Raw genomic sequence first — 57,671 nt, forward strand, 5'->3', positions numbered from 1 at the left:
GTAATGTCGTCACGGTGACGTTGGTCACGGTGCCGTCGGGGTCTGTGCCGCTTAAGCCGACCGCAATTGGCGTGTCTTCATTGCCACTTGAGGTGCTTGGGGTGGCGGTCGGTGGTTCTTGGACGTTTGTAATCGTCACAGGCTGCGTGACCTCTGGTGAGGTTAATCCACCCGTGTCTGTCACTGTGAATTTAATCGATACTGGACCATTAAAGTTTGGTGCCGGTACAAATGTGAGTAAGGCTTTGCCTGTTAAAGGGTCTACTGGAATAGGTTGGCCTGCAAGCACTGGGTTGCCATTTGGATCTAACAATATCCCTTGGGTTGGTAGCGGTAGCTCTGTCACCGTGACAAAGGCAATTGGGCTGTCTGGGTCTGTTCCTGTGAGTTCTACAGTGATGGATGGCGTATCCTCTGGACCTACAATCGGAGCACCTGTAGTCGCCGTTGGGCTGTCATTAATGCCGTTGATGTTAATCGTTAATGTAGTGCTAGCGACGCCGCCATTGCCGTCACTGATGGTGTAGGTCACTACTTCCGTTAATGGGGTGTCGCCTATATTCAGTGCATTCACTGCAACATCTGTGTTGTTCAGTGTGTAGGTATAGGTGCCATTTGGATTAAGCGTGAGATTACCGTGGGCAAGTGTAATGGTGGTGCCGCCTACAGGGACTGTAACCGCTGGGCTTGCTCCGAATTGCACCAGTGTCACTGTTAGGGTTTGTACTGGTAGGTCGATGTCTGCGTCGGCTTTGTCTAGCGCGCTGACGCCTGCGCCACCGAGTACATTACCTGTGGTGGTGTTGGTGGCAGTATTATCTTTTAGTTCTGTGATGTTGTTCACATCAGCAACAGCTAATGGAGCGTCGTTGGTGCCGGTCACTGGACCTAAGGTCAAGGTGGCGCTGTCTATACCACCTAATCCATCACTAATAGCGTAAGTCGCTACCGGGACAGGACCGTTGTAATTCAGTGCTGGGGTAAAGGTATAGGCGCCGTTCGGGGCAATCGTGAGTGTACCGACGCCTGGAATAGTCGCTGTCTGACCTGGGGTGAAGGCTTCTGGGGTGCCGTCACCATTGGTGTCTATGCTGAATCCTACTACCGTTAATGGGTTGCTGTCTGGATCGCTGTCTGGCGTGCCGTCGGTGAGGACGTTGCCTGTGGCTGGGGTGTCTTCTACAACTGCTTTAGTGTCGACAGTGGCTACTGGTGGTGTGTTATTGCCCATGATAAGGGTTAGGGTGGCCGTGTCTGTCAGGGCTGGCGCAGTGCTGCCATCACTTATAGTGTAGTTAGCCACTGGAATCAGGCCGTTGTAGTTCGCTACTGGGGTGAAGGTATAGCTACCATTGCCGTTGATGGTGAGCGTGCCTACACCTGTAATAGTCGCTGGTGCGCCTGCGGCAAATGTTTCTGGGGTGCCGTCACCGTTGGCGTCTACGCTAAAGCCTGTCACAGTCAGTAGGTCGTTTTCTGGATCGCTGTCGGCTACGCCGTCTGTCAGTACATTACCAGTGGCACTGCCGTTAATGGGCACGTTGTTGCTGTTGTCTGTGGCAATAGGCGCGTCGTTGACTGCCGTAATCGTAATCGGCGTAGTCGCTATAGGAGAAGTCGCACCATTATTATCTGTTACTGTAAATGGAATGTTCACAGTACCATTAAAGTCTTGCGCTGGCTTAAACACTAAAGTTGCTGCATCTGCTGGCGAAAGCACAGTGGTAGTCAATACTGGCGTTACACCATCCGCAAGGTAGAGTACGCCTTGAGTAGCTGGTGGCAAAGTCGTAACGCGCACTGAGGCAATCGCGCCATCTGCATCACTACCAGACAAATTAACTGGAATGCTAGGATCGTCTTCAGTGGCACTCACTGGCGTTACAACCGCAACTGGCGGTAAATTAGTACCCATAACAAGAGTTAAGGTCGCAGTATCTGTTGCAGTTGGCGTGCCGCTACCATCATTAATCGTATAAGTAGCCACTGGAACTGGACCGCTGTAATTAGTCACTGGGATGAATGTATATGCACCGTTTGGAGCAATGCTCAAAGTACCCACTCCAGCAATAACAGCCTTGCTGCCAGCCGCAAATACCTCTGGCGTACCGTCGTTGTTAATATCTACACTAAAGCTTGTAACTGTAAGCGTATCGCCATCAATATCACTATCAGCAACACCATCAATCAGAACATTGCCTGTCGCAGTGCTATTAATTGGCACATTATTAGTATTATCTGTTGCTACTGGCGCGTCGTTCACTGGCGTTACAGTAATCGGCGTTATAGCTACTGGTGAAACCGCGCCTTGATTATCCGTCACTGTAAATGGAATGTTCACGGTGCCATTGAAGTTTTGCGCTGGAATAAAAACTAAAGCCGCGGCTTGCGTTGGCGAAAGCACAGTCGTAGTCAAAACAGGAGTAACGCCATCCGCAAGGTAAAGTACACCTTGGCTTGCTGGTGGCAAGGCCGTTACTGTGACTGACGCAATCGTACCATCTGTATCACTGCCTGATAAATTAACCGCAATATTGCCGCCGTCTTCATTGCCTGCGGCTGGCGTTACTACACCTCCGGGCGCAGCATTACCCGGAGTTGGCAAAGCAGGGGCTGGATTATTAAGGCCGTAGCGATCATCCTCTTTAACAACTAAAGGCTCCGTGATGAGTCGATCATCGGTACTGTAATCATAAGCAAATTTGAATTTATTGAGCACATCATTGATTCTGACCAAATCAACAAAGCCAAAACCATGCACAGTAAAAAGGCCGTTGGAGCCTGCGGCGGTTTCTTCTAATACCTCGTTGATGTCTTTACCACCTTCAATGGCTTTAATCACGGTATCAATTGTGGCAAGGTTAAGCGCGCTATCTTGGGCATCGGGCAAAATGAGTGCGGTTAAATCAGGCGTAAAGGCCACCAATTGCTCGGCAGCAATATGAATCACGCGGCCATTCGCCAGTTCTAAATCAACAAATACGCCCTTTGCAGTTTGAATAGTATCGCCCGTCTGTATTTGGTCACCCAGATGCAAGTCACGCTTAGTGCCATTGTCTGAAAGTGCGACCGCTGTACCTGTCATTGCTACGATTTTGCCGATAATTGCCATGATGTTGTCCTAAATAAATCTAATTTTTTTATTAATAGCGCGCTTGCACGCCTTTTCACAATTGCATTAAACGCTTTATTACGCCATAAATATATTGTACTAATGGCCAATATGCGCAGAAAATTATCAAACCAGCTCAAATCGAAATACAATACAAAAGCCATGCAAATTGATGAATAGCGCCTGACACCATAACGGTATAATTTATAAAATCTTTATTTCGCTACATTAAGATTGTGATGTTTTTCACCGCTTTTTAAATTGAAGTCCCTGCACATTTAACGTATGGAGTAGTCGTTATTTCAAGCAACAATCAAAAATCAACCTCTAAACAATCGAGCAAACTGATTGCGCTGATTGCATTGGTGTGTTTTTGCTTTACTGGAATCTTTGCCGCAGGCTATGACTTTAATAAACTTAGCAGTCTTGCCAAATTGCGTTATGGCGATGAAGCGCATCTCAACATCTTAGAGCTGCAGCAACTCATCAGCCAATTAAAAACCGTTCCAGAAGTTGAAAAACTCAAAAAAATAAACGATTTTTTCAACCAAAAAATCAATTACGCTGAAGACATTGATTTATGGTCGCAATCGGATTATTGGGCAACGCCGCTCGAAGCAATCGGTCGCGAAGCTGGCGATTGCGAGGATTACAGCATTGCTAAATATGTCTTTTTAAAAACATTAAATGTGCCAAATGACAAACTGCGGCTAACCTACGTGCGCGCCGAAATTAACTTTGATGGCATAAGAACGGTAAGAGCGCACATGGTGCTCAGTTATTATCCATCGCCACAATCGGAACCTATGGTTCTTGATAGCTTGGTGCCAGAAATTTTACCCGCCTCCAGCCGAAAAGACTTAACGCCTATTTTTAGTTTTAACGATAAGGGCTTGTGGATAGGCTCCAGTAGCAAACCCAAAGCCGATGCAGGCACACATCTTTCAAAATGGCGCGATGTATTAACACGTATGCAAGCCGATGGAATAGAATAAACGAAAGCAAGGATATTAAAATGTCACTAATAAAACAACTTTGGTTAGCCATTCTCTTTATTTTAATTTTAGCCACGGGCGGCAGCTTTATTTTAAGCACGCTTTCAAGCAAGTATTATCTTGAAGAGCAGCTCGAAACAAAAAACATCGACAACGCCAACTCACTGGCACTCTCCATGTCACAAATGCAAAAAGACCCAACCACTATCGACCTGCTCCTCTCCGCACAATTCGATTCTGGCCACTACCGTTACATTGGGCTGTTTGACCCCAACGGCAAAATCATTAGCGAACGTGTAAACGCCAAAACGCAAACGAAAGCGCCTGCCTGGTTTGTAAAACTGGTGCCCATTAAAGTGCAACCTGGCGTTGCCGATGTTCAAGATGGCTGGTCACAATTTGGCTCATTAACTTTGGAAAGTGATGCCAATTTTGCTTACGATAAACTTTGGGATGCCACCCTGCAAATCGCCCTATGGGCCTCGTTAATCGGCCTATTAGCCTGCTACGCAGGCGGCAAAATCCTGCAAAAAATTCTGCACCCTTTAGAGGATGTTGTCAGCCAAGCCATAGCCATTGGTGAAAATCGTTTTGTAACCAATGCCGTGCCTAAAACCAATGAATTCAAAGCCGTGGTCAATGCCATGAACGCGCTCTCAAATCGCATAAAAAACACTGTCGTTGAAGAGTCGTCACGCCTAGAACAATTGCGCTTTCAATCCAACTTTGAGCAAATCACTGGCTTGATGAATTACGACTACTTCACAAGAAAAATTGACTCCAGCATCAGCCATGAAGAAACCTTTAGTGCGGGCGTTTTAGTAGTCTCTAGATTATCCAATCTTGCGGAAATTGATCATGCGCTCGGTTACCAAGAAACCAATGCGCTATTAAGAAGAATCGGTGATGCCCTAAATAATGAATGCAAAAATTATTCATCACTCTACGCTGGGCGCCTCAGCGGCACCGATTTTGCCGTATTTTCAAACCAGCCCATTGATTCTGCCATGCTGGGTGAGCAAATAAAACATGTATTAGTCAGCCTTAGCAAAACATCACAAGAATCTCTAAATGCGAACTTTTTAACCGTGGCTATCAATGTCACCAAGGCGGATGCCGCCGATAATTTAGTTTCCATACTCGAAGCGGCTGAAAAATTCATCACCTTTGTTGATAGTGTGGTCGATAAAATGACGCACAAAAACAGAAACACCTTGCACGTGATTAACCACAGTGAACTCGCCCAGTTTAAGAATGATAACAAGGAAAAATGGCAGCAACTATTAACCTCTGCGCTAGACGGCAAACGCATCAAACTTGAGCCCTTCCCTGTCGTCAATCAAAAAGGCCAGCTAATTCATTACGAAAGTCCAGTCAGGCTGCAATTGACTCCTGACGGAAAATGGTTCTGCGCGGGCGAATTTATCACTTGGGCAACACAACTCAATTTAATGAGTCGTGTAGATGAACTTGTTATTGAAACGGCTTTAGAATTGCTAGCCAATGGTGCAGAGCCACTCGGTATCAACATTTCGGCCAGTGCAATCTGCAACCCAGAATTTATTGGAAAAACCACCCAGCTAATTAGGAAAAATCAGAATTTAGCGAGTCGCTTATGCTTTGAAGTGCCAGAAAAAAGTACGTTTGACCACTTAGCTGAATTCCGCAATTTCTGCAGTCAAATCAAACCGCTCGGTTGCAAAATTGGTGTAGAACATGTTGGCACACGCATTTCGCGCCTAGGCGAGCTTCATGATGTGGGTTTGGATTACATCAAAATCGACGCCTCTATCATTAAAGATATCGACAGCAATGAAGCAAACAAGACGCTTTTAAGGGGGTTATGCATGATTGCCCACTCAATCGGTGTACAAGCCATTGCAGAAGGCGTGCAAACTGAAACTGAACAAAAAGCCCTGATAGAAATTGGGATTGATGGTCTGACTGGGCCTGGTATTAAAATTAATTAAAAACGCATAAAACAGCAGCTCACTCGAGTTACTGTTCAAGCGCCTAAGACTTAGCCACAAAGCGATTTCTAACAAAGGCTTCAAATTGATCCGCGGGTAATGGTCTACTAAAATAAAACCCTTGTATTTCATCGCATCCTAATTGCTTTAACAACTCGAGTTGCTCTAAAGTCTCTACACCTTCTGCAATTGTTTGCATTCCTAACGTATTAGCCATATTAATAATGGTGGCCGTAATCGTTCTGTCGTCTGAGTCACTATTGATATCTCTGACAAAAGACTGATCAATTTTCAGCTTGTATACTTTAAAACGCTTTAAATAACTCAATGAAGAGTAACCTATACCAAAATCATCTATCGACATGCGAACACCGCGGCGATGGATGTTTTCCATAATTTCAATTGCCCCTTGTGGGTCATCCATTGCGGCTGATTCTGTCAATTCAACTTCCAGATATTCGGCAGGTAATTTTACTTCATCGAGAATATCAGAAATCAATCCTGGTAAATTCGCCTGACGAAATTGCGCGGCAGAAAGATTAACGGCCACGATCATCGGTGGCAAACCAACATCTATCCAATGCTTATTTTGCTTTACTGCAGTACTCAACACCCAATCACCAATCGCTATAATTTGACCACTTTCTTCGGCAACTGGAACAAACTCAGCGGGAGATATCCAGCCCAATTCAGGATGTTGCCAGCGTAGTAAAGCTTCTGCACCAACAACGCGCGTGCCGTCTATCGACAATTGCGGCTGATAATACAATTGCAATTGGTTTGCAGCCAGCGCATGTCTAAGGGCTGTACTCAATTGCAAACTACGTACCGAGTGGTCCTGCATTTGTTGTGTAAAGAAACGGTAGCCATTTCGGCCTTCCTGTTTTGTGCGGTACATTGCGATATCCGCATTTTTAGATAGTGTCTCCCAATCGTCGCCATCATGCGGATACATAGCGATACCGATTGAAAACGTAGTGACCAATTCGTTATATTCAATCATGCAGGGTTGCATTGCCATTTTTAAAAGTTTAGAAGCTACCAGCGAAGCGCCATCTGCATTGGTACCAGGCAATATTAATATAAATTCGTCACCACCCACCCTGGAAACGGTATCTTCTTCTCGCAGCGTTTGCTCGATACGATTCGCCACATCGAGCAATAGCAAGTCGCCAATATTGTGGCCAAGTGTGTCATTAATCACTTTAAAGTGGTCCAGGTCAATAAACATGACCGACAACTCTTCGCCGCTACGTTGCGCAAGACTCAAGGCAAATTTAAACCGATCATTCAGCAAATATCGGTTGGGCAAGCCAGTTAATTGATCAAAATGCGCAAGTTTCTCTATGCGCTCTTCTGCTAATTTTTTCTGCGTAATATCTTCTTTAATCGCTAAATAATTCGTAATCTGCCCATCTGCCTGCCGCACGGGTGAAATCATTACAGATTCAACATACTTACTACCATCTTTACGACGATTAATTAACTCCCCTCGCCAAATGTCGCCACGCGTCAAATGTGCCCACATGTCTTGGTATACGACTTTAGATGTATCGCCAGATTGCAGTATGCGTGGGTTTTTTCCCACTACTTCATCTAAGCTATAGCCAGTTATTGTGGTAAACGTGGCATTGGCATATTCAATATTAGCGTCAAGGTCAGTAATCACAATCGTACTGGGACTTTGCTCGACTGCCATCGAAAGCTTAATTAATGATTCATCTATTTTCTTACGCTCAGTAATATCAATATGCGTCCCTACCATACGTAGAGGTCTACCAAAAGCATCACGTTCGACGATTGTGCCTAAAGATAATACCCATATCCAATTTCCCAACCGCGCCTGCTGCCTAAACTCCACGCGATATTCTGGAATATTTCCAGCGATATAATCATCATAAATTTTGGCCACACGTGCCTGGTCATTAGGATGCATTCTATTTAGCCAGGTACTATGTGTTTCATGAAAGTCACTCAACTCATAACCTAACATATGCGCATACTCAGAACTGACGACGGTTTCGCCCGTTTGTACATTCAAGTCATAAATACCTTGAATTGAAGAGCGCAGTGCCACCTTTAGGCGCTCATCACTCTTTCGCAATAAAGTAGCGCGATCAAAATTATCCAATGCCAAATTAATATCGATTACCATTTCATTCAACAGCGTGCGGGCATCTTCATCGAATGTACCAATTTCGTTTGAATAAAGTGTAAATGCGCCAACAGGCAAACCATTACGAAGTATCGGAATTGCGGCCGATGAGCGCCAATTGAATTGCTTTGCGCGCTCATGCCAGGGTGCCGTGTGTGGGTCGCTCTGATAATCCTGGCACCAATAAGGCTTATTATTGCGAATTGCAGTTCCTGTAGGCCCTAAGCCAAACGACTCATCCGCTTTAATTGAGATTCTTAAGCCTTGCAAATAATCGGTACCATCACCATAAAATGCAATTGGCATTACTAATTTAGTTGTTTCCTCAACAAGGCCAATCCATGCCATCTCAAATTTACCAAAGTCTACTGTTGTTTGGCAGATACTTTCAAACAAGGCTTGCTCATTCGCACAACGTGTAATGGCTTCATTGCCACGACTAATGGCAGAATAAAGATTGGAGAGCCTTACGTTTTTAACATAGGCGATTTGCAGGTCGGCTCTTGTCTGCTCCAGCCAGCCCATGACACTATTTGAATGTGCATCAAGTAATTCAATCGGTGCGTTGAAATCACCACTACCGATTTTTTCTATTTGCTGTCGTACTTCATCAGCAGAACCACCTAGCGCTCTACGCAAGTCAACATAACTACGCAGCAGCATGGCAATCAGTCCTATGCCAGCAAACACAAACAATATGCGTAATACTGTCGCCAGCTTCTCGGCCTGATCTACCGCTTTATAGGTCCGCGTTGCAACCATCACATAAAAGTCATCAATTGGCTTCATAATTGAAGCCTTGGCCAAGTGATACTTCTCATCGTATAAACTGGTTATCGCCAGATTTCTGTTTTCCTCAGCATCAGGCCCTACAGATTCAACAAGCTCAATCGCCTTGCGCTCAAGTATCGTCAAGGCATCAGAATTAGATATTGCTGTTAATAATTGAGTGAATTCAGCATCTGTGAACCCTGCTCGTTTCATTAAATCAAGTAACGAAATTTTTTGCGCGCTATCTGGTCGCGGAGGCTCTTGGTTTGGTAAAAAAAGGTCCCAATAAATTCTTTGATAATGTGCGGGACGGGCTTTTTTACCATTTCGAATATCGATAATGTCTAAATAATGCTGTTTGTAGGAAACATCTCGCGTCGTGACATAGGTCCGCACCATACGGGTCAGATCATCTGAAGTCTGTCTTAGCTCATCCGCCAATAAAAATGATCTTAAACGGACTTCATTTGCACGATCTATTTGCTTTTCAGACCAGACGTAAATTCCGAAAATCAGAACGGCCACCACTAGCAGCAAACTAGTTAGCCAAAGATTGCGTTTGAATGTTGGGGGTGAGCTATATTTAGCCATAAGATTGATTTAGTGCTATATCCATTCTGATACCAATATACATCATGGCTCACGCTAAAACTACTGCACTAAGAGCAAATCAAGAGTAAATCAAGAATAAATCCAGCAAAATACCATTTGCTTTGCTGATTGATAAAACATCAACGTTTGTAATTACTATTCAGCATCAAGGCCAGCTGCAGTCTATCTTTTGCACCTAGTCGCTCAAAAGTCGCAGCTAAATGGGCTTTTACGGTACGGTCAGTAATACCCAGAATTCTAGCAATTTCTTTATTGCTTAAGCCTTTCGCCGCTTGTAGCGCTACTTCTTGCTCGCGGTGGGTCAACTTGGTAAGCAAACCGTCAACATATTCAGGCTGATTGCCAGTGAGCTTTGTGGAAACTTCAATGAGACTTTGCAGGATATCTTGACCTAACCACAAACCTCCGTGGCTAATTACCTTTTTGATTTCTTTTAACACTTGTGGGGCAATGTAGGCATGGCAATAGCCCATTGCACCAAGTCTTAAGGCATGAATTGATTCCGCTTGATTTGGTACGTTCGCCAAAACCACAATTTTTGCATTTTCGTATTGTTTAGCGATTGTAGTGATAGAATTTTCCATCCATTGCTGACGGTCTTCGTTCATGTGCAACCAAAAAATTGGCGCATCACTATTCTTGGCTTTTGCTTTTGTCTTAGCGCATATACTCTCGACAACTTCTGGTACTGTCGGAGCAATTATCGATTTTGGAAAAGCTTGCGTCCAACTCTCTAACAACGCGGGCAATTTACTTATAAAAATATCCTGCATTTATCTCTCACTAAACGCGTAGGATTTAGCTTTTAATACGGGCTTGAGCAAGTACGAAAGCACGGTTTTTTTACCGGTCATAATATCGACCTGCGCCACCATGCCAGGGATAATCGGCAACCCCTTACCTAAGCTAGACTTTAAAGTTTTGACTCTGACCACATAATAGGCATTGCCTTTTTCATCGACAATCGAATTGGCAGAAATGCCTTCAACCACAGCATCCAGTGCACCGTAAATGCTGTAATCATAAGCCGTTAGTTTCACAATAGCGGGCTGTTGTGGGCGGATAAAGGCAATATCTTTAATTTGAATTTTGGTTTCTAAAACCAAGGCTTCATCAGTCGGAACAACTTCCAGCACTTCTTTGCCTGGCTGAATCACTCCTCCGATGGTATTGTAAAACAGGCGGCTAATTTTGCCGTTTACAGGCGATTTCAAGGTCGCTTGTTTAACCTTATCGGTCAGCCCGACATTAACCTCTGTGATGCTATTGAGCCGTGCTGTTACTTCGTTCAACTCAGTGCGCACCTTGCTTTTAAAGGTTTGTTCAATTTCGGTGACTTTTCGTCTTGCTTCTGCAATTGAAGATTGAATACGGCTAATTTGCGCTCGGGCTTGGTCAATATCGCCTCTGGCTTTGGTGGATTCGCGCTCTAATTTCAGAATGTCGATTTCAGAAACCGCACCACTAGCTAACAATGGCTTATTGGCTTGTAATTCTTTATTTGCTGATTCAAAGTTTTTTTCTGCAATCTCTTTACGAAACTGCACCTCGATTAACTCTTTTTCTCGTTGCACCATTTGGTCGCGCGCAATGCTAATGGTGGACTGCAATTCTTCTCGACTAGAATTATATAAGGCATATTCCTGCTCATAAGTTTGTGGCGCATCTTTTTGAACTTCTTTAGGTGGATTAAATGCAGCGCCTTCTGCCAAGGCGCGTAGTCGGGATTGTTTTGCTAAAAGCGCTAAGTATTGAGTTTGATTTTCTCGTAAAGAGGAAACCGCTCTGGTTTCATCAATACGAATCAGCGGCGTTCCCACCACCACCGATTGCCCTTCAGCAACCAATATTTCAGAGACAATACCGCCGTCTAGGGATTGAATAATTTGCACCTGTTTCGATGGAATCACTCGCCCTTCACCACGTGTAACTTCATCGACTTTGGCAAAATAGGCCCAAATTACCAGCACAGCTAATGCAGAAGCAACGCCATAAAGCAAAACCTTAGCTTTTAGCGGCGTTTGCTCTAAAATCGCCAAATCCGCTTCATCATCCCAGTGCAAATCCTCTCTGGTTTCGGTGGGCACCATTTTATCGAGCAATTGATAGATAGGCCGAGTGAGCCACGCTTGCCTTTTAAAGACTTCGTTCAGCTTACCGATTTTTTTAAATAGATTTTCACTCATAGGGTTTTACTCATAGCGCTTTGCCAACTTTGCCGCTTCTTAGCGCTTCGGTTACTTGGTCTTTCGGGCCATCTGCCACGATTCGACCTGAATCGATTACGACAATGCGATCGACCAACTCATACAAAGCGGAACGATGGGAAATCAGCACCAAGGTTTTATTTTTGGTGGCGGCTAACAAGCGTCGCTTAATCGCATCTTCACCTGAATGATCCATCGCACTGGTGGGCTCATCCAATAATAAGATAGCGGGATTATCAATCAGCGCGCGCGCAATACCAACGCCTTGGCGCTGACCGCCAGACAATGTCTCGCCGCGCTCTCCCACCAGCATATCAAACCCTTTAGGGTGCGCATTCACAAACTCATCAATGCCGCCAATATGTGCAGCAGCCAGCACAGCCGCATCATCCACATGTTGCGCTGATATGGTTAAATTTTCGCGCATAGTGCCATAAAATAAATGGGTATCTTGCTGCACATAACCCGCGCAGCGTCTGAGTTCTGCTGGGTCAATTTGGCGCGCATCAATACCATCAATCAAAATCGCACCCGAGGTGGGTTGATAAAGGCCAAGAATAAGCTTATGGATAGTTGATTTTCCCGAACCCATTCGACCTAACAGGGCAACATGTTCCCCCGCTTTAATTTTGAAGGACACTTTGGTCAGTGCATCTTGCTCAGTACCCGGGTAACTAAAGCTAACCTCTCGGAATTCAATATCTCCATTAAATGCGGGGCGTGATAAAAACTTAGCATCCAGCGGGCGCTCCACTTCTCGGTGCATAATTTCGTCGAGCGAAGTAAGTGCGGTCGCTGCATTATGGTATTGCGTTAATAGCCCTGCTGTTTGCGCAATCGGCACAAGCGCCCGCGAGGCCAGCATGGTGCAGGCAATCAATCCTCCCATGGTTAAATCACCATTCACTACCAAATAAACGCCCAGTACAACCAGCGAAATATTAATAAGTTGCTGAATGGTACTGGCGCCGTTATTAATAGAGGACGACAATAGCCTTAACTTGCTTGAAACCTCCGTTAAAAAATGGGCGCTATGTTCCCATTTGCGCTGCATTTGCCCTTCAATACCCAAGGCTTTAACTGTTTCAAGCCCAACCAGACTTTCTATCAGCGTGGCGTTTCTAATGGCACTGGCGCGATACATGGTTTCTGATAACTCATGCATTTTTGTCTGCACGCTGAACGAATACACCAAAATCAAGATCGCCCCAATAATTACAGGAATCACCATCGGCCAAGCAATCCAAGCCATCACCACCACAAAAATAAGACCAAATGGAATATCAATCAGCGTGGTGATAGTGGCGGAGGTAATAAAGTCGCGTACCGTTTCAAAAGATCGCAAATTAGAGGCAAATGAACCGACCGAGTTAGGACGTTGCTCCAAGCGTATGCCTAACACCTGCTCCATAATGCGTGCCGTAAGTTTCACATCAACACGCGTACTGGCCCAATCTAGAAAATACCCGCGCAAAGTGCGCAGTACCAAATCACCGATAATCATCAGCGAAATACCAATCGCCATTACCCATAAAGTTTCAACGGCGCGGTTTGGCACTACACGGTCATACACATTCATGGTGAAAAGCGGCATTGCCAAAGCGAACATATTCACCACAAAAGCCGCCACCATAATGTCGCGATAGATACGGCTATTTTCAGCGAGCGTACCCCAAAACCAATGGCGCATCCTGACTTTTCCCACCATTGGCGCACGCTGGTCAAAGGAGAATTTAGCTTTTGCCACAATGTAGTAGCCGGCAAATCGTAGCTCTAACTCATTAATAGCGATAGCGATTTCAGCGTCACCCAACTCAGGAAAAATCACATGCGCTTGATTGGCTTCAAAATCCAGCTTGGTGACAACGCAAGCCTCTTCATCTTTCAATAATAAAATAGCAGGTAAAAATTCAGCACGGATTTTTTCAAGTGGTTTTTTTAGTATGGTGACTGCCAAATTAACACGTTCCGCAGAACGCTTTAAAAGTGCAGGTGTCATTTTGCCATCACGAAGCGGCAGGCCAGAGATTAAGGCATCTCTTGAAGTAGCAACACCTTGAATGCGACAAATCAACAGTAGACTGTCCAGCAAGGAATCAACGGTCTTCACGTTCACTAGACCCGCGTTTCCAATTTGAGTCAAATCCTCAGCACTCATGTTCTTCCCTGTTTTATTATCATGGCTTTTTATTGCTGTGATGCCTTATTATCATGCGATGCTTTACCACTAGAATTCAATAGTCAACTCACTAACCGTAGCAAATTTAAACAATCTTAAAAACCAATTTTTGCGGCAACTTAAAGGCCTATATTAAACTATATTTTAGAATGTTGATGTCTAAACCATATTTGCTTGAGCCAAGGCAATTTTCTATCGCTAGGCATAATCGCGCCAATCAAAATTTCAACAAAACTATTTAGTTTAAATTTACAAGGCTTTACACATTCCAAGCCGTTTCTAGGCCCTTTTCATCTAACCAAAATACATTATAGGTCTAGCAAGAAAATTGCAAATAATAAATTAGAATATCAGCCATTAATTAAATATATCGCGCTCAGTCCTATTCTCTTACTAAGGATAAAGCAAGCTTAATGGCTTAATTTAAGGATATAGGCCAAAGGCCAATGTATTTAATCGGTGAGATTACTGTGAGGAATTTTGGAGGCGCGAACCAGAGTCGAACTGGTCTAAACGGCTTTGCAGGCCGCGGCATAACCGCTTTGCTATCGCGCCTTTAATCTGAACGTTTTAAACTAGTGAACAATGTTTAAAAACGTACATTACAAGCTAAAACTAAAACGGCGAAAGCATATTGCTTTCGCCGTTTTATGCCATTTTACTAAACAGTTTTAAACTATTTACCAAATTCGTGGAGCGGGAAACGAGACTCGAACTCGCGACCTATACCTTGGCAAGGTATCGCTCTACCAGCTGAGCTATTCCCGCGTCGTTAAGACAGGCGCCATTATAGCGATTTTCAGAATACCGTCAAGACTAAACGTCACTCTTAATGCTTATTTATTTGTCTTTTTATTGCCCTCTTAATTTAGGCAATGCAGCTTTCAGATAATAAGCCATTGATAGCAAAGTTAAAAAAGCCGCAATTACGATTAAAATATGACCCCAGAGTTGCGTAGGAAAAACACCAAGCGCCCCTAGATCGATATCATCCCAAAATAATAGAAACAATATGGCAATCATTTGTACCGTGGTTTTTACTTTACCTATCATCGCCACGCCAACACTACTGCGTTGACCTTCACCAGCCATCCATTCTCGCAATGCGCTTACTGCAATTTCTCGCCCAATAATAATCAGGGCGACAATGGCGCCTACACGGCCAAATTCTACCAGCACAATCAATGCGGCCGCTACCATGAGCTTATCTGCAACGGGGTCTAAAAAAGCACCAAACGCCGAGGTTTGGTTCCAGCGCCGCGCCAAGTAACCATCGAGCCAATCAGTAATTGCAGCTATAGCAAATACCACGGTAATAAAAACATTTACTTCATGAGAAGGCATGGCGCTTAATTTGCGCAGATTTTCTGGCCAGTAAAATGCTCCCACAAAAATAGGGATTAATAAAATACGTAGCCATGTGAGCATGGTCGGGATGTTAATTTTCATTTCAATTTCCAGCGCACACTCAGATTTTCAACGCTAATTCTCACTAATGAAACTCTCCGTATATTTTTTCAGCTAAGTTTAGACTAATGCCTTCCACTTGCGCGATTTCGTCAATACTAGCACCTTTTACGCCATCTAAGCCACCAAAGCGCGTTAATAGGGCTTTGCGGCGTTTTGCGCCTATGCCTTCAATATCTTCCAAGCTCGAATGCATGCGCGCTTTTGCGCGTTTGGCACGATGGCCTGTAATGGCAAAGCGATGCGCTTCATCGCGTATCTGCTGTAGCAAATGTAAACCTTTGTTATCTTTTTCCAAATTGAGCATTTCTCCCGTATCAGAAAAAATCATGGTTTCCAAGCCTGGCCTGCGCTCTTCACCTTTAGCAATACCGACCAATAAAATATCATCTAGCCCAACTTCTGCCATCACTTCAACCGCTACGCCAAGCTGACCTTTACCGCCATCGATAAAGATTAAGTCAGGTCGCACGCCCTCACCTGCCGCAACTTTCTTATAGCGACGTGTTAGCACATCACGCATCGCCGCATAATCATCACCCGGCGTAATACCTGTGACGTTGTAACGCCGATATTCGCTATTTTGCATATCACCGCGATCAAACACCACACAACTGCCCACCGTTGCCTCGCCCATGGTGTGGCTGATATCGAAACATTCAATACGCTCAACATTGTCTTGTAGATGCAAGGCCTCACGTAGTGCAAGCAATTTAGCTTCTTGATTCGCAGAAGTCGCGGCACGCTGACCTAGCGCCAGTTCAGCGTTGGTTTGCGCCATTTTCAACCAAACGCGTTTATCGCCAATTGGATTGGTGTTGATTTTTACCTTGCGTCCAGCTTGCTGACTCAACACTTCTTCAAGTACAGCGGTTTCGATTTTAATGCCGACCACAATTAGCGGCGGCGTATTTTGCGCTACATAATGCTGCGCAAGAAACGCCTCCATACTGGTTTCCAGTGTTTCACCCTCTGAGTTTTTAGGCATATAGCTTCTATCGCCTAAATGCCGCCCACCACGTATCATCACCAAGTTAATACAATGCTGACCTTGCAACTCCGCGCAGGCGACCACGTCAGCATCTGAAACATTAAAGTCGCTGACAAACTGCTTGGCTTGCACTTGACGCAGTGCTTGCATGCGGTCACGAAAGACCACTGCCACTTCATATTCCTGATTCGCCGCCGCCGTATTCATTTGCGCACCTAGTGCATCAATCACTTCATTGGTTTTACCCTGCAAAAACATCGCCGCCTGATGCACGTCATTATTGTAATCTTCAGCAGAAATCAAGCCCACGCATGGCGCGGTGCAACGCTCGATTTGGTGCTGCAAACAAGGTCGACTACGGTTAGCAAATACGGTATTTTCACAGGTGCGTAGCTTAAATACTTTTTGCAAAAGCTGAATACTCTCGCGCACCGCAACGGAGTTTGGGAAAGGCCCGAAGTACTGATTACCTTTACGCTGCGTACCACGATGAAACGCCAAACGCGATGACGCATCTCCAGTTAGCACAATATAAGGGTAAGACTTATCATCACGAAACAACACGTTGTAACGCGGCATTAAGCCTTTAATTAGATTATTTTCCAGCAACAAAGCCTCAGCTTCATTGTGAGTAACCGTGGTTTCAATTCTAACAATATTACTCACCATCATACGCGTGCGCGGACTTGGCAAGTTTTTATTGAAATAACTTGAAACGCGTTTTTTTAAATCTTTAGCTTTCCCCACATAAATCACCTCATCAATAATGTTTATCATGCGATAAACACCTGGTAGATTGGGTAGATTTTTTAAGATGGGTTTAGGGTCAAACATATATGCATTTTAGCACTAGATGCCCATGCGGGCTCAAGAACCACCCGAACTTGCCAAGGTCAGTTTAGGCCGCCCTGCTTTACCCGCAGTGACACGTCGACCCAAAGCCTGTTCAATTTGCGCTGTAAATACGTCATTCCCCAGTGCATAATTCCCATTCGTCGCCTTGCGTATTTCATCCACCACACCAATATCCAATTGGTATCTAAACAACTCACGGTAAGCCGCTTGTCTGCTTGTGGCGTCTAAGCCTAAAGCTTGATACAAAGCATGGGGCTGCAGAATATCAGATTCCGCGCCTTGCGCATTTGCCGCGTAACTACTCCATTTGTATTCCGCAGGGTGATTCACCATATTGGCGCGCACAGGGTTAAGCTCAATATAACGCTGACAAGCCAATAAATAGGTTTCGGCTTGTGTGGGGCAAGATTTATAGCGGCCTTCCCACAAAGTTCCAGTGCGTTTATACATTTTATTGATATATTGCACATATCGCTGCCCCAGTGCCTTCATCATTGCGCCAACCGCTTCAGCTTTGTCTGTCGAAACCAACAAATGCACATGATTTGTCATCAATACATAGGCGTGTATTTTACAGTCGGTTTTTTCTGAATATTCTTTTAGCCATTCAAGGTAAGAAAGATAATCTTCATCGGCATAAAAGCAAGCTTGGCGATTATTACCGCGTTGAATGATGTGTTGCGGGACATTGGGGAGGATGACGCGGGGGCGGCGGGGCATAAGTAGCTCAATACGTGAATGAATTAAGTGCTAATGGTAGCATTTAATCGTGGTCTGTCCCCTATTGTCCCTATAATAGGGCAATAGGGGACAGACCACGATTAAACACCTGCGGGGTTGACTGTGGCAGTGCTGCACTTTCTTTAATCATACAAAGAAACATCTTATTCCTCCGCTTTCGCTTCCGCCATGCGCAACAATCTAGCCGCCTCGGCTTTCTTTGTATCCTCAATCTCGCGCATCACGCTCTTTAAATCTACTGCTTTTGTGCTTTCTCTAAAGCGGCCTGTCAGCACGGTTTCTAGCGTTAAATCGCCATGGGCATACAGGGCCCAAATCTCTTTGCCGTATTGCGTTGTCAACAACTCTGGCGCAAAACGTCCAAAATAATCACTTAAATTTCTAACATCGCGCTCTAGCATCTCTCGCGCATTATTGTTACCTGCCGCATCCACAGCTTGCGGTAAATCAATAATCACGGGGCCATCGGCGCTCATTAAAATATTGAATTCGGATAAATCCCCATGCACAATGCCCGCACACAACATGCGCACCACTTCTTTAATTAAAGCGCCATGGTGAATTCGTGCCTCTTCTGGGCTAAAAGTAATATCGTTTAAGCGTGGCGCAGCGTTGCCATTGGCATCGGTTACCAACTCCATTAACAATACACCTTCGTAGAAATTATACGGTTCTGGCACCCGCACACCGGCATTGGCTAAGCGATACAGCGCATCGACCTCTGCGCTTTGCCAAGCAGCTTCTTGTGACTCACGTCCAAATTTTGAGCCTTTAGCCATTGCGCGGCTTTGACGGCTATTTTTAACTTTGCGGCCTTCGGTGTAATCTACACTCTGACGAAAGCTACGTTTATTTGCCTCTTTGTATACCTTAGCGCAACGTACATCATCGCCACAGCGGACGACGTACACCGTCGCTTCTTTGCCGCTCATGAGTTGACGGACTACATCGTCAATCAAGCCGTCTTCAAGTAAGGGTTCAAGTCTTTGGGGAGTTTTCATGCGGCTATTCTAACACTCCAACATCATTCATCTAGCAACTTGCCACCTATTGCCCAATCTTCATACGCCACTTCTTCAAAAGTAATGTAGGTATAGGATTTTGGTTTATGCGCAACTCGTTCTAAAGTTTCGGTAATTTCTTTGGCGATTTGCGCTTTTTGTTCACGCGTAACTTCACCTGCAAGTTTGATGTTTACATAGGGCATGTTCGATCTCCTTTAGTTTAGCTAATAGTAAATGGTACAGGTTGTTGCGCATAGGCGATATACAGCGGATGCTGTGGGCTGCCATCTGCATTTAATTGTAAGCACTTTACCTGATGTTGCAAATTCGCTTGTGCAAGCAGGGTCATCACGGTCTGCGCTCGGGGGGCGGCAAGCGGGTGTTTTCCCCAACCACAAACGGTGATTGCGGCCGACTGCACCGCATTAAGTATGCAGCTATTGGCTTCATCCGTATCGCCCAAAAGATTTTCAACCGTATTGAGTAAACGTGAATCCGTCATACGAAAAGGAAATAAATTGACAATAATCATGCTGCCATAACCCATGGCAATGGCGCGACGCTGGCAACGCTCAATGGTCGGGTCATTCTGCATTTCATCGGCAGTACTGGGATTGAGCATTAAAAAACTGATGGTGGGTAGACTTAGATCCCAATCTCTTCGTAGCCAATAGCGATATTTTTCACAGTCTGAAAAATGTGCTTCAGACTGCTGAATTAAGGTATTGTGTTGCTTAATGATCATGTTGACCAAGACTAGGCAAGGCTTGACCAGGTTTTAGATGGAACGTTTTCCAAATATCCCGTATCAGGTTTAAGGTAAATACAAACAATAAAATAGAAATTAGCAAAGATAAAATCGGGTCGATAGGCATCCAACCTGTGAAGTAAATTACCACGCCTGCCGCTACCGCAGCAACCGAACCTAGCAAGTCACCAATCACATGTAAGAATGCGGCACGATTGTTCAAAGTTTCCGCATGATGTACCGCTTGATGGTGTAACTGCTTAGCTACAATCACATTGACCAATAAACCTAAAGTAGCAATGATTGTTAAGCCTAAACCTTGCACATGATGTGGTGTTTTGAAGCGTGCAATCGCCTCAACAACCACAAATGCAATGACCGCTAGTAAGGAAATCGCATTAAAGATTGATACGCCAAGCTCAACATACGTTACGCCCGATTTATGTCGTGCAACATTTGGCTTTTTAGATAAAATGCCAGCCATCCAAGCCAAACCAAGCGCAGCAACGTCTGAAAACATATGTCCAGCATCGCTCAATAATGCTAACGAGCCTGTGTACCAACTACCCACAGCTTCAACTATCGCAAAGGTAAAAATTAGTAAGAATGGAATCAGATAATGATCATGGTCGTCATGGTCATCGTGATTATGGTCATCAACTTCGAGGTCGTTATGCGCGATTTGTTGTAAATTATTCACTTAATTATTCTCTTAATTACTCTGCAAAATGGATAGGTGAAATGCTAACCCAAAAATATAGGATAATGTCAGTCTAGTCCAAATTATCACCATTTTATGCTCAGTTACCGTCACGCTTTCCACGCAGGCAACCACGCCGATGTTCTTAAACATTATGTTTTAGGCTTAGTGTTGGATTACATGAACCAAAAAGACAAGCCGTATTGGTATATTGATACTCATGCTGGTGCTGGTTTATATCGCCTGACTGAAGGTTATGCCACACAAAATGCCGAATTTGAAAATGGCATTGCAAAACTCATCGCCGCGGCCAATTTGCTCAAACCGCTGGCTGATTTTGTCGCACAGATTAATCGGTTTAATACAAGTAACTTAGAATACTATCCTGGCTCGCCATTAGTCGCCCAAGACTTAATACGTGCAAATGACAAAATGCGGTTGTTTGAACTGCATCCCAGCGATTACAAATTATTAATCGAAAATTTTAAAGGTCAAAGCAAACAAGTCAAAATCGACATGCAAGATGGCTTTACAGGCATAAAAGCTTGTTTGCCACCTCCCACCCGCCGTGCCGTGGTGCTGATAGACCCGCCGTACGAAGATAAGCAAGATTACCAACATGTAGTGCGCATGTTGAAAGATAGCCTGTCACGCTTTGCAACAGGGACTTTTATTGTTTGGTACCCAATATTGCAACGGCCTGAACCAAGCGAAATGATTGAAGATTTACTGCGCCTGAACTTGCCCAACTGGCTACACATCAACATGACGATACATGAACCTTCAGCAGAGGGTTTTGGCATGCATGGCAGTGGTTTGTTTATAATTAATCCCCCTTGGACATTGCCAAAAATACTAGAAGAAACCATCCCTGCGCTTACGCAATTATTGGCTTTAGATGACGCGGCTCACTATGCACTAAATTACGAAATCGCTTGATAAAAGTAAACTATTAAGCTGATACAATACTCGAAAATACTTTTAATGAGGCTTAAACACATGACGCAAAGTAACACGAGCAAAACCGAATACAAACAAGGCAGCATTATGACCAACATCTTATTTGGCAGCCGCTGGTTACAATTACCTCTCTATCTGGGCTTAATAGTAGCGCAAGCAGTATATGTATTCTTCTTTGGCGTGGAACTGGTTCATTTGGTATCAACCGCGCACGCCATTAAAGAAGCAGATATCATGCTAATTGTGTTAGGTTTAATTGATGTGGTGATGATTTCAAACTTATTAATTATGGTGATTGTAGGTGGCTACGAAACCTTTGTATCTCGCCTTAATTTAACGGGTCATCCTGACGAACCCGATTGGTTATCGCATGTAAATGCTAATCTGTTGAAGGTTAAGCTAGCGACGGCAATTATTGGCATTTCGTCCATTCACTTACTTAAAACGTTTATCAATGCTGAAAATTTAAGTGAGAAAACGCTCATCTGGCAGACTGTGATTCATATGACTTTTGTGTTTTCTGCCATTGCCATTGCTTACATTGATAAATTAATGCGTGTAGAAAACAAACATTAATGAACGTGAGTTTTCAATAAACAAGCACGATGCTTGAAGGTGCGGTCTTCACGGTTTCAACCGTGAACGCTTGTACTGTAACTGTTTTTTCGTTCTCTGTCTCTACACTGACTTTCCAATCGCCCGCCTGCAAATCCGTTTTATAGGTGTAACCTCGAAAACCGTTATAGCGACCGCCTGACAAGGTAAACCCAATGTGTGATCTGGTTTGCCAGCCGTTTTTCTTATCATGATATTGCCAGCGGTGATACAAACGTGTTTTTAATCCGCTGGGCGCGAAAACCGATGAAAAGCAATACACGCGCTGACCAGGCAACACTTGCAAAGCATTGCTGGTCTTGCGCCAAAATACCCACCAGTCAGCAGGCTGCTGGCTAAGCTGGTAATTGCCTTTAACTTTATTTAGCGCATAACCCACGGCAATATCGCGCTTAACCAGTGGCACAGGCGGTATCACATCAAAACTATAGGCAAGCATGAGCACGGCCGCAATTAAGCCAACTGGCTTGATACTGCCATCGTGGTTGGGTGTTTTTCTGTACAACCAATAGGCCACTGCCGCGCCTAGCAAGGTGCTTATATAAAACCAAGCGGCATGCAGGCTGCCCATTAAATAGGGCAAAGCAAAGTTAAACAGCAACATGGCACAAAAACCAAACAAGGCCCAGCTGAGTGTAAATTTTTTATATTCGTCTTCTAAGTACTCATTCGCCACTAACATAATCGCCAACAACAGCGACATCAACCAGGCCAAACCGTGGTTCGAACTTTTAAAATACAAAATAAACAAGGCGCTTAATAAATTGCCAAACATGAATTGCAGCACAAAATAAGGAAGATTTTCCCAATACAAACGCTGATATAGTTTTTTGAGCAAAATTGGCAATTTTTTTGGTTCTGCTAAAACATAGCGTGGACTACCGATAGTAAAAAGTATCGCGCCTGCAATTAGCAAATAGGAAAAAAAGATAATTAAATCTGAACTGGCAACATTTCGACCGATAGTGAGTGCATCCCAGATAAAACCGCCAAAAAAGAATAGCGCTGGGAAGAAATCACCCAGTTTCAAAACGTGGCGATATAGGTGGGATTGTTTAATTCTGGCGATAACCATCTTGAATATTACAAATTAACGTACTGGCTTTAAGAAAGCAAACTACTCAGCACAAAGCCAATCACAATACCTGTAATTAGCGCAATCGTTACTGCTCGGTAGGTCAGAACATCTTTAGAATAGCCACGCTTAATCGCCACATAGGATACTAAATAACCAATGGCGTTTAGCAGCCATATCAAGCCAATCGACAACACTTTTACAATCAGTGGTCCAATAATGGGAATAAGCGCAATAATGCTTACCACCCAAGCAAACACATGAGAAATGGTGGCGAACAACACCACGCCAGTGGTTACCGCCTTAGCATGCCAATTGAAATACCAAGCAGCATATACTGTTGCAGCCAACACGATTGAAAGTGGCAACATCCACTTCCACGCGCCACGCTGGGCTGGCTGGATAATTTCTTCTTCGTTGAAAATATGGTGGTTATCTGGCTGTTGTTCTGAGTTCATAGCTAGATAATATCAGCAAACAGAAATATCTGGCGAGCTAATAAGGATTTCAATGCTAGATTAATAAACCTTAAAGCGCTTACGTGTACGCGCTTTTCATTATTAGACCACTGCCCTGCGAAGCCCGTTAAATAAGGCTTGCAGAGCAGGTATATACACAATGAATGCGCTGAAATAATTTAACTTAAATTAAACAGCCTCAGTGATTGGAATCACTTTTTTGCCAGAGCTCAAAGTATCCAATGCCGCTTTATATTCAGTCATTTGGTCAAAGTTAAGGTATTTGTAAATTTCAGCGGTATTCGCCAATTTATTACCGACCGTTTCCAAATACTCAGCATGCGTTGGCATACGACCAAGCTTGGCACACACTGCTGCAAGTTCTGCTGAACCCAAGTAAACGCGGGCATCTTTACCCATGCGGTTATCAAAGTTACGCGTGCTGGTTGAAAACACCGTTGCTTTATCCGCCACGCGAGCTTGGTTACCCATACACAATGAACAACCTGGAATTTCAGTACGTGCACCCGCCACGCCGAAGGTTGAATATACACCCTCATCGCGCAACTGCGCTTCATCCATACGGGTTGGTGGCGCAATCCACAAGCGGGTTGGAATGCCGCCAGAGCCTTCTAACACCTTAGCCGCCGCGCGGTAATGTCCGATATTAGTCATGCAGCTACCAATAAACACTTCATCAATCTTGTCACCCTCAACTGCTGACAATGGCTTGATGTCATCTGGGTCGTTCGGGCATGCTACCAACGGCTGTTTAATGGTATTCAAATCAATTTCAATCACGTGCGCATATTCCGCATCTGCATCTGGTTTTAATAAGATGGGCTTCGCCAACCAAGCCTGCATGCTTTCAATACGGCGTTGTAAGGTGCGTGCATCTTCATAGCCATTTTCAATCATGTTTTGCATGAGCACGATATTGGATTTTAAGAATTCAATCACAGGCGCTTCATTTAACAGCACAGTACAACCGTTAGCAGAACGCTCAGCAGAAGCATCGGCCAGCTCAAACGCCTGCTCCACTTTTAAATCTGGTAAACCTTCAATTTCTAACACACGGCCGTTAAATACGTTCTTTTTGCCTGACTTACCAACGGTTAAAGTGCCTTCCTGAATCGCCGCATAAGGAATCGCATTCACCAAATCACGCAAAGTAATACCTGCTTGCAGGGTGCCTTTAAAGCGCACTAAGACTGACTCTGGCATATCCAATGGCATAGCACCTGTTGCCGCTGCAAACGCCACTAATCCAGAACCCGCAGGAAATGAAATACCGATTGGAAAACGTGTGTGCGAATCGCCACCGGTGCCTACTGTATCGGGCAATACCATACGGTTTAACCATGAGTGAATCACACCGTCGCCAGGACGTAATGAAACACCGCCGCGGCTAGACATGAATTCTGGCAAGCTATGTTGCAATTTAATGTCCACTGGTTTTGGATAAGCCGCTGTATGACAGAAGCTTTGCATGACCAAATCGGCACTAAAGCCTAAGCAAGCCAATTCTTTTAACTCATCGCGCGTCATGCCACCCGTGGTGTCTTGCGAACCCACCGTCGTGGCTTTTGGCTCACAATAAGTATTAGGGCGCACGCCAGTGCCTTCTGGCAAACCACATGCGCGGCCCACCATTTTTTGCGCAAGCGTATAACCTTTGCTAGAACTAACAGCAGGTGCGGCGGTAATGAAAGTGGTTGTTTCTGCTAAACCTAAGGCTTTGCGCGCATTTGAGGTTAACCCACGACCAATAATCAATGGAATACGGCCACCCGCACGCACTTCATCTGGCATAGTAATTGGATTCAACTCAAAAGTTGAAAGCACCTCACCCGCTTCATTCAACACTTTGCCTTCATAAGGCTTAATCACAATCACATCGCCAGTATTCAATTTTGAAACATCACATTGAATCGGCAAGGCGCCTGAATCTTCCGCCGTGTTAAAGAAAATCGGCGCTATTTTTGCGCCTAAAATCACGCCGCCTGTGCGTTTGTTTGGAATATATGGAATATCATTGCCCATAAACCATTGCACTGAGTTAATGGCCGATTTGCGTGAGGAACCTGTTCCCACCACATCGCCCACATAAGCCAACGGCAAGCCTTTTTGTTTTAAGGTATCAATTAATTTCAAGCCTTCAGGCATTTTATTAATCAGCATGGCTTTGGCATGCAAGGGAATGTCTGGGCGGCTCCATGCATCTTGCGCTGGGCTTAAATCATCGGTATTGGTTTCACCATCGACTTTAAAAACCACCATTTTGATTTCTTTAGCTAACGCTGGTGCATTGGTAAACCACTCAGCATTCGCCCAGCTTTCAATGAGCATTTTAGCATGTGCATTTCCCGCTTTCATCAATACATCTACATCATGAAATGCATCAAACATCAAAATTGTGCTACTTAGCGCTTTAACAGCATTGGCCGCCAATGGTGTTTCTAACAGCGCAACTAAAGCCTGCACGTTGTAGCCACCTAGCATCGTGCCTAGTAACTCAACCGCCTTTTCTGGTAAAATTAAAGGCGATTTCGCTGTGCCTTTAGCGATATCTGCTAGAAAAGCCGCTTTTACATAAGCCGCTTGATCCACACCTGCCGGCGTGCGGTTGGCGATTAAATCAAGCAAGGTTTCGGCTTCGCCCGTAGGTGGATTTTTAAGCAATTCAACCACTTGAGCGACTTGCTCTGCAGATAATGGTAATGGGGGTAACTGGTTAGCAGCACGTTCTTTTACGTGCGTAGCATAGGCTTTTAACATGGTATTTTGCGTCTTTAAGGTTGGTTAAAATAATCTTCGTCATTATACAACCAGCAAAAACGCACGGTGCTTTCAATTAGAATTAGCCCATGCAAAATTTAAGCAGGTTGTTTAGTTTGTATATAACTCTTTTGCAAACGGCGTACTGCAACTAGTACCTTTCGCCGAAGCTTCCATGCGGTCCAGCACGTCCTTCTCGTAGCCGATGCCATGTTTTAATTCTAAAAATGCCCGTACTTCAAACACATCGGCAAAACCGTTTTTATCGGTATCCATCAAGGCCACGCATTCTTCAACACTCGGGCCAGTGTAGCGGCCATTTGCATCTGTGAGATAGGCCAACACATCCTCAGCATTCACTGACGTTACCGTCAATATTGCACCCAATAAAATAATAAATTGCGCTGTACGTTTAAACATTTAAATTGCACCTTTAATCAACATCCGGTTATTAAAACCAAATAATCCACATCCTAAAACTATTCGCTGAAATTCAACTAGTAGGACAGATATTAAAACAAAAAGTGCAGTGCACACTGTGACTATTAGCACATAAGCCTATGCAAACGTGGAAAAAGTGTCTGCACTGGCGAATTACTGCGTTGCGCGTTACTCGCAAGCTCACCGTACACCAGCACCATCGCAGCTTCTGCGCTCCATGCGTCTTGTACTTCATCCCGCTCAACGACTTATTCCGTGTTTCCTTAACTATTTTTAGGCTTCAGATTGCATGTGTTATCAATTTATCGCTTGAATCTCAATAACCTTATGCTGTGCAATCTTTGCTTTCCACTCGGCGGGGCCTGTTGAGTGCACAGAATTGCCTTTACTATCGACCGCCACAGTCACTGGCATATCTTGCACGGTAAATTCATAAATCGCTTCCATGCCTAAATCTGCAAACGCCAATACTTCGGCTTTTTTTATGGCTTTGCTTACCAAATAGGCGGCGCCGCCCACCGCGGTTAAATACACAGACTTATGTTTTGCAATCGAAGCAATCGTCTCATCGCCGCGTTCTGCCTTGCCTACCATGCCGAGCAAACCAACATCATTTAGCATCATTTCAGTAAAGCCATCCATTCGCGTTGCGGTAGTCGGGCCTGCTGGGCCTACGGCTTCATCTCGCACTGCATCAACGGGGCCAACGTAGTAAATAAAACGGTTTTTAAAATCTACTGGCAGTTTCTCACCTTTTGCCAACATCGTGGCAATTCGTTTATGTGCTGCATCGCGGCCTGTTAGCAACTTTCCATTCAACAGCAAAGTCTGACCAGGCTTCCAAGTCTGAATATCCGCTTGGGTAATCGCATCTAAATTTACCCTTAATGACACCTCACTTGGCGCCCAATGTACATTCGGCCAGTCGCTAAGATTCGGCGCTTCTAATTCTGCCACGCCACTGCCATCCAACTCAAAATGCACATGGCGTGTAGCGGCACAGTTTGGAATAATCGCCACAGGTAAAGAAGCCGCATGCGTTGGGCAATCTAATATTTTCACATCCAACACTGTTGCTAAACCACCTAAACCTTGCGCACCTATACCCAAATTATTTACCTTTTCAAAAATCTCTAACCGCAATTCTTCAATGCGATTTTTTGCACCGCTAGCTTTAAGTTCGTGCATATCAATCGGCGCCATCAGTGACTCTTTAGCCAACAACATGGCTTTTTCTGCACTACCACCTATACCTATGCCCAACATGCCGGGTGGACACCAGCCTGCACCCATTTGGGGCACAACTTCCAAAATCCAATCCACAATGCTGTCATTTGGGTTGAGCATCGCCAGCTTGGCTTTATTCTCCGAACCACCACCTTTTGCCGCAATTTGCACGTCAACTTTATCGCCTGCCACCAATGAAACATGCACCACTGCAGGCGTATTATCCTTAGTATTACCGCGCTTTCCAGCGGGGTCACTCACAATAGAAGCACGTAATTTATTCTCTGGCAGTAGATACGCACGCTGCACGCCTTCGTTCACCATTTGCTCAACATCTTTTAGTTCAACATCCTGTTCAGCTTGCCATTGCACGCTCATACCTACTTTAACGAAAGCAACAACAATGCCAGTATCTTGGCATAGTGGCCGTTTACCTTCTGCGCACATACGCGAGTTTGTTAAAATCTGCGCAATGGCATCTTTTGCGGCGGGCGATTGTTCTGCCTCATAAGCGCGGCCTAATGCCTGAATGTAATCGACAGGGTGATAGTAAGAAATATATTGCAACGCATCTGCAATGCTTTGAATGAAGTCAGATTGTTTGATGGTTGTCGTCATTTTTCGCGCTACTTAAGTTTATTTAGCTTGGATTTTTCTAGTTTAGATTTTTCTTGCTCTGGTTTATCTAGCTTAGTTTTTTCTTGCTGAGGCTTTTGTATTGTCACGGGCAAATATACTTCCCATGTTTTAAAAATATCTTTACTTACACTTTTTGCACAATACACTGCCACACTTTTATGAAAAACACGGCTGTTCGGCGCCCATCCTGCGGTTAACGGTTCCGCACACTTAGGCACTAATGTTTTAAGATTGACTTGAGTCACCTGCCAATTGCTATTATTTTGCTTATTTTCTAACGCGATAAATTTTTCTGCGGTCAGCTGAATTTGGTCGAGATGAAGTTGCTTTAACCTTGCAATACGCTGAGATTGAGTTTCAACTATGCCCTTTTCTTCAGATGCAGAACTCTGCGCTGCCCAACCAAGCAAGCACACGGAGAAGGCAAAATAAAAAGTGATTTTTGACATTATGACATTTCTACAAATTTCTAATTTATTTGTTCATAAGTTTAAATTATCGCGCACTTTTTGCATAAGCAATGCTGTTGTTAATATCTTTTCGCAAGATTTTGCCGTTTTTGGTCCGCGGAAAATCTTTGGTCAAATATACCGTTTTTGGTGCTTTGTAAGCGGCTAAATGTTGCTTACCGAAGGCCTGCAACTCATCAGCAGTAACAGTTGAATTGGGTTGCAAAATCACATAAGTCACCACGAGCAATTTATCTTTCTCAAGCTCCTCGCCCACGGCGGCGCAATCCGCCACTGCTGGGTGAGATTTATATACCCGCTCAATTTCATAAGGCGACACGCGGTAGCCAAAGCTTTTAATAATGTCGTCCTTGCGGCCTAGAAACCAGATATAGCCGTCTTCATCATAACGCGCATAATCGCCCGAGAAGAACCAGCCGTCATGCTTGTATTTGGCAGTTTCTTCGTCTAAATTCCAATACCGCAAGAATAAGCCAGGGTCGTTAGCCGGCACACTAATCATGCCCTCCTCACCTTGCAAGACTTCTTCTAGCGTTTCAGGGTTGAGCAGTTTAATGGCATGACCTGGTTGAGGAAAGCCGGCAGATCCTGCCCTTATTGGGCGAAACACACTTTGACTTAAATAATATGAAAACTCACTCATACCAACCGCTTCGTAAATATCTCGGCCAAAGCGCTCACGCCATTGTTGCAAGACTTCATCAGACAAATGCTCTCCCGCACTCATGCAATGCCGCAAACTTGGCACATCAGCTTGTTTGGCGGATGATTTTTGAATAATTTGGCGATAAATTGTTGGCACGCCAACAAAAATAGTTGCTGAATGCTTTGCAATTAAACGCGTCCATAAATCTGCATCATTTTTGCCTTCATGCACAATGACTGTTTTGCCTAAATACAGCGGGTCCATCAACCCAGAACCTAACACATAAGTCCAGTTAAATTTGCCCGAATGCATGATGCGGTCTTGTGAATTAGCATCAAAATTGAACCAATATTGAGAGGCAGGTTCACGGCCAATTAAAGCGCGATGTGCGTGTAACACACCTTTTGGATAACCTGTTGTGCCTGAGGTATAGACCAAATAAGCAGGGTCATCAGAAGCCGTTAAATGCGCTGGTTCGCAACTTGCAATTGCAGTAAGCTGCGAATCTAAATCGAGCACATTTAGGCTTGCGTGTGGAGTAACTTCACCAATGCCAGACAAAAGTACATGTTTTAAATTAGGTAAGCCAGTTAAATGGCTTTGCAATGATGGCCATGCCGCTTTGTCTGTCACAAGCACAGTTGCCGTTGAGTCTTTTGCTAAATAAGCCACCTCCTCAGCCGTCAGTAATGTAGAGGTCGGGACTGAAATCGCACCGCGTTTCATTGCCCCCAAAAACGCCGTTGGATAATCCAAATTGTTTGGCAAGCGAATCAGCACGCGCTCACCCGCAGCAACACTCAAATTTCTAAGTAATTGCGCAAACTGGTCAGTGCGTTTGGCTAGTTGTTCAAACGTGATTTGTGAGGTGCCTTGCGCATCATCTTCCACAATCATCGCAATGGTAGTGGCGACCGGAGTGTTTAAATGTTTATCTGTACATGCAACACCGATATTGAAGTGTGTTGGGATACTCCATTTCCACGCTTTAAATGGCTCAAATTTTTGCATTATTTAACTCTCATAAAAATTCAGTGCTTATAAAAATTGAGTATTTGGCAATTAAACCAAAATACGCATTTACAGTATTGCTCCGTATGGCCAGTTTTGACGTATCACTTGTGCGGGTAATAATTCAAGCACTTGCAACGCAAAATCCATGTCATCTTGGTGTAGGGCACGAAGTGCATGGGCTCTTAACAAGGTTTGCAGCGCCTTACCAAACATCGGCGGGTCTAGCATTTCACCTTCAAACTTGATGGCACCGCCGTGCAAAGCATCAGCTTCAATCGCGGCCTTTAAAATGCGTACTTTTTGGTTTACTTCTGTGGGTGATGGTGTGTATGCCGTTTTACATAAATGAATATGGCCTGGGTGGATGACTTGCTTACCTGTCAAGCCCATCGCAGCTTCTTGGCAGGCGTGTTTATACACAATGCGTGATTCATGATCGCCATGTAAATCTAGCCAGCGTCTTACATCATGCGGCTCAACAAATTTATCGGGCATGATGTTGGCGCCAATTAAGGTTTCAACGCCGCCAATCACACCCTTACCAGCAATGCGTGCTTCAAACATTAATTGATTCATGTAAAACTGCAACTCATCAATCCAATGCTCGGCTGTGATGTGGATGCCCATCGCTTTTGAAAAATCGTGAATACCAAACACCACGTGCTTTACTGTGCTGTATTGCATTAATTCAGGGGCGATTTTTAGCGATTTTGGATGTTCGATAATCGGCTGTATCGTAATGTCTGGATTTAAATCCAGCAGAAAACTCGAGAGATCACGCACTTCTGCCGCACCATAAGCCTCACCAGCCTTGGCCAGCATCACCACATCGATGCAATCGGCCATGTCTTTTACTAATTGCATGTCTAACTCATATTCATCGGTACGAAATGAATTAGAGCGAATCGCCACTGTAACATGCGGGTTAACGTTGCGTAGCTCTGGCAGCTCTTGGCGCAACAAATCACGGCTCATCACTTTTTGGCGACAACCATCTTCCAAGTCAAAAATCAAGGTGTGGGCATTGGTGTTGTGTGCATGTTTACGCATACGCGCCGCCGCTTGGGTGACATCTTCGTAAATCCCTTGCGCAGGCGAATATTTAACTGGCGGATAATACAACTGTATCCCTGGCCAGTTCTCGCCTAGCATCGCACTATTGGTGTAACACTTGATTTTTCCATGACTATTCATGCTAAGTCTTTCAATAATTTCAATTATTCTCAATGACCACTTAATTTTGTCAGCACCGTTTGCATTACATCTACATTCTCTTGCTTTACTTTTAAAACATCAACTTCATCAAACTTTATTCTCGAGGTCACCACATCTAAAAAGTCGTTATCGGGCAAATCGAGTAAACAATCCAGTGCTTGCAACTCTTGTTTACTTAATCCAGCCAAGTGCTTTTCAGAAAAACGTAGCAATACGATATCCAGTTCTAATAATCCACGACGGCAGCGCCAGCTTAAGCGGCGCACTTCTTCGTCGGTCATCTGGTTAGCGGTAGTCATTTATTAAATCGCTTTAATTTCAATTTTCTTTTTATCTTTCAATTTACTTTCGCGCGCCTGCTCGAACTTCAAATCTTTAATGTTGGCAATCGCCGCATTTGGGTTGAGCTTTTTCGGGCAGACCTCCACACAGTTCATAATGTTATGGCAGCGATACAAACGGTCTGGCTCTTCCAAATTCTCTAGCCGCTCGTCAAGCGCCTGATCGCGGCTATCCACCATAAAGCGATAAGCTTGCATTAGGCCAGCTGGACCAACAAACTTATCTGGGTTCCACCAGAAAGAGGGGCAAGAAGTTGTACAAGCACCGCATAAGATACACTCATACAAACCATCAAGCTTGGCACGGTCTTCTGGCGACTGTAAACGCTCTATTTCTGGTGCTGGATCGTTATTCACCAAGTAGGGTTTGACTGAATTATAGTTCTCAAAAAACTGCGTCATATCCACGACTAAGTCGCGAATCACAGGTAAACCAGGCATAGGGCGAAGTACCACTGGCTCTTCTAAATCGGACAATTTGGTAATACAAGCCAAGCCATTTTTACCATTGATATTCATGCTGTCAGAGCCACATACGCCTTCGCGGCATGATTTGCGCAAGCTCAAGCTGTCATCCAAGTCCTTAATGCGCAACAAGGCATCTAACAACATTTGGTCGCTATCTTCCAGCAATACATCGTAATCTTGCATGTATGGCTTTTTGTCTACGTCAGGGTTAAATCTATAAATTGAGAATTTCATGTTGTAGTCTCTAATTTCTAATTAATTCTGTAATTTGTTCAATTCGTTTAATAAACACGCGCTTTAGGCTCAAAGCTTTCTACTGTCTGCGGTTTTAGGCGCACAGGCTTGTATGCCAAGCGATTGCCATCGCGGTAGTAGAGTGAGTGTTTGAGCCAATTTTTATCATCGCGCTCAGCAAAGTCTTCGCGAGCATGGGCACCACGGCTTTCAGTGCGTGCTTCGGCGGCATGCATGGTTGCTAGAGCCACTTCAACTAGATTATCCAACTCAAGCGCCTCAACTCTGGCCGTGTTAAACACTTGGCTTTTATCTTTAATCACTGTGTTTTTGGCGCGTTCAGCCACTTGGTCTATTTCTCCCACGCCTTCTTGTAACAAGTCAGGGAAGCGAAATACGCCACAATGCGTTTGCATGGTTTGACGCAACGCAGTACCAACATCCTTCACACTTTCACCTTGCGTTTGTGTGTCCAAGCGGTTTAATCTGGCTAAAGTCTTATCGAATGCGTCAGAAGGTAGTGGTTTATGAGCATTATCTTTTCTCACTTCTTCAACCATTTTGTCACCTGCTGCGCGGCCAAACACCACTAAATCCAATAAAGAATTAGAGCCTAATCGGTTGGCACCATGCACTGAAACACAAGCGCATTCGCCCACGGCATACAAGCCATTAACTACAGACTGGCCACCGCCGGTATCTGGCACAACAACTTGGCCCTGTAGATTAGTGGGAATACCGCCCATCATGTAGTGCGCCGTTGGCACAATTGGAATCGGGTCGTAAACAGGGTCAACATTGGCAAAGGTTTTGGCGATTTCACGTATGCCAGGCAATTTATCATTGATTAACTTTTCACCTAAGTGATCAAGTTTTAAATATACTGCATCTTTGTTTTTACCCACGCCACGGCCTTCTTTAATTTCAGTAGCTGTCGCACGTGAAACTACATCGCGGCTGGCTAAGTCTTTTGCATGTGGCGCGTAGCGTTCCATAAAGCGCTCGCCTTCGCTATTAACCAAATAGCCACCTTCGCCACGTACACCTTCAGTAATCAACACGCCTGCATTCAATACACCGGTTGGGTGAAATTGCCAGAACTCCATGTCTTGCAATGGAATATTGGCTCGCGCCGCCATGCCTAAACCATCACCTGTATTAATGAACGCGTTGGTGCTGGCTTTAAATATGCGGCCTGCGCCGCCAGTCGCCAATAGCGTGGCTTTTGCACGTATGCAATGCACTTCGCCTGTTTCAATTTCTAACGCTAAAACGCCGAGCACATCACCATCTGCATCACGTAACAAATCCAGCGCCAACCATTCCACAAAAAACTGCGTATTCGATTGAATATTGCGTTGATAAAGCGTGTGCAACATGGCATGACCTGTTCTATCTGCCACCGCACAGGTGCGTGAGATGGCACTTTCGCCAAAGTTTTGCGTCATGCCCCCAAATGGGCGTTGGAATATCTTGCCATTTTCTAAGCGATCAAACGGCATGCCGAAATGTTCAAGCTCATAAATCGCTGCAGCGGCGTTTTTACACATAAACTCAATCGCATCTTGGTCGCCTAAATAATCCGAGCCTTTGATGGTGTCGTACATGTGCCATAACCATTTGTCATCCGCCACGTTGCCAAGTGCCGCAGCAATGCCGCCCTGCGCTGCGACCGTATGCGAGCGTGTAGGAAATACTTTAGACAATACCGCCACTTTTAAGCCAGACTGTGCCAATTGCAATGATGCACGCAAACCAGCACCACCACCGCCAACCACTAAAGCATCAAATATTTGAGTTTCTAACGCCATCTCGATTAAACCTTAAAATAAAATTATTTTTTATAACTACTGCTATTATGAGTAGAACAATCTATTCAAATTAAGCCAACATAAGCCACCCAGCCCAAGCCAAATATATCCATAACAACGCCAGCAAAATCTTTTGTAAGACCATTTGCAAACCATAGTTCGGTACATAGTCTTTAAATACATCACGAATGCCTAACCAAGCATGTAGAGACAGCGCCAGCCAAAATAGCAAACTAGCAATACGCCACCAGATTGGCTGAAAGAAACTTAGCCATGCTTCGTAACTTTCTGGCTGAAGGATAAAAAACCTTAGCAAAGCAAGCACACTGTATATTGCCATCACAAGACCGGTAAGCCTTTGTGTAAGCCATGCGCGCATACCTGGATATCGTTTTGTAAGCAGTTCTAGTAGCATGCTGTTAAATCCAAAAGCCTATATCCATAATTGAATCGCCAAAGCGATAGTCGCAATAGCTCCAAACACCAGCACCAATTTACTGGTATAACGTGCTTTCATCAGCGAAGTCATCCAATGTATATCCATGGCCAAGTGACGAATACCTGCAAAGAAGTGATGAAAAAATGCCCAAGCCACCCCTAGCAGTATTAACTTTACAAGGGGGGAATGCAGAATATTAACCACCATTTGATATTGTTCGGCAGAGCTTAATGAGAGCTGCACCAGCAACAATATCAAGGGCAAGATTAAAAATAATAAACATCCAGTGGCACGATGTAAGATTGAAACCAAGGCATTAATCGGCAAACGAATCGTGAATAGATTGAGGTTTTTTGGTCGACTCAACTGACCAGGTCTTAGCTTTTTCGTTTCGTTATGTTTTTGTTGATTGTTTTGCATGTTCAAACTCTCAGGCTTGATGCAATCTAGCGGCATCGGCTACTGCGCCAGAAACCCGCGATAACAAGCGTTTATCGAATGGTTTTGGAATAATGTATTCCTTGCCAAAACTTAAGCTTGTTAAGTTATAAGCCGCCAATACATCTTCTGGTACAGGCTCGTGTGCAAGTGCAGCCAAAGCGCGGGCCGCAGCGATTTGCATTTCGTCGGTAATTTGTTTGGCTTTAGCATCTAATGCACCACGGAACAAATATGGGAAACAGAGTGCGTTATTCACTTGATTTGGAAAATCTGATCGCCCCGTTGCCATCAAAATATCATCGCGCACCGCGTGCGCCAAACTAGGTAAGATTTCAGGATCTGGATTTGCCAAGGCAAATACCACTGGTTTTGGCGCCATCAATTTAAGTAACACTGGCGATAAGGCATTGGCGGCTGAAACACCAATAAACACATCTGCGTTCGGCATCACATCTGCAAGAGTTTTCGCATCACTTGGCACAACCGCTAAATGGCGATTATTGTCATGCAAATCCGCACGCGATGTATCCAAAACACCGGATTTATCTACCATGGTGATATTGGTTGCGCCCATTAACTTAAGCAGGCGCGCACAGGAACAACCAGCTGCGCCCGCACCTAAAAACACGATTTTAGCCGTTGGTAAGGTTTTACCTTGAAGCTCTAAGGCATTAGACAAAGCCGCCGCCACAATTACCGCCGTTCCATGCTGGTCATCATGAAACACCGGAATATCTAAACGTGCACGCAACTCATTTTCGATTCTAAAACAGTGTGGTGCGGCAATATCTTCAAGATTAATGCCACCGAAAGTTGGTGCAATATTCACCACTGTTTCGATAAACGCCTCAATTGTTGGTGCATTCACCTCAATATCAAACACATCGATACCAGCAAAGTGCTTAAACAACACAGCTTTACCTTCCATCACTGGTTTACTAGCTAACGGCCCCATATTACCTAACCCCAGCACCGCAGTTCCGTCAGTAATTACCGCCACTAAATTACCTTTATTGGTATATTTATACGCCAATGCAGGGTCACGATTGATTTCACGCACCGGCACCGCCACTCCTGGCGTATAGGCTAAGGATAAATCCTCTTGTGTTGCACATGGTTTAGATGACTCTACGGAAAGCTTACCCGGCTTAGGAAACTCATGATAATCAAGTGCGCGTTTTTTTAAATCGTCCATTTTTCTCAATACCTTTTCAGGGGTTAGGTTTTTTTATGTTTAATATCTGTTCAATCTGTGCTTTCCAAAACTTGCAATAGCAAGAAAGGTAAACGCAGGCAATACTTTAGTACGACAAGTACAGCCTGACGACGCTAGTGCATGTTTTAAAAAGTACAAAAAACACTATTCAAGCTCGTTCATATAGTGATGGTTATCAGTAATACACAACCCCAATCGCCATTCCATCGGCTTATCACCATAAGTAAATGAAACGCGCTCAATACTTAATAAAGGCTCACCTTCTTTTAACCCTAAGGCCTTCGCCACCTCACCTTTAGCTGCCACTGCCTTTAAGCGCTCTTCTGCGCGTATCATGCGCACACCAAATTCGGATTCATATAAGCTGTACATCGAACCGTTATTTTCTTCAACCTTGTTGCCATTCAAGCCTTTAAACGGCGCAGCCGGTACAATGATGTGATCAAAAATTAACGGCCTACCTGAAAATGTCAGCAACCGTTTTATTTCTATAGTTGAAGCCCCTGCTTTCAAATCCAGCACTTGCCCCATGTGTACATCGGCCTTGCCTTTGGTGCATGAAATAAATTCGTTTTGCAGTAATTCCTTTTGACCGTCAACTGAGGTCAGCCTTAAGAAACGTAACTTCATACCTTCGGCACTATGGGTTGCAACAAAAGTACCTTTGCCTTGACGTCGAATAAGTATGTTTTCCGTCGCCAATGCATCAATCGCCTTTCTCACAGTGCCTTGGCTAACCTTATAGCGACCTGCCAACTCAATCTCGCTTGGAATCATATCGCCAGGCCGCCATTCGCCGCCGATTAAACTTTGCGTTAACAACACCTTTATTTGGTCATATAAAGGTTTATAACTTGGAGAGTTGTAATATTTGTCTATCATAGCGTTTGCTTATATCGTTAAGTTACTTGGCTTAAGTTACGTGGCACTTAAGCCAACAAAAAGTTAATTTACAGATAATTATTGGCGTTAAATTTAATTAGGCTAATTTATATCATGTCTATTTTTAATAGTCTAGCATTTTATATCTTATATAAGACATAAGATATTTATTGACATTTTTAAAACTCTCTCTATATAATCCAGTCAGCTAAATATGAATAGAATAAAGGCACCCCTATGACCCAATATTTTCGCCCTCGGCGCTCTATGCTTTACGTGCCTGGCTGCAACACGCATTACCTTGAGCGCGCACGCACATTGCATGCCGACTCCGTAATTTTGGATTTGGGCGACCCTATTCTGGTGGAATGTAAAGAAGAATCGCGTGACAATGTGGTGCGTTTTGTCAACGAAGGTGGTTATGGCTCTCGCGAGGTTGTGGTGCGGGTGAATGACTTAATATCGCAATGGGGGCCAGATGACATTAAAGCCATTGCAAAAACCAAAATTGATGCAGTGCTGTTTCCCAATATCGAATCGCGTGAAGACGTACTCACAGCCATCGCATTATTAGATGCCGCTGGCGGCAGCCACTTACCTATCATGGTGATGATAGAAAGCCCGATTGCTGTATTAAATGCAAAAGAAATCGCAGCCGCATCGGACCGCATCGCATGTATCGTCATGGCGACCTCTGATTTGATTTCACAACTTCATGCACGCGTAACACATGAGCGCTCTGCAATTTTAACTTCACTTTCCTTAGTGATTTTAGCTGCGCGCGCCTATGGCCACGCGGTGGTAGATGGCATCACCAGTGACTTTAAGAACATGCATTCATTTGAATATGCCTGCCGTTTAGGCCGCGACATGGGGTTTGATGGTAAATCTTTGGTGCACCCTGCCCAGCTTGCCTACAGCAATGACGCTTACACTCCGCAAGCTTCAGAAGTAACTCATGCGCGCGAAATTATTGCAGCCCTTAAAGCCGCGAATGAAGCGGGTAAAGGCACGGTGGTGGTGCACGATAAATTAGTTGAGCGCCATCATGTTAGAGCGGCAGAACGCCTTCTAAAACTCAGCGAAATGATTAAGACTTTGGAAGAAAGCCATGTCTAATACAACCAATACAATTTATGCCAGCAAAATCAATACTGGCAACTACTTTGAAGACTTTAAGCTCAATCAAATTATTCAGCACGCCACAGCGCGCACGATTGGAGAGGGCGAAGTCGCTCTATACATCGCACTCACTGGCTCCCGCCAAATTTTGCATTCAGCAGACACCGTAGCTCAATCACTGGGTTACAAGACTAGGCCCGTCGATGATTTATTAGCCTTTCATATTGCATTCGGCAAAACCGTACCCGATATTTCAGTAAATGCCGTGGCGAATTTAGGCTATGCTGACGTGCGCTTTTTGCAACCAGTGTATATTGGCGATACTCTAAGCACTAGCTCAACAGTGATTGGCTTAAAACAAAACTCCAACGGCAAATCAGGTGTCGTTTACGTGTGCTCCGTTTCTACAAACCAATTACAGCAGCCCGTGCTTTCATGGGTTCGTTGGGTGATGGTGCACAAAAATAATCTAGATGCGCCTGCACCTGAAACTGTTGTGCCGAATTTACCAAACCACGTACCTGCAGAAGAACTCAGCGTTCCTACATTTTTGGACGCTAGAAAATTCAATACTACAGTAACAGGCGGGCAGTATTTATGGAACGACTACGCGGTTGGCGAGCGCATCAACCACCCTGCCGGCATCACAATCAGTGATACAGACCATACGCTAGCGACCAAGCTGTATCAAAACAATGCACGCTTGCATTTTGACGATTTGATCATGAAAAAAACCGCCTTCGGCAGACGCCTCATGTACGGAGGCCACATCATCTCGCTTTGCCGCGCATTATCAAATGATGGCTTAGAAAACGCACTGAGCATAGTTGCCATAAACGGCGGCACGCACTGCAACCCATCATTTGGTGACGACACGATTTATACATGGACAGAAGTGCTGGACAAATGGACTTTACCAAACCGCAGCGATGTGGGTGCACTTAGATTACGCATGGTCGGTGTAAAAAACCTGCCCGCCGATGCGCTTGGAAGCACGCACATTACAACCGATGGCAAACAGACCTACCTCCCGAACGTAGTATTAGATTTAGATTACACCGTGCTGATGCCACGGTAAGCAAATTAATAAAGACTTTAAGATAAAAGACATAGGAAAAACAATGGCGACCACACAACAATTAGTTCACCCTAAAGATGCTTTATTTGGTGGGGAAAAATCATTTCCTATCATCCCATCTTGCGAGCATTTTGCAGGTAGCGAAAAGCTAATTCTTAAAGCCTTATCAATGCAAGATACCAATAATCCAAATGCTGTCGGTCCAGTATTCGACATCACCTGCGACTGTGAAGATGGTGCGCAAGCAGGTCAAGAACGAGAACACGCAGAAATGATTGTGCGCTTACTTACTAGCGAGGCCAATAAATACAAAATGGCAGGTGCGCGCATTCACGATTACACCAATAGCTACTGGAAACAAGATGTGGATATTTTGGTGGCGGGTGCAGGAAAAGTTTTAAGCTACATCACCATTCCAAAATGCACCACTTACGCTCAAGCCAGTGAAATGATTGCCTACATCCAAAAAGTGGCTACTTTCAACGGTGTTGAACGTTTAATTCCAGTACATATCCTGATGGAAACACATGGCGCATTAAAAGCTGTGCATGAAATTGCGACGTTACCTTGGGTGCAAGTATTAGATTTTGGTTTAATGGACTTTGTTAGCGGCCATCATGGCGCAATTCCAGCCTCTGCCATGCGAAGTCCAGGCCAATTTGACCACCGCTTACTCGCTCGCGCTAAAGCTGAGTTAGTTGCAGCAGCTCTAGCCAATGGGGTAGTACCAGCGCACAACGTAACACTTGATCTGAAAAATGTAGAAACCACACGCTCAGACGCCTCACGTGCGCGCAACGAATTTGGCTTCTTGCGCATGTGGAGCATTTACCCAACGCAAATCGAAGCGATTGTGGATGCGATGAAGCCGAACTTTGATGAAGTGCAAGATGGCGCAAACATACTTTTAGCCGCTCAAAAAGCGGATTGGGGCCCAATTCAATACGATGGAGAGCTTCACGACAGAGCAACTTATCGTTATTTCTGGGAAATTCTACAAAAGGCAAAACTCACCTTGGTCAATATTCCAGATGAGGCTATTAAAGCCTTCTTCAGTTAATTTTTAATATATACATTTAGGTAGTTAATATGACACAAGCAGCCACAGCTGGGGCACGATTTCGTGCCGCTCTAAAAGCAGAAAGACCGCTACAAATCATCGGTGCAATCAACGCCTATCACGCGATGCTCGCCACTCAGAGTGAATTCAAAGCCATTTATTTATCTGGTGGCGGTGTTGCGGCTGGCTCACTTGGTTTGCCAGATTTAGGCATTTCAACCCTTGAAGATGTGCTAATTGATGTGCGCCGTATCACCGATGCAGTAGATACACCATTATTAGTGGATATTGATACCGGCTGGGGTGGGGCTTTTAATATTGCACGTAGCGTAAAAAGCATTGCCAAAGCGGGTGCCGCTGCAGTGCATATTGAAGACCAAGTGTCAGCTAAACGCTGCGGTCATCGCCCAAACAAAGCGATTGTTAGCCTTGAAGAAATGGTTGACCGTGTAAAAGCTGCTGTTGACGCAAAACCTTACGATGATTTCGTCATTATGGCGCGTACTGATGCGTTGGCTGTAGAAGGTTTGCAATCAGCCATTGACCGTGCTTGCGCCTGTGCTGAAGCCGGTGCTGACATGATTTTCCCAGAAGCAATTACTGAGCTCAGCATGTATAAACGATTTGCAGCTACCGTTAAAGTGCCAGTGTTAGCCAACATAACCGAATTTGGTAGCACGCCTTTATTCACGGTGGATGAGCTACGCGGGGCAGACGTAAGCATGGTGCTATACCCACTTTCAGCCTTCCGCGCCATGAACCAAGCAGCGCTTACAGTTTACCAAGCCGTGAAAAATGATGGTACACAAAAAAACGTCGTCGACATCATGCAAACTCGCATGGATTTATATGATCACTTGGGCTACCACGCTTTCGAACAAAAACTAGACGCGCTATTTAGAGGAGAAAAGTAGCATGACCGCAACCACTCAAACCACTACTGAAGCCCCTAAAAAGAAAAAAGGCGTAGCACTAGCTGGCGTTTCTGCTGGCACAACGGCCATTTGTACCGTCGGCCACACTGGCAATGACTTACACTATCGTGGCTACGATATTATCGAACTCGCTAAAAGCGCGACATTTGAAGAAGTCGCTTACCTGCTGATTCATGGTGAGTTACCTAACAAAACCGAGCTAGCTGCTTATCACGCTAAACTAAAAAAATTACGCGATATTCCTAACGCACTAAAATTGGTGTTGGAGCAAATCCCTAAAAACACCCATCCGATGGATGTGATGCGCACAGGTTGTGCCATGTTGGGCACGCTAGAACCAGAAGTAGCTGACCGCAATACCAAAGCAGCGCAAGATTTAGGTGACAAACTCATTTCCTGTTTCGGTTCAATTTTGCTGTACTGGTATCACTTTAGTCACAACGGCAAACGTGTGAATTTAGAAACTGAGGACAACAGTATTGCAGCACACTTCTTACATGTTTTACACGGCAAAGCACCCAGTCAGTTACACATCGATGCAATGAATACATCGCTCGTGTTATACGCAGAGCATGAATTTAACGCCTCTACGTTCACAGCTCGTGTAATTGCAGGCACATTGTCTGACATGTTCAGCTGTATTACTGGCGCGATTGGAGCCTTGCGTGGCGCTAAACATGGCGGTGCAAATGAAGCGGCAATGGAAATTATCGAACGCTATAAAAATGCCGACGAAGCTGAAGCGGATATTTTAGAGCGCATGGCACGCAAAGAAATCATCATTGGTTTTGGTCACCCTGTGTACACTATTGCCGACCCAAGAAATGAGTCAATCAAAGCAGTTAGCCGCAAGTTATGCGAAGATGCCGGCAATATGAAGCTTTTTGAAATCTCATCTCGCATTGAAGAAGTGATGTGGCGCGAGAAGAAAATGTTCCCAAATCTAGATTGGTACAGCGCATCTAGCTACCACATGATGGGTATTCCTACAGGTATGTTCACGCCGATTTTTGTCATTTCACGTACAACAGGTTGGGTTGCGCATGTAATCGAGCAACGCATTGATAACAAAATAATTCGCCCAAATGCTGAGTACATTGGCCCAGACAATCGCCCTTATGTGCCTTTAGATAAACGTTAATTTTTTAAAATAGTTCAATTATAGAAAGCGTCTCATGTCATCTCACATCTCAAACGTACGCCCTGCGCCAGACCAAGTAATTGTCGATATCGCCAATTATGTGGCTGATTACGAAATCAAATCTGATGAAGCATTCGATACAGCGCGTAACTGCTTAATGGATACACTAGGTTGCGGTTTTGAAGCTTTAGATTACCCAGCTTGTACCAAACTACTCGGCCCAGTGATTGCCGGCACAGTCGTGCCAAACGGTGCAAAAGTACCAGGCACATCTTATCAATTAGATCCAATCTTAGCCGCCTTCAACATCGGTGCGATGATTCGTTGGTTAGACTTTAACGACACATGGCTAGCTGCTGAATGGGGCCATCCATCAGATAACTTAGGTGGCATTTTAGCGGTAGCCGATTACATTTCACGTAAAAACGTGGCAGAAGGTAAAGCAGCACTTACGATTAAAGATGTGCTAACAGCCATGATTAAAGCACATGAAATTCAAGGCGTATTAGCGTTAGAAAACAGCTTTAACCGCGTTGGTTTAGACCATGTTATTTTGGTGAAAATCGCTTCAACAGCGGTTGTAACTAAATTACTTGGCGGTAATAAAGAAGATATCATCAATGCCGTTTCTAACGCATTTGTTGATGGTCAAAGCTTGCGTACTTACCGCCACTCACCAAATACAGGCTCACGTAAATCTTGGGCTGCTGGTGATGCAACCAGCCGCGCAGTGCGTTTGGCTTGGATGACCATGCAAGGTGAAATGGGCTACCCATCAGCATTGACAGCCAAAACATGGGGATTTTACGACGTGCTATTTAAAGGCAATGCGTTTAAATTCCAACGTAGTTACGGCTCATATGTGATGGAGCAAGTGTTGTTTAAAATCTCTTTCCCAGCTGAATTCCACGCACAAACAGCAGTGGAATGCGCAATTCAATTAAATGCACAAATCGGTAGCAAAGTACAAACCATTGAACAAATTGCTGCGATTAATAAAATTGTGATTACAACGCACGAATCAGCCATCCGCATTATTGATAAAACTGGCCCACTGGATAACCCTGCTGACCGTGACCACTGCATTCAATACATGTCTGCGATTGGCTTGTTAAAAGGCAATTTAACTGCGCAGGATTATGAAGATGCAGCTGCGGCTGACCCGCGCATTGATGCAATCCGTGCAAAAATGACTTGTGTAGAAAAAGCACAATACACAACGGATTACCATGACCCAGAAAAACGCTCAATTGCTAACGCCATTCAAGTGTTCTTTAATGATGGTTCAACTTCAGAGAATATTGCTGTTGAATATCCAATCGGCCACCGTCGCCGTCGTGACCAAGGCATTCCAGAACTTGTTAAAAAATTCCAAGTGAATTTAGCCCGTCGATTTGATGCTAAAAAACAAGCAGATATTTTGGCACTTTGTTTAGACCAAGCTAAGTTAGAAGCTACGCCTGTGAATGCGTTTGTGGATATGTTGGTAGCTTAATTAGCCTCAAGCAACAAAATAACGATGCCCTACAAGCCAATATCCACGGGCCCTGCAGGGCATCTTTAGGTACACACTTTGCGTAATCGCAAGCCTGTTAGCATATAGCCTATAAGCATTACTGGCTAACTATATTTAAACACGAGATTAAACCCGTATTGGATACTGGCTACGCTGGCCGACAATATCAGCAGGGCAATCCACGAAGATGTAGAAGAATGCACCTGAATGAAGTAGGGGCAGGTCGTGGCACAACTGTACTTGGTGTTGTAACTGCACGCGGAGTGGTAGTTGACCTCGGTATACTATTCACGATTGGGTTCGGATTAACAACTACCGGAGGTAGTGGAGGTGGAGGCTCTGGAACAAATGGTTGTGGTGTATGGCAAACATAACATGGTGCAGATGTGGGCGGATGTCCGGAAGGCTGCGAATCACAAGCGCCACAAGTGAGTTCAACGGCTCCCGCAAATGGCGAAATAAAAAATAATGCTACGAATACTATGCTGCAAAAGAGTTTTTTTATATCAATCATCCAATTTAAATTACAAGTTCAAATATTTTAACATAGCAAATTTCAAGATTTTTTTTATTTTGTGAAGCGTGTGGCCAGTTTCTAACTCTGGGTTAATATTAAAACGCTACACGGAACTTCCCCTAAATTATTAAGGGCTACAAGCTAGTGTCACAGCAATTCGTTTTTTTAATAGTGTAAACTAGGTCTGCTCGGGAAATCATCTCAAATAAAACCTTTTTGCACATCGACGACTAAGGTAAAATGACGCTTTATTCAATTGCTGTTTTTGAAAGCTCGCACGATGTCACTTACTACGCTTAATGCACTCTCCCCTCTTGATGGTCGCTACCATACTAAACTGGATGCACTACGTCCTTACTTTAGCGAATATGCGCTGATTAAGCATCGCGCTTGGGTAGAAGTAGAATGGCTTAAAGCGTTGTCTGCAGCTAAAGATTTATTAGAAATCGCGCCTTTTAGTGCCGAAACAATCAAAGAGCTTGATGATGTAATTACTAACTTTAGCGAAGCGGATGCATCACAAGTTAAAGCCATTGAAGCACGTACAAACCATGACGTGAAAGCGCTTGAATACTGGCTCAAAGAGAAGTTTGACGGCAATCTTGAAATTAAAAAAGCGAGTGAATTTATTCACTTTGCTTGCACCTCTGAAGACATTAACAACCTTTCACACGGCTTAATGTTAAAAAGTGCACGCGATGCTGTGATGTTGCCATTTTTGGCAGATTTAGTTGCGCGTTTAGCTAAGCTATCACATCAACTAGCTGACCAACCAATGCTGTCACGTACGCATGGTCAAACAGCATCACCTACAACCATGGGTAAAGAGTTAGCAAACGTGGTGTATCGTTTGCAACGTCAACAAAAACAACTTCAAGCCAACGAAATTCTAGGCAAAATCAATGGTGCGGTGGGCAACTTTAACGCACACCTTTCTGCTTACCCTAATTTTGATTGGGTAAGCTTTGCGAAGCGTTTTGTTGAGTCATTAGGTTTAACTTTTAACCCAATGACCATTCAAATTGAGCCGCATGATTACATGGCTGAAATATACGACACGCTCGCTCGCATCAACACGATTTTGATTGATCTTAACCGCGATATTTGGGGTTATATTTCCGTTGGCTACTTTAAACAAAAAGTAAAAGCAGGTGAAATCGGCTCATCTACCATGCCACATAAAGTAAACCCGATTGACTTTGAAAACTCTGAAGGCAACTTAGGCTTAGCGAATGCCGTGTTGCGCCATTTGGCAGAAAAATTACCTATCTCGCGCTGGCAACGTGACCTGACCGATTCAACCGTGTTGCGCAACATGGGCGTGGCATTTGGCTATTCGTTATTAGGTTATGACTCTTGCTTACGTGGTTTAAATAAGCTGGAAATCAACCCAGAAAAATTGGCCCTAGATTTGGATAACAGTTGGGAAGTATTAGCCGAACCCATTCAAACTGTGATGCGCCGTTATGGCATTGAAAACCCATACGAGCAGCTAAAAGAACTCACGCGCGGCAAAGGAGGTATCAACAAAGAATCTTTGCATGTATTTATTAGCGGCTTAAACATACCTGCCGATGCAAAACAAACGCTGCTCGAATTGACACCCGCAGGTTACATTGGCAAGGCCGCGGAGCTAGCACGTACCGTTTAAGGCCATGGTTGCTGTTTAAGCAAATCGCAAGTCAGCCAAACCGCAAGTCAGGCAAACAATCGAAGGTAGCCGAAACTTGAAAAAACTCCTTTTAATTTTTTTATTCATACTCCTTTGGATTCTGCCCGCTCAGGCAGAATCTGGGCGTTACCAAGTTGAAATTTCAGCGCCAACAGAGTTAGACGAATTACTGAAAAATCATTTAGATATGATGAAATGGCGGGACAATCCGCGCATAAACGCCGCCGAATGGCAACGACTTTTCACCATTGCCCCGCAAAACATCAAAGACCTACTCACGACAGTAGGCTATTTTTCACCTAAGATTAGCCCTAGTCTTGAAAATAAAAATGGTGTGTCTATTGCAAAATTTACAGTTGACCCTGGTCAGCCCGTGCTCATCAAATCCGTAGACATCACATTTTCTGGCGATATTACCGAACAGTTAGTAGACATTAAACCCAGCATGCAACGACTGCGCGAAACCTGGCTATTGAAACCTGGCGCGCAATTTCACCAAGGCAATTGGGATTTGGCTAAACGAAGATTATTAACTGATTTATTAGTAGAACGCTACCCAAATGCCAACATTACAAATAGCAAGGCGGAGGTAAACCTTGAAACTCACAGCGTGGCGCTGATGATTGAAGTGCATAGTGGCGCGGCCATTAAATTTGGCAATACCACCATTGAGGGCTTAAAACGTTACCCCGCACGTGTAGTAGAAAATCTAAATCCGATTAAGCCAAACAGCATTTACAACCAATCGGACTTGCTGACGTTTCAAACTCGTCTGCAAGAAAGCGGTTATTTTCAAAGCATAGAAATTACCGCAGATACGCAAAATATCGAAGGCCATAATACGGAAGCTAATGTCGCGCCTGTTCGTGTCAAAGTCGTGGAAAATCGCAGCGTAAAAATGGGTATAGGTGCTGGCTACAGCACAAATACTGGCGCACGCACCCAATTAACCTACGACGATTTAAACATTCTAAACCGCGGTTGGCGGCTCGCAAGTAGCTTAAAAGTTGAGCAAAAAGCGCAATCCATCGGCGGACAGATTCAATTGCCTGTTACGGGCAAAGGCTATCGCGACAGCATGAACGCCAGCCTGAACCGCAGCGCAATTGAAGGGCAAACACTCTCCACAACACAGACTGGGATTAAGCGCGCTTGGGGGCCACGTAAGCGTGAGCAGTATGTTGGCGCAAATTACCTGATAGAACAACAAGATGTGGATGGTGGCGAAACCACAACTAAACATGTCGGTACTTTATCTTATGGCATTACACTGCGCCGCACAGATAACGAGCTTTCACCAACGCGTGGCTACTTATTCAATGCACAATTTTCTGCCGCGCCACTGGATTCACTTTCTAATGGCACATTTTTGCAAAGCTATTTTAAAACGCAGGTCTATTACCCAATATCGCGAAGTACGCAATTAATCGCACGCGCCGAATTAGGTATGGTCAACGGTAAAAATAGTGCGCCTGAGGCTTTTCTTTTTCGCGCGGGCGGCGACCAATCGGTACGTGGCTATGCCTATCAAAGCTTAGGCGTCATAGAAAACGATGCCATTGTAGGTGGTCGCTATCTCGCCACGGGTAGCGTTGAAGTCGTGCAATGGCTTACCAACCAGTGGGGTGCGGCGGTGTTTATTGACATGGGCAACGCAGCGAATCGCGTACAAGATTTAGATCCCGTTTACGGCTACGGCTTGGGCGCACGCTGGAAAAGCCCAATTGGCCCAATTGGTGCAGATATTGCCTACGGTGAAGATACGGGCAAATATCGTCTGCATTTTAATATCGGGGTCGCATTTTAATGTTGCATCGCAATTTTATTTTCCGTTATTTTATTTACAGTCTTTTTGGCTTGCTAATGATTGCATTTACGCCAGCGCGGGGTGAAATGTCAATTAGCTCCAGCACCAGCCTCGACACATTCAATTACGATCTAGACAACCTCCACCTTAAATTAGAAAAATTAGACGCCCACTGGCAGTTTTCGCCATTTGGCGAAGGGCAGCTAACTGTTGAAAAAATGCACGCAAAACGCCTCATCATTACGATTGGCGATGGCACAGCTAGATCAAGCGAAACCGGCTTACCTGAACGCATCAAACCACCCTTCCCTATCAAGCTTCAACAAGCTGAAGTCGCTGAAGTCTTGATTATTAAAAATGGCGAAACCCAAATTTACAGCCACGTTAAATTTGACCTTGATGCTAATGCGAAAACCATCAAACTTAATTCCTTAAGTGCCGATACGCCTTGGGGTAAAGCCGCGGCTACACTTCAAATGGGCGCGTCAAAGCCTTTCCCACTATCTGGTACTATCAGCGTAAAAAAGGCCGAAACCAGCACGCTTAAAAACGCTGCCCCTACGCTCAACTACGATGTAAAATTCGAACTTACAGGCGATTTACAAACCTTAAACTTTGCCAGCACTTCCCTACTAACAAAGCAAAATGGGCAATTTGCGATAAACCAATCGCAGCAAGCCAATGTAATATCTGCCGCCCAAATTAAACTAACTGGCCAGATTGGCTTAACAGGCGATTATCCGCTGTCAGCAACTATCGCAATAAATGAATTGAAACCAGAACGCCTGTTTAACCCTAGTCAGCAGCAGAACTTTCCTGCTTCAAAACTGAATTTCAATCTGACATTACAAGGCAAACTTTTACCCAAGTTAGAATCAACACTACAATTTTCCGCGCAAGACAGTCAGTGGCAAGACCAAGCTTTGATTAGTAATGGCAAGATTTTTATTGAAGATAATCAAATCCGTCATATCGACTTTCAAGCAAATGTTGCCAATAACATCATTAAGGCGAATGGTAGCCTAGGTCAAGCTAACAGCAAACTTAATTGGCAAGCCGATTTAGCAGACCTAAGTAAATTGGGTGCAGGTTATTCTGGTAAAGCCAATGCAAACGGCACAGTCATCGGGGCTTTAGATAATTTAGCACTGCAATTTAATATCATTGCAGAAAAATTAAATCTGCCTGGCGGCTTCAATACTGAAAAACTGGAAGGTCAGGCAACCATTAATGCTGGCGCAAACGGTAAGCTAGACGGCGCATTCAAGGCTAATAATTTGCAGTATGGTAAATATACGCTAAACAATGGCAGCCTCATGCTAACGGGGACTCAAGCAAAGCATCAACTCAGCATTACAGCACAAGACAAGGCCTTTAAATTTAATAGCACTTTTGCAGGTGGCTTAGAACCAGACACGAACCGCTGGCAGGGCTTGTTACAAAGCCTGAACTTGGAGGGTGCTAATCCTATTAAACTAAGTGCACCCGCACCATTCGTTGTGGATAGCAATGGTGTGGCAATAGAAAAGCTTAAACTGCAACTGGCAAATGGTCAGCTAATCATCGATATTTTAAAACTTGGTACGGATGGGTTTTCAAGCATGGGGAGCGCAACCCAAATCGCACTGGAAGATTTACCGCAAACACTTTTTACTTTGCCCACAACCCTGCAAGGTAATCCAGTGTTTTCAGGCAAATGGGATTTGAAAGCGACGGATAGCGTAAACGGTAATTTTAGCTTATGGCGAGAAGCTGGCGATTTCACTTTGACAACGGCAGACGGAAAAAAACAGACATTGGGATTAGAAGAAATTAGCCTGTCAGCCGATTTTCTAAACAATGCTGCCACGGCACAAGTAAAGTTGACTGGTAAAAATATAGGTAGTTTAGAAGCCCAATTTAGCACCGCGCTCACCAAGATTGACTCAAGCTTCGCATTAATCACCAATGCGCCTTTGATGCTGAAAGGAAAGGCTCAATTGCATTCGCTTGCCTGGTTGCCACTTCCACCTCCACTTATGGAGGCTAGTTTTGATGGCGCAATCGACGTGTCTGTGGCTGCCAACGGTACGGTAGGCGAGCCGAATTTAAGTGGCTATGTAAACGGTAAAAATCTGCAGCTCAATCTGCCAACGGAGGGTGTAGATTTCAAAAATGGTCGGCTGGAAGCATCCTTTGAAAACAAACAACTGCTAATTAAAAAAGCCAGCTGGCAGGGTGGTGATGGCACCATCAATATAACAGGCTCAGTCTTGTTCGATAAAAGCAAACCAACGATTGATCTAGATTGGGTGGCGGATAAATTCACAGCCATTTCGCGTGCAGACCGACTACTTACTTTAAACGGTACAGGTAAAACCAGCTTGCTGAATGACATGCTGACGATTTCTGGCAATTTCAGCATTGACAAAGGGCTTGTTGAATTAGCTGATGAGGATACACCAGCACTTGGTGACGATGTGGTGGTGCTAGGACAAACTGAAATCGCACCAGAATCTGCCCTGAGAATTCTACTGAACGGCCTACGCATCGACCTAGGAAAAGACTTTACATTGCGCGGTCGTGGATTAGATGCAGAACTCACGGGAGCACTGACATTTACTGGTTTGACTCAATACAGGCCGCATACAGAAGGCGTTATTCAAGTGAAAAAAGGCACCTATATGGCTTACGGCCAAGTGCTTGCAATTGAGCGCGGCATCATCAACTTTAACGGCACAGTCGATAACCCTGGTCTGAATATTCGCGCAATGCGAAACAGCAAACCAATCAATGCGGGTATAGAAATTACTGGCACGGCATTCATCCCCATTACCAAGCTCGTTTCTGACCCAAGCGTGGCCGATAGCGAGAAATTGTCATGGCTCGTGCTCGGGCACGGCATGGACCAAACCACGAAGAATGATTACGGACTATTATCGCTCGCGGCTGGCGTCTTGCTGTCACAAGGACAATCGGTTCCATTACAAACCCAACTGGCCCGCGCAGCTGGATTGGATGAATTTAGCTTTGCGGGAGGTGATGCCACCAGTGCCTCGGTGGTTTTCGGCAAACGGCTTACCTCGAACCTCTATCTGAGCTACCAAAAAAGCATCAGCGGGCTTTTAGATGTAGCACGGCTTACCTTTAACATTACATCACGCTGGTCGCTACGGGCAGAAGCCGGCACCGAAAGTGCGGTCGATGTGTTGTATACTTTTAGTTTCAAATAAGCAGGCTAAAAAAAACAAAAATGGATAACATCAAATTTTATGCAAAAACCGCCACTGCAGGACTAGTGCGCTGGCTATTGGTATTTTTTGGCGGTATTGTGACCACTCTCATTATTAGTCCAACAATTGCATTAAATGCACCTGAGAATTTTCGTGGAGCACCTTTAGTAATTTTTATTGTTTTCTTTACTTTAATATTTGTCGCCATCTATTTTATTGTTGCTAATAAAATATCGATCAGCTTTATTCTTGGTCGCCTGTTTGATGAAAAATTATCGTCGTTTATCGGCGAAAAATTTTATAACTTACTTTATACTTTCAGTGAAAAGCAGCCAAACTGGCTGCAATCGATTAAAAATGGCGCGTCACTCAAAGACAAACTGCTCGATTCAACTAAGCAAGATAGCAGTTTGAATACAATTCAGCACAAAGTGATTACTTACGGACTGAAAAAAATCAATTTAGACGACATCAATTTCCAACAAGAAAATCTCAATCTATCGCAAGAAGTCACCAACAAGCTTATGCAAAAACTCTCCGAATTAGCAAAACATAGCTACCAACTTTTTTGGATTGTTGTTGGCGTTCAAGTAGTAGGCTTAATTGCGTCATTCGCTTACAAACTTCAATAATTATGTCTGAGATTCTCATTCTTTATTATTCCCAAGGTGGTGCCGTTCGTGAAATGGCGCAGTTGATTGCACGCGGTGTTGAAAGCGTACCGAATATCAAAGCACGCATTCGCACGGTGCCTAAAGTTTCAGCCAACTGTGAAGCAACTGAACCCGACATTCCAAACAGTGGCGACCCTTATGTAGAGCTACGCGATTTAGAAGAATGTATCGGCTTGGTGCTAGGTAGCCCTACGCGCTTTGGCAATATGGCTGCGCCTATAAAGTATTTTTTAGATGGCACTGCTGGCTTATGGCTTAAGAGGGCGCTTATCGGCAAGCCTGCGGCGGTATTCACCAGCTCAGGCTCTATGCATGGCGGCAACGAGACTACTTTACTTACCATGATGTTACCGTTGATGCACCACGGCATGCTAATGGTTGGCCTGCCGTATTCCGAGCCAGAGTTATCGAGTACCCAAACTGGGGGAACACCTTATGGTGCAAGCCATATTGGTGGCGCAATGGATGATAAAGCGATTAGTGCCGATGAACGGAAGTTGTGTTTTGCTTTAGGAAAACGCTTAGCTGAAACAGCATTAAAACTTAAATAATCATATGAAAGTACTAATAAAGTGAGTTTAGCCAAAGAGGCACTACAGTTTTTACGCACCACACAAAGTGGCGTTCTTTCTACTTTTTCTGCAAAGTTTGCAGGCTATCCGTTTGGCTCGGTTGCGCCCTTTGTGTTAGACCATAGCGGGCAACCTGTTATCTTAATCAGCACGATTGCTGAGCATACACAAAACATCATCGCCAACCCTAAAGTATCGTTGCTAGTATTTGCAGGCGATGAAGATTTGCAGGCAAATGCACGCCTCACACTGATTGGTGAAGCAAAGCAAATCAATAAAGAGGATGCCGATTTACGTGCTCGCTACTTACGTTATTTACCACAAGCGGCGGCTTACTTTGATATGCATGATTTTAGTTTTTACCGTATTGAGATTACTCAAGTGCGTTATATCGCCGGCTTTGGCAAAATGGGTTGGATTGCGGGACATAGCATGCCTGCGGCTAACCTTGCAGAAAATGCTCAGCTTGCAGCTCAAGAAACTTCGATTATTGAACATATGAATGCCGACCATGTGCATAGTCTAACTGCATACAGCAAACACTTTCACAATGTCAGTGCGACGCATGCTGAAATGTTAGGGATAGATGCCGATGGTTTTGATGCAAAAGTGAATATTGATGATGGAAAAACGCAAATTTTGAGATTCAACTTTGAGCAGCCAATTCATGATGCACACTCTGCCAGAATGGCATTGGTTGCAATGTCAAAAGCGGCTAAGTGATGCTACAAAAACCTAGTATTCAACAATTACAACTGGGCGCCAGCGTGAGCTTAGTTGCGCTTATCCTACTCTGTTTAGCATGGGAAACTGTACTAGCACCATTTAAACCGACTGGCTCCTTACTCATGCTAAAAACATTACCATTATTATTGCCCTTATTTGGCATTCTAAACGGCAAGCGCTACACCTACAAATGGGCAAGTATGTTTATTTTGTTATATTTTACTGAGGGCGTTGTGCGCGCATGGTCTGATGTTGGTCTTTCAGCCAAACTCGCCTTGGCTGAAGTTGTACTCACGCTGATATTTTTTGGATGTGCTATTTATTTTGCAAAGTTTACCCGCGCAAAATAATTCTCTTAGGGAAACAACTTACCTGGATTCAGAATGTTATTCGGGTCAAACGTTAATTTAACGGCTTTCATTAAATTGATGGTTGTTTCATCAATCTCACGTGAGATAAATGGTCGTTTTGCCATGCCTACACCGTGTTCGCCAGACAGTGTGCCTTGCAGTGAAAGCACCAAGCTGAACACTTCATCCAAGCATTCATAAGCACGTTTCATTTCATCGGCATTGTCTGGATTAACCAATAAATTCACGTGAATATTACCATTGCCTGCATGGCCAAAATTGACATTAGAAATTTTGTATTGCGCGGCTAGCTTCTCTAAGCCCGTTAATAACTTAGGTAGATGCGACACAGGTACAGCAATATCTTCATTGATTTTCTTAGGTGCAATATCTTTAAGTAAAGGCGACAAGGCCTTGCGCGCCGCCCATAAAGCTTTAGTATCTTCCGCTGGCTTTGCCTCGATTAAGCCATCTACTTGACAGGCATGCAAAATAGCTTGCGTGGCTTCAATAATCTCTTGCTGTGCGCCATCCACTTCAATCATCAAATACGCTTTGGCATTTTCAGGTAACAGATTTTTATGGCGTCCACGAATTAGATTCAAGGCGCCGTTATCTAAAAATTCCAAAGCGCTTGGCGTGTAAGGCTGCGCCATAATCGCCGCTATAGCCTTTGCACAGCTATAGGTATCAATAAATTCTGCAGTAATACCGCCTGTATGTTTTGGCAAAGGTGTAAGCTTAAGCGTCGCTTCCACAATCACAGCCAAGGTACCTTCAGAGCCAACCAATAATCGAGTTAAATCGTAGCCAACCACGCCCTTACTGGTGTAACAGCCTGTTTTAATAATGTCGCCATTACCAGTAACCGCCTTTAAGCCAAGCACATGGTCACGTGCAACGCCATATTTCACCGCATGCGGCCCTGCGGCACAAGTCGCTAGATTGCCGCCAATACTACAATAGGCCGCACTTGATGGGTCAGGTGGCCAAAAGAAACCAACGCCTTTAATTGCATCTTGAAGCTCTTGATTTAACACGCCTGGCTCAATAATCGCCATGCGATTATCAGGGTCAACGCTAATGATTTTATTCATGCGCTCTAGCGACAACGCCACACCACCGGCTTCAGGCACACTGCCGCCTGCCGTACCAGTGCCGCGCCCACGCGGAACCACTGGTACTTTATGCGCGTTGCAAAGCTTAATGACCGCTTGCACTTCTTCGACATTCAGCGGAAAAACCACAGCAATAGGCGCATGAAAAATACGCGAATTATCGTAGGCATAAGCATAGCAATCGACAGGGTCTGTATAGACCCTGTCGGGTGGTAAAACAGTTAAAATAGAATTCAAAAAATCCGTATTATCCATGGCTTCATTACTCTTTAAGGATTCGTATTCTCAGCTTTAGCTTTTACAAGCTTATCTTCTGTCAATGCTTTTTCCTGCGCTGCTTTTTCTTCCTCAGCCTTAGCTAAGTCTATTTTTTTTAGCTCTTCTGGTGAAGCTGATTGACCAAGCATAACTTCATTATCTTTATTATTTTTTCTATCAAAAACAAGGTTATCACCCAAAATGACTCTAATCCAATCAGGATAACTATAGGCAGTACCTTTATTATGGTCAATAATTGCACCTATCCCACCTCCAAATAGAATATTGCCAAACATACCCCCATTAGCGCGAGAAATTACCGTAGCAAGACCCGATAGCTCGCCTTCTTTATCGCACTTAACGATTAAATTTTGACCAGAACGATGCACATTTACTGTGCCAGTAGAAGTTGTACTCCATTCCCCGCGCTCATTTTTGGCAACACATTTAGCGCCACTTACGAGTTGGTTACTTTTAGAATATGTTTCAACCTGCACGGGTTGATTGGAGTCCTTAGTGATCGATGCACAACCGCCAAATAAAGTGGCGGCCACAGCTAACGGTATGAATCTATGAAATATTTTCATTATTTTTGCCTTATTAGATTAAAAAAATAGCCAGCTTAACACTAGCTAAGCTGGCTCTACATTGTACACAATTCAAATTAGCTACTAGCGTTTTTTGATGTAAAGATCTGTAATGTTGCCCTCTTTCATCTCCGCTGCAAAACAAACTGTTTCTGAAAGTGTTGGATGGGCATGGATGGTTAAACCTAAATCATGCGCATCAGCGCCCATTTCAATCGCCAACACGGTTTCAGCTAACAGTTCGCCTGCATTCACACCTACAATACCTGCGCCAATCAGGCGATGCGTGTTTTTATCAAAGATTAACTTGGTTGCCCCTTCTGTGCGTGCGATTGAAAGTGCGCGACCACTCGCTGCCCAAGGGAACGAGGCTTTTTCAATTTCAAGACCTTTGGCTTTGGCTTCTGTTTCTGTCACGCCCACCCAAGCCACTTCTGGGTCTGTGTAGGCAACGGATGGAATGACTGACGCGACAAATTCAACCTTTTCACCTGCAATCACTTCTGCAGCTACTTTGCCTTCGTGCGTAGCTTTATGCGCCAACATCGGCTGACCAACAATGTCACCAATCGCAAATATATGGGGCACGTTCGTACGCATTTGCTTATCTACCGCGATAAAACCATAGTCATCAACAGCTACACCAGCATTTTCCGCTCCGATGTTTTTACCGTTAGGACGGCGACCAATCGACACTAGCACACGATCATACACCTCAACGCCTTTAGGCGCATCTGCGTTTCCATTCACACCTTCAAATGTCACATGAATTCCGTCTTTTTTAGGTTCTATGCTAGCCACTTTGGTATTGAGCAATATTGCTTCAAAGCGTTTTTCCATGCGTTTTTGTAGCGGGCGGACTAAATCACGGTCACAACCTTGAATTAAGCCATCAGTAAATTCAACCACACTAACTTTGGAGCCCAGCGCATCATAAACCGTACCCATTTCCAAGCCAATAATACCGCCACCAATCACCAACAGGCGTTTAGGCACATCGGCCAAAGCCAGTGCTCCCGTAGAGTCCATAATACGTTCATCTGCAGCCACAGCTGGGAATTTGGTAGCTTGTGAGCCGGCCGCAATAATCGCGTTGTCGAATGAAATTGTAGTAACTTTGTTCTCAGCCGTAGTCACGGCAATTTGATTCGGGCTGGTAAATTTACCTACGCCTTGAACTACTGTGACGTTGCGCTGTTTAGCCATGGCAGCCAAACCACCAGTAAGTTTCCCTACCACATCATTAGCTTTCCAATTGCGCAACTGCTCTAAATCTACTTGAGGCGCACCAAAGGTAACACCATGATGCGCGGTCTCTTCTGCTTCAGTAATCACTTTAGCTGTGTGCAATAAGGCTTTTGATGGAATACAGCCAACATTGAGGCAAACGCCACCTAAAGTAGAATATCGTTCGATTAGCACCACTTTTTTGCCTAAATCCGCTGCGCG

48 protein-coding genes and 2 tRNA genes (1 of these 50 running past the window's edge) are annotated in these 57,671 nt (G+C 44.4%); 18 read left to right on the forward strand and 32 right to left on the reverse strand.

Annotation, left to right across the window (positions count from 1 at the left end; genetic code table 11):
- Nucleotides 1–3,112: retention module-containing protein (locus tag HOO90_RS00505; RefSeq protein WP_292838372.1), on the reverse strand; the 3,112-nt coding region annotated here is incomplete at its 3' end.
- A gap of 365 nt (nucleotides 3,113–3,477) precedes the next feature.
- On the opposite strand from HOO90_RS00505, the gene HOO90_RS00510 reads away from it, so the two are divergent.
- Both HOO90_RS00510 and HOO90_RS00515 read left to right on the forward strand, forming a co-directional pair.
- Nucleotides 3,478–4,107, forward strand: coding sequence for a transglutaminase-like cysteine peptidase (locus tag HOO90_RS00510; RefSeq protein ID WP_366928718.1), 630 nt, complete (start codon nucleotides 3,478–3,480; stop codon nucleotides 4,105–4,107).
- A 20-nt stretch (nucleotides 4,108–4,127) separates the two neighbouring features.
- Complete coding sequence (locus tag HOO90_RS00515) at nucleotides 4,128–6,077, forward strand: EAL domain-containing protein (protein ID WP_292838374.1); 1,950 nt, start codon at nucleotides 4,128–4,130, stop codon at nucleotides 6,075–6,077.
- A 43-nt stretch (nucleotides 6,078–6,120) separates the two neighbouring features.
- On the opposite strand, the gene HOO90_RS00520 is transcribed toward HOO90_RS00515, so the two are convergent.
- From HOO90_RS00520 to HOO90_RS00580, 13 genes are all read right to left on the reverse strand, one after another.
- Nucleotides 6,121–9,594, reverse strand: a complete 3,474-nt coding sequence (locus HOO90_RS00520) for an EAL domain-containing protein (RefSeq protein ID WP_292838376.1) — start codon at nucleotides 9,592–9,594, stop codon at nucleotides 6,121–6,123.
- A gap of 140 nt (nucleotides 9,595–9,734) precedes the next feature.
- A complete protein-coding gene (locus tag HOO90_RS00525) occupies nucleotides 9,735–10,388 on the reverse strand; it encodes a response regulator transcription factor (RefSeq protein ID WP_292838378.1) in 654 nt (217 codons plus the stop codon).
- Nucleotides 10,389–11,801, reverse strand: coding sequence for an HlyD family type I secretion periplasmic adaptor subunit (locus HOO90_RS00530; protein WP_292838380.1), 1,413 nt, complete (start codon nucleotides 11,799–11,801; stop codon nucleotides 10,389–10,391).
- Nucleotides 11,802–11,811: 10 nt separating this feature from the next.
- Nucleotides 11,812–13,980 carry a type I secretion system permease/ATPase gene (locus tag HOO90_RS00535; protein WP_292838382.1) on the reverse strand — a complete coding sequence of 723 codons (2,169 nt, stop codon included), beginning with the start codon at nucleotides 13,978–13,980 and terminating at the stop codon, nucleotides 11,812–11,814.
- A 502-nt stretch (nucleotides 13,981–14,482) separates the two neighbouring features.
- Nucleotides 14,483–14,556, reverse strand: a tRNA-Cys gene (locus HOO90_RS00540).
- Between the two features lie 137 nt (nucleotides 14,557–14,693).
- Nucleotides 14,694–14,769, reverse strand: a tRNA-Gly gene (locus HOO90_RS00545).
- Nucleotides 14,770–14,853: 84 nt separating this feature from the next.
- Nucleotides 14,854–15,450 (reverse strand): CDP-diacylglycerol--glycerol-3-phosphate 3-phosphatidyltransferase, encoded by a 597-nt coding sequence (gene pgsA, locus HOO90_RS00550; protein WP_292838384.1) that lies wholly within the window; start codon nucleotides 15,448–15,450, stop codon nucleotides 14,854–14,856.
- Nucleotides 15,451–15,493: 43 nt separating this feature from the next.
- Complete coding sequence (gene uvrC / locus HOO90_RS00555) at nucleotides 15,494–17,293, reverse strand: excinuclease ABC subunit UvrC (RefSeq protein WP_292838386.1); 1,800 nt, start codon at nucleotides 17,291–17,293, stop codon at nucleotides 15,494–15,496.
- A 33-nt stretch (nucleotides 17,294–17,326) separates the two neighbouring features.
- Nucleotides 17,327–18,034 (reverse strand): transposase, encoded by a 708-nt coding sequence (locus HOO90_RS00560; RefSeq protein ID WP_292838388.1) that lies wholly within the window; start codon nucleotides 18,032–18,034, stop codon nucleotides 17,327–17,329.
- A 164-nt stretch (nucleotides 18,035–18,198) separates the two neighbouring features.
- Complete coding sequence (locus HOO90_RS00565; protein ID WP_292838390.1) at nucleotides 18,199–19,056, reverse strand: PA4780 family RIO1-like protein kinase; 858 nt, start codon at nucleotides 19,054–19,056, stop codon at nucleotides 18,199–18,201.
- 23 nt (nucleotides 19,057–19,079) lie between these two features.
- Nucleotides 19,080–19,262, reverse strand: a complete 183-nt coding sequence (locus tag HOO90_RS00570; protein ID WP_292838394.1) for a 4-oxalocrotonate tautomerase family protein — start codon at nucleotides 19,260–19,262, stop codon at nucleotides 19,080–19,082.
- A 17-nt stretch (nucleotides 19,263–19,279) separates the two neighbouring features.
- Nucleotides 19,280–19,804, reverse strand: coding sequence for a DUF1643 domain-containing protein (locus HOO90_RS00575; RefSeq protein ID WP_292838395.1), 525 nt, complete (start codon nucleotides 19,802–19,804; stop codon nucleotides 19,280–19,282).
- On the reverse strand, nucleotides 19,794–20,507 hold the full coding sequence (locus HOO90_RS00580; RefSeq protein WP_292838396.1) for a cation diffusion facilitator family transporter: 714 nt from the start codon (nucleotides 20,505–20,507) through the stop codon (nucleotides 19,794–19,796). The genes HOO90_RS00575 and HOO90_RS00580 overlap by 11 nt, the downstream gene beginning before the upstream one ends.
- Before the next feature lie 96 nt (nucleotides 20,508–20,603).
- On the opposite strand from HOO90_RS00580, the gene rlmJ reads away from it, so the two are divergent.
- Both rlmJ and HOO90_RS00590 read left to right on the forward strand, forming a co-directional pair.
- Entirely contained in the window at nucleotides 20,604–21,446 is an 843-nt protein-coding gene (gene rlmJ / locus HOO90_RS00585; RefSeq protein ID WP_292838397.1) for a 23S rRNA (adenine(2030)-N(6))-methyltransferase RlmJ, read from the forward strand.
- 60 nt (nucleotides 21,447–21,506) lie between these two features.
- On the forward strand, nucleotides 21,507–22,043 hold the full coding sequence (locus HOO90_RS00590) for a TIGR00645 family protein (protein WP_292838399.1): 537 nt from the start codon (nucleotides 21,507–21,509) through the stop codon (nucleotides 22,041–22,043).
- A gap of 13 nt (nucleotides 22,044–22,056) precedes the next feature.
- Here HOO90_RS00590 and HOO90_RS00595 read toward each other — a convergent pair whose 3' ends face one another.
- The 15 genes from HOO90_RS00595 to HOO90_RS00665 all read right to left on the reverse strand — a co-directional run bounded on the left by HOO90_RS00595 (nucleotide 22,057) and on the right by HOO90_RS00665 (nucleotide 37,874).
- Nucleotides 22,057–23,157, reverse strand: coding sequence for a DUF2914 domain-containing protein (locus tag HOO90_RS00595; RefSeq protein WP_292838401.1), 1,101 nt, complete (start codon nucleotides 23,155–23,157; stop codon nucleotides 22,057–22,059).
- 29 nt (nucleotides 23,158–23,186) lie between these two features.
- Nucleotides 23,187–23,615 (reverse strand): hypothetical protein, encoded by a 429-nt coding sequence (locus HOO90_RS00600; RefSeq protein WP_292838403.1) that lies wholly within the window; start codon nucleotides 23,613–23,615, stop codon nucleotides 23,187–23,189.
- A 189-nt stretch (nucleotides 23,616–23,804) separates the two neighbouring features.
- A complete protein-coding gene (gene acnB, locus HOO90_RS00605) occupies nucleotides 23,805–26,393 on the reverse strand; it encodes a bifunctional aconitate hydratase 2/2-methylisocitrate dehydratase (protein ID WP_292838405.1) in 2,589 nt (862 codons plus the stop codon).
- A 111-nt stretch (nucleotides 26,394–26,504) separates the two neighbouring features.
- A complete protein-coding gene (locus HOO90_RS00610) occupies nucleotides 26,505–26,813 on the reverse strand; it encodes a hypothetical protein (protein WP_292838407.1) in 309 nt (102 codons plus the stop codon).
- 318 nt (nucleotides 26,814–27,131) lie between these two features.
- Complete coding sequence (locus HOO90_RS00615) at nucleotides 27,132–28,679, reverse strand: fumarate hydratase (protein ID WP_292838409.1); 1,548 nt, start codon at nucleotides 28,677–28,679, stop codon at nucleotides 27,132–27,134.
- Nucleotides 28,680–28,687: 8 nt separating this feature from the next.
- Nucleotides 28,688–29,149: a hypothetical protein gene (locus HOO90_RS00620; protein WP_292838411.1), complete on the reverse strand. Its 462-nt coding sequence runs from the start codon at nucleotides 29,147–29,149 to the stop codon at nucleotides 28,688–28,690.
- Nucleotides 29,150–29,195: 46 nt separating this feature from the next.
- On the reverse strand, nucleotides 29,196–30,827 hold the full coding sequence (locus HOO90_RS00625) for an acyl-CoA synthetase (protein ID WP_292838413.1): 1,632 nt from the start codon (nucleotides 30,825–30,827) through the stop codon (nucleotides 29,196–29,198).
- 69 nt (nucleotides 30,828–30,896) lie between these two features.
- Nucleotides 30,897–32,024 (reverse strand): aldolase/citrate lyase family protein, encoded by a 1,128-nt coding sequence (locus tag HOO90_RS00630; RefSeq protein ID WP_292838415.1) that lies wholly within the window; start codon nucleotides 32,022–32,024, stop codon nucleotides 30,897–30,899.
- 29 nt (nucleotides 32,025–32,053) lie between these two features.
- Nucleotides 32,054–32,344, reverse strand: a complete 291-nt coding sequence (locus tag HOO90_RS00635; RefSeq protein ID WP_292838417.1) for a succinate dehydrogenase assembly factor 2 — start codon at nucleotides 32,342–32,344, stop codon at nucleotides 32,054–32,056.
- Between the two features lie 3 nt (nucleotides 32,345–32,347).
- Complete coding sequence (locus tag HOO90_RS00640) at nucleotides 32,348–33,088, reverse strand: succinate dehydrogenase iron-sulfur subunit (RefSeq protein ID WP_292838419.1); 741 nt, start codon at nucleotides 33,086–33,088, stop codon at nucleotides 32,348–32,350.
- Nucleotides 33,089–33,135: 47 nt separating this feature from the next.
- On the reverse strand, nucleotides 33,136–34,899 hold the full coding sequence (gene sdhA, locus HOO90_RS00645; RefSeq protein ID WP_292838421.1) for a succinate dehydrogenase flavoprotein subunit: 1,764 nt from the start codon (nucleotides 34,897–34,899) through the stop codon (nucleotides 33,136–33,138).
- 70 nt (nucleotides 34,900–34,969) lie between these two features.
- Nucleotides 34,970–35,314 (reverse strand): succinate dehydrogenase, hydrophobic membrane anchor protein, encoded by a 345-nt coding sequence (gene sdhD, locus HOO90_RS00650; RefSeq protein WP_292838423.1) that lies wholly within the window; start codon nucleotides 35,312–35,314, stop codon nucleotides 34,970–34,972.
- A gap of 18 nt (nucleotides 35,315–35,332) precedes the next feature.
- On the reverse strand, nucleotides 35,333–35,758 hold the full coding sequence (sdhC, locus tag HOO90_RS00655) for a succinate dehydrogenase, cytochrome b556 subunit (RefSeq protein ID WP_292838425.1): 426 nt from the start codon (nucleotides 35,756–35,758) through the stop codon (nucleotides 35,333–35,335).
- 10 nt (nucleotides 35,759–35,768) lie between these two features.
- Nucleotides 35,769–36,974, reverse strand: coding sequence for a malic enzyme-like NAD(P)-binding protein (locus HOO90_RS00660; RefSeq protein ID WP_292838427.1), 1,206 nt, complete (start codon nucleotides 36,972–36,974; stop codon nucleotides 35,769–35,771).
- A 165-nt stretch (nucleotides 36,975–37,139) separates the two neighbouring features.
- Entirely contained in the window at nucleotides 37,140–37,874 is a 735-nt protein-coding gene (locus HOO90_RS00665; RefSeq protein WP_292838478.1) for a GntR family transcriptional regulator, read from the reverse strand.
- A gap of 240 nt (nucleotides 37,875–38,114) precedes the next feature.
- On the opposite strand from HOO90_RS00665, the gene HOO90_RS00670 reads away from it, so the two are divergent.
- The 14 genes from HOO90_RS00670 (at nucleotide 38,115) to HOO90_RS00735 (ending at nucleotide 54,259) form a co-directional block, all read left to right on the forward strand.
- On the forward strand, nucleotides 38,115–38,996 hold the full coding sequence (locus HOO90_RS00670; protein WP_292838429.1) for a CoA ester lyase: 882 nt from the start codon (nucleotides 38,115–38,117) through the stop codon (nucleotides 38,994–38,996).
- A complete protein-coding gene (locus tag HOO90_RS00675; protein ID WP_292838431.1) occupies nucleotides 38,989–40,077 on the forward strand; it encodes a MaoC family dehydratase in 1,089 nt (362 codons plus the stop codon). The genes HOO90_RS00670 and HOO90_RS00675 overlap by 8 nt, the downstream gene beginning before the upstream one ends.
- A gap of 43 nt (nucleotides 40,078–40,120) precedes the next feature.
- Nucleotides 40,121–41,137 (forward strand): aldolase/citrate lyase family protein, encoded by a 1,017-nt coding sequence (locus HOO90_RS00680; RefSeq protein WP_292838433.1) that lies wholly within the window; start codon nucleotides 40,121–40,123, stop codon nucleotides 41,135–41,137.
- Between the two features lie 29 nt (nucleotides 41,138–41,166).
- Nucleotides 41,167–42,051 (forward strand): methylisocitrate lyase, encoded by an 885-nt coding sequence (prpB, locus tag HOO90_RS00685; RefSeq protein ID WP_292838435.1) that lies wholly within the window; start codon nucleotides 41,167–41,169, stop codon nucleotides 42,049–42,051.
- A gap of 1 nt (nucleotide 42,052) precedes the next feature.
- A complete protein-coding gene (gene prpC / locus HOO90_RS00690) occupies nucleotides 42,053–43,213 on the forward strand; it encodes a 2-methylcitrate synthase (RefSeq protein ID WP_292838437.1) in 1,161 nt (386 codons plus the stop codon).
- Between the two features lie 34 nt (nucleotides 43,214–43,247).
- Nucleotides 43,248–44,708, forward strand: a complete 1,461-nt coding sequence (locus HOO90_RS00695; protein WP_292838439.1) for a bifunctional 2-methylcitrate dehydratase/aconitate hydratase — start codon at nucleotides 43,248–43,250, stop codon at nucleotides 44,706–44,708.
- 218 nt (nucleotides 44,709–44,926) lie between these two features.
- Nucleotides 44,927–45,103 (forward strand): hypothetical protein, encoded by a 177-nt coding sequence (locus HOO90_RS00700; protein WP_292838440.1) that lies wholly within the window; start codon nucleotides 44,927–44,929, stop codon nucleotides 45,101–45,103.
- Nucleotides 45,104–45,526: 423 nt separating this feature from the next.
- Nucleotides 45,527–46,897: an adenylosuccinate lyase gene (gene purB / locus HOO90_RS00705; protein ID WP_292838442.1), complete on the forward strand. Its 1,371-nt coding sequence runs from the start codon at nucleotides 45,527–45,529 to the stop codon at nucleotides 46,895–46,897.
- Between the two features lie 76 nt (nucleotides 46,898–46,973).
- Nucleotides 46,974–48,725, forward strand: coding sequence for an autotransporter assembly complex family protein (locus HOO90_RS00710; protein ID WP_292838444.1), 1,752 nt, complete (start codon nucleotides 46,974–46,976; stop codon nucleotides 48,723–48,725).
- A 56-nt stretch (nucleotides 48,726–48,781) separates the two neighbouring features.
- Entirely contained in the window at nucleotides 48,782–51,937 is a 3,156-nt protein-coding gene (locus HOO90_RS00715) for a translocation/assembly module TamB domain-containing protein (protein WP_292838446.1), read from the forward strand.
- Between the two features lie 20 nt (nucleotides 51,938–51,957).
- The gene (locus HOO90_RS00720) at nucleotides 51,958–52,569 is read left to right on the forward strand and encodes a hypothetical protein (RefSeq protein ID WP_292838448.1); all 612 of its coding nucleotides are present in this window, start codon (nucleotides 51,958–51,960) and stop codon (nucleotides 52,567–52,569) included.
- Nucleotides 52,570–52,571: 2 nt separating this feature from the next.
- Nucleotides 52,572–53,162 (forward strand): NAD(P)H:quinone oxidoreductase, encoded by a 591-nt coding sequence (gene wrbA / locus HOO90_RS00725; protein WP_292838450.1) that lies wholly within the window; start codon nucleotides 52,572–52,574, stop codon nucleotides 53,160–53,162.
- Between the two features lie 21 nt (nucleotides 53,163–53,183).
- Nucleotides 53,184–53,906 (forward strand): DUF2470 domain-containing protein, encoded by a 723-nt coding sequence (locus HOO90_RS00730; protein ID WP_292838452.1) that lies wholly within the window; start codon nucleotides 53,184–53,186, stop codon nucleotides 53,904–53,906.
- Entirely contained in the window at nucleotides 53,906–54,259 is a 354-nt protein-coding gene (locus HOO90_RS00735; protein ID WP_292838454.1) for a DUF2069 domain-containing protein, read from the forward strand. Before HOO90_RS00730 ends, HOO90_RS00735 begins: the two co-directional genes overlap by 1 nt.
- A 5-nt stretch (nucleotides 54,260–54,264) precedes the next feature.
- Here the strand turns inward: HOO90_RS00735 and HOO90_RS00740 are convergent, their stop codons facing one another.
- The 3 genes from HOO90_RS00740 to lpdA all read right to left on the reverse strand — a co-directional run.
- Nucleotides 54,265–55,632: an FAD-linked oxidase C-terminal domain-containing protein gene (locus HOO90_RS00740; protein WP_292838456.1), complete on the reverse strand. Its 1,368-nt coding sequence runs from the start codon at nucleotides 55,630–55,632 to the stop codon at nucleotides 54,265–54,267.
- A gap of 14 nt (nucleotides 55,633–55,646) precedes the next feature.
- A complete protein-coding gene (locus tag HOO90_RS00745; RefSeq protein ID WP_292838458.1) occupies nucleotides 55,647–56,222 on the reverse strand; it encodes a hypothetical protein in 576 nt (191 codons plus the stop codon).
- Nucleotides 56,223–56,306: 84 nt separating this feature from the next.
- Nucleotides 56,307–57,671 carry the 3' portion of a dihydrolipoyl dehydrogenase gene (gene lpdA, locus HOO90_RS00750; protein WP_292838460.1) on the reverse strand. It continues 408 nt past the right edge of the window, so the window shows 1,365 of its 1,773 coding nt (coding positions 409–1,773); the start codon falls outside the window, past its right edge; it ends in the stop codon at nucleotides 56,307–56,309.

It is taken from the genome of Methylotenera sp., from assembly GCF_013141425.1.
Lineage (GTDB): Bacteria > Pseudomonadota > Gammaproteobacteria > Burkholderiales > Methylophilaceae > Methylotenera.

Coding starts and splice junctions, on each gene's coding strand:
- HOO90_RS00745 (WP_292838458.1), bottom strand. CDS start 56,222: ATGAAAATATTTCATAGATTCATACCGTTAGCTGTGGCCGCCACTTTA.
- HOO90_RS00565 (WP_292838390.1), bottom strand. CDS start 19,056: ATGAAAACTCCCCAAAGACTTGAACCCTTACTTGAAGACGGCTTGATT.
- rlmJ (WP_292838397.1), top strand. CDS start 20,604: ATGCTCAGTTACCGTCACGCTTTCCACGCAGGCAACCACGCCGATGTT.
- HOO90_RS00525 (WP_292838378.1), bottom strand. CDS start 10,388: ATGCAGGATATTTTTATAAGTAAATTGCCCGCGTTGTTAGAGAGTTGG.
- pgsA (WP_292838384.1), bottom strand. CDS start 15,450: ATGAAAATTAACATCCCGACCATGCTCACATGGCTACGTATTTTATTA.
- HOO90_RS00620 (WP_292838411.1), bottom strand. CDS start 29,149: ATGTCAAAAATCACTTTTTATTTTGCCTTCTCCGTGTGCTTGCTTGGT.
- HOO90_RS00520 (WP_292838376.1), bottom strand. CDS start 9,594: ATGGCTAAATATAGCTCACCCCCAACATTCAAACGCAATCTTTGGCTA.
- HOO90_RS00595 (WP_292838401.1), bottom strand. CDS start 23,157: ATGGTTATCGCCAGAATTAAACAATCCCACCTATATCGCCACGTTTTG.
- HOO90_RS00740 (WP_292838456.1), bottom strand. CDS start 55,632: ATGGATAATACGGATTTTTTGAATTCTATTTTAACTGTTTTACCACCC.
- HOO90_RS00670 (WP_292838429.1), top strand. CDS start 38,115: ATGACCCAATATTTTCGCCCTCGGCGCTCTATGCTTTACGTGCCTGGC.
- HOO90_RS00530 (WP_292838380.1), bottom strand. CDS start 11,801: ATGAGTGAAAATCTATTTAAAAAAATCGGTAAGCTGAACGAAGTCTTT.
- HOO90_RS00570 (WP_292838394.1), bottom strand. CDS start 19,262: ATGCCCTATGTAAACATCAAACTTGCAGGTGAAGTTACGCGTGAACAA.
- HOO90_RS00625 (WP_292838413.1), bottom strand. CDS start 30,827: ATGCAAAAATTTGAGCCATTTAAAGCGTGGAAATGGAGTATCCCAACA.
- HOO90_RS00680 (WP_292838433.1), top strand. CDS start 40,121: ATGGCGACCACACAACAATTAGTTCACCCTAAAGATGCTTTATTTGGT.
- HOO90_RS00630 (WP_292838415.1), bottom strand. CDS start 32,024: ATGAATAGTCATGGAAAAATCAAGTGTTACACCAATAGTGCGATGCTA.
- uvrC (WP_292838386.1), bottom strand. CDS start 17,293: ATGTTTGACCCTAAACCCATCTTAAAAAATCTACCCAATCTACCAGGT.
- HOO90_RS00615 (WP_292838409.1), bottom strand. CDS start 28,679: ATGACGACAACCATCAAACAATCTGACTTCATTCAAAGCATTGCAGAT.
- HOO90_RS00590 (WP_292838399.1), top strand. CDS start 21,507: ATGACGCAAAGTAACACGAGCAAAACCGAATACAAACAAGGCAGCATT.
- HOO90_RS00610 (WP_292838407.1), bottom strand. CDS start 26,813: ATGTTTAAACGTACAGCGCAATTTATTATTTTATTGGGTGCAATATTG.
- sdhD (WP_292838423.1), bottom strand. CDS start 35,314: ATGCTACTAGAACTGCTTACAAAACGATATCCAGGTATGCGCGCATGG.
- HOO90_RS00635 (WP_292838417.1), bottom strand. CDS start 32,344: ATGACTACCGCTAACCAGATGACCGACGAAGAAGTGCGCCGCTTAAGC.
- HOO90_RS00715 (WP_292838446.1), top strand. CDS start 48,782: ATGATTGCATTTACGCCAGCGCGGGGTGAAATGTCAATTAGCTCCAGC.
- prpC (WP_292838437.1), top strand. CDS start 42,053: ATGACCGCAACCACTCAAACCACTACTGAAGCCCCTAAAAAGAAAAAA.
- prpB (WP_292838435.1), top strand. CDS start 41,167: ATGACACAAGCAGCCACAGCTGGGGCACGATTTCGTGCCGCTCTAAAA.
- HOO90_RS00575 (WP_292838395.1), bottom strand. CDS start 19,804: ATGATCATTAAGCAACACAATACCTTAATTCAGCAGTCTGAAGCACAT.
- sdhA (WP_292838421.1), bottom strand. CDS start 34,899: ATGGCGTTAGAAACTCAAATATTTGATGCTTTAGTGGTTGGCGGTGGT.
- HOO90_RS00535 (WP_292838382.1), bottom strand. CDS start 13,980: ATGAGTGCTGAGGATTTGACTCAAATTGGAAACGCGGGTCTAGTGAAC.
- HOO90_RS00640 (WP_292838419.1), bottom strand. CDS start 33,088: ATGAAATTCTCAATTTATAGATTTAACCCTGACGTAGACAAAAAGCCA.
- HOO90_RS00660 (WP_292838427.1), bottom strand. CDS start 36,974: ATGGACGATTTAAAAAAACGCGCACTTGATTATCATGAGTTTCCTAAG.
- purB (WP_292838442.1), top strand. CDS start 45,527: ATGTCACTTACTACGCTTAATGCACTCTCCCCTCTTGATGGTCGCTAC.
- HOO90_RS00695 (WP_292838439.1), top strand. CDS start 43,248: ATGTCATCTCACATCTCAAACGTACGCCCTGCGCCAGACCAAGTAATT.
- HOO90_RS00735 (WP_292838454.1), top strand. CDS start 53,906: ATGCTACAAAAACCTAGTATTCAACAATTACAACTGGGCGCCAGCGTG.
- HOO90_RS00720 (WP_292838448.1), top strand. CDS start 51,958: ATGGATAACATCAAATTTTATGCAAAAACCGCCACTGCAGGACTAGTG.
- sdhC (WP_292838425.1), bottom strand. CDS start 35,758: ATGCAAAACAATCAACAAAAACATAACGAAACGAAAAAGCTAAGACCT.
- HOO90_RS00515 (WP_292838374.1), top strand. CDS start 4,128: ATGTCACTAATAAAACAACTTTGGTTAGCCATTCTCTTTATTTTAATT.
- HOO90_RS00675 (WP_292838431.1), top strand. CDS start 38,989: ATGTCTAATACAACCAATACAATTTATGCCAGCAAAATCAATACTGGC.
- wrbA (WP_292838450.1), top strand. CDS start 52,572: ATGTCTGAGATTCTCATTCTTTATTATTCCCAAGGTGGTGCCGTTCGT.
- HOO90_RS00560 (WP_292838388.1), bottom strand. CDS start 18,034: ATGCCCCGCCGCCCCCGCGTCATCCTCCCCAATGTCCCGCAACACATC.
- HOO90_RS00600 (WP_292838403.1), bottom strand. CDS start 23,615: ATGAACTCAGAACAACAGCCAGATAACCACCATATTTTCAACGAAGAA.
- acnB (WP_292838405.1), bottom strand. CDS start 26,393: ATGTTAAAAGCCTATGCTACGCACGTAAAAGAACGTGCTGCTAACCAG.
- HOO90_RS00700 (WP_292838440.1), top strand. CDS start 44,927: ATGCACCTGAATGAAGTAGGGGCAGGTCGTGGCACAACTGTACTTGGT.